The 55,250-nt window shown below is 69.4% G+C and carries 57 protein-coding genes and 1 pseudogene (2 of these 58 cut by a window edge); 22 read left to right on the forward strand and 36 right to left on the reverse strand.

The window, feature by feature from the left end:
- Both AB0B61_RS06860 and AB0B61_RS06865 read left to right on the forward strand, forming a co-directional pair.
- A protein-coding gene (locus AB0B61_RS06860) for a tripartite tricarboxylate transporter permease (protein ID WP_358429009.1) crosses the window boundary here: on the forward strand, positions 1-718 show its end. 809 nt of this gene lie to the left of the window's left edge; 718 of the gene's 1,527 nt are visible here — the last part of the coding sequence; its start codon lies beyond the left edge, outside the window; the stop codon is at positions 716-718.
- A 95-nt stretch (positions 719-813) separates the two neighbouring features.
- Positions 814-1,263 carry a VOC family protein gene (locus AB0B61_RS06865; protein ID WP_358429011.1) on the forward strand — a complete coding sequence of 150 codons (450 nt, stop codon included), beginning with the start codon at positions 814-816 and terminating at the stop codon, positions 1,261-1,263.
- A 10-nt stretch (positions 1,264-1,273) separates the two neighbouring features.
- Here the strand turns inward: AB0B61_RS06865 and AB0B61_RS06870 are convergent, their stop codons facing one another.
- Both AB0B61_RS06870 and AB0B61_RS06875 read right to left on the reverse strand, forming a co-directional pair.
- On the reverse strand, positions 1,274-1,570 hold the full coding sequence (locus AB0B61_RS06870; RefSeq protein ID WP_358429013.1) for a hypothetical protein: 297 nt from the start codon (positions 1,568-1,570) through the stop codon (positions 1,274-1,276).
- The gene (locus tag AB0B61_RS06875) at positions 1,570-1,905 is read right to left on the reverse strand and encodes a hypothetical protein (protein ID WP_358429015.1); all 336 of its coding nucleotides are present in this window, start codon (positions 1,903-1,905) and stop codon (positions 1,570-1,572) included. The genes AB0B61_RS06870 and AB0B61_RS06875 overlap by 1 nt, the downstream gene beginning before the upstream one ends.
- 203 nt (positions 1,906-2,108) lie before the next feature.
- On the opposite strand from AB0B61_RS06875, the gene AB0B61_RS06880 reads away from it, so the two are divergent.
- On the forward strand, positions 2,109-2,339 hold the full coding sequence (locus tag AB0B61_RS06880) for a hypothetical protein (RefSeq protein ID WP_358429017.1): 231 nt from the start codon (positions 2,109-2,111) through the stop codon (positions 2,337-2,339).
- Positions 2,340-2,480: 141 nt separating this feature from the next.
- Positions 2,481-3,815 (forward strand): helix-turn-helix transcriptional regulator, encoded by a 1,335-nt coding sequence (locus AB0B61_RS06885; RefSeq protein WP_358429019.1) that lies wholly within the window; start codon positions 2,481-2,483, stop codon positions 3,813-3,815.
- 56 nt (positions 3,816-3,871) lie between these two features.
- Here the strand turns inward: AB0B61_RS06885 and AB0B61_RS06890 are convergent, their stop codons facing one another.
- Entirely contained in the window at positions 3,872-4,786 is a 915-nt protein-coding gene (locus tag AB0B61_RS06890) for a TIGR03564 family F420-dependent LLM class oxidoreductase (protein ID WP_358429021.1), read from the reverse strand.
- 85 nt (positions 4,787-4,871) lie between these two features.
- On the opposite strand from AB0B61_RS06890, the gene AB0B61_RS06895 reads away from it, so the two are divergent.
- On the forward strand, positions 4,872-5,591 hold the full coding sequence (locus AB0B61_RS06895) for a TetR/AcrR family transcriptional regulator (RefSeq protein WP_358429023.1): 720 nt from the start codon (positions 4,872-4,874) through the stop codon (positions 5,589-5,591).
- Here the strand turns inward: AB0B61_RS06895 and AB0B61_RS06900 are convergent.
- Entirely contained in the window at positions 5,538-5,711 is a 174-nt protein-coding gene (locus tag AB0B61_RS06900) for a hypothetical protein (protein WP_358429025.1), read from the reverse strand. The genes AB0B61_RS06895 and AB0B61_RS06900 overlap by 54 nt on opposite strands.
- A gap of 54 nt (positions 5,712-5,765) precedes the next feature.
- Between AB0B61_RS06900 and AB0B61_RS06905 the strand changes: the two are divergent.
- Positions 5,766-5,879 (forward strand): annotated as a pseudogene (locus tag AB0B61_RS06905) (recombinase family protein); the annotation flags it as partial.
- A gap of 85 nt (positions 5,880-5,964) precedes the next feature.
- Positions 5,965-6,039 (forward strand): helix-turn-helix domain-containing protein, encoded by a 75-nt coding sequence (locus AB0B61_RS06910; protein ID WP_358429339.1) that lies wholly within the window; start codon positions 5,965-5,967, stop codon positions 6,037-6,039.
- 53 nt (positions 6,040-6,092) lie between these two features.
- On the opposite strand, the gene AB0B61_RS06915 is transcribed toward AB0B61_RS06910, so the two are convergent.
- The 9 genes from AB0B61_RS06915 to AB0B61_RS06955 all read right to left on the reverse strand — a co-directional run bounded on the left by AB0B61_RS06915 (position 6,093) and on the right by AB0B61_RS06955 (position 17,943).
- Complete coding sequence (locus AB0B61_RS06915; RefSeq protein ID WP_358429027.1) at positions 6,093-6,905, reverse strand: hypothetical protein; 813 nt, start codon at positions 6,903-6,905, stop codon at positions 6,093-6,095.
- A gap of 482 nt (positions 6,906-7,387) precedes the next feature.
- Positions 7,388-8,893, reverse strand: a complete 1,506-nt coding sequence (gene gatB, locus AB0B61_RS06920; RefSeq protein ID WP_358429028.1) for an Asp-tRNA(Asn)/Glu-tRNA(Gln) amidotransferase subunit GatB — start codon at positions 8,891-8,893, stop codon at positions 7,388-7,390.
- 141 nt (positions 8,894-9,034) lie between these two features.
- Positions 9,035-10,090, reverse strand: a complete 1,056-nt coding sequence (locus tag AB0B61_RS06925) for an AAA family ATPase (protein WP_358429030.1) — start codon at positions 10,088-10,090, stop codon at positions 9,035-9,037.
- 40 nt (positions 10,091-10,130) lie between these two features.
- The gene (gatA, locus tag AB0B61_RS06930; RefSeq protein WP_358429032.1) at positions 10,131-11,621 is read right to left on the reverse strand and encodes an Asp-tRNA(Asn)/Glu-tRNA(Gln) amidotransferase subunit GatA; all 1,491 of its coding nucleotides are present in this window, start codon (positions 11,619-11,621) and stop codon (positions 10,131-10,133) included.
- Complete coding sequence (gatC, locus tag AB0B61_RS06935; RefSeq protein ID WP_101787882.1) at positions 11,618-11,917, reverse strand: Asp-tRNA(Asn)/Glu-tRNA(Gln) amidotransferase subunit GatC; 300 nt, start codon at positions 11,915-11,917, stop codon at positions 11,618-11,620. Before gatC ends, gatA begins: the two co-directional genes overlap by 4 nt.
- A gap of 105 nt (positions 11,918-12,022) precedes the next feature.
- On the reverse strand, positions 12,023-14,095 hold the full coding sequence (locus AB0B61_RS06940) for an EAL domain-containing protein (protein ID WP_358429034.1): 2,073 nt from the start codon (positions 14,093-14,095) through the stop codon (positions 12,023-12,025).
- 150 nt (positions 14,096-14,245) lie between these two features.
- Entirely contained in the window at positions 14,246-16,429 is a 2,184-nt protein-coding gene (gene ligA / locus AB0B61_RS06945; protein WP_358429036.1) for an NAD-dependent DNA ligase LigA, read from the reverse strand.
- Between the two features lie 87 nt (positions 16,430-16,516).
- Complete coding sequence (locus AB0B61_RS06950; RefSeq protein WP_358429038.1) at positions 16,517-16,936, reverse strand: hypothetical protein; 420 nt, start codon at positions 16,934-16,936, stop codon at positions 16,517-16,519.
- A 14-nt stretch (positions 16,937-16,950) separates the two neighbouring features.
- Complete coding sequence (locus AB0B61_RS06955) at positions 16,951-17,943, reverse strand: methionine synthase (protein ID WP_358429040.1); 993 nt, start codon at positions 17,941-17,943, stop codon at positions 16,951-16,953.
- Positions 17,944-17,966: 23 nt separating this feature from the next.
- On the opposite strand from AB0B61_RS06955, the gene AB0B61_RS06960 reads away from it, so the two are divergent.
- Entirely contained in the window at positions 17,967-18,614 is a 648-nt protein-coding gene (locus AB0B61_RS06960) for an MBL fold metallo-hydrolase (protein WP_358429042.1), read from the forward strand.
- Positions 18,615-18,636: 22 nt separating this feature from the next.
- Here AB0B61_RS06960 and mnmA read toward each other — a convergent pair whose 3' ends face one another.
- Positions 18,637-19,698 carry a tRNA 2-thiouridine(34) synthase MnmA gene (gene mnmA / locus AB0B61_RS06965; RefSeq protein WP_358429044.1) on the reverse strand — a complete coding sequence of 354 codons (1,062 nt, stop codon included), beginning with the start codon at positions 19,696-19,698 and terminating at the stop codon, positions 18,637-18,639.
- Positions 19,699-19,777: 79 nt separating this feature from the next.
- On the opposite strand from mnmA, the gene AB0B61_RS06970 reads away from it, so the two are divergent.
- Positions 19,778-20,830 (forward strand): DUF695 domain-containing protein, encoded by a 1,053-nt coding sequence (locus tag AB0B61_RS06970; RefSeq protein ID WP_358429046.1) that lies wholly within the window; start codon positions 19,778-19,780, stop codon positions 20,828-20,830.
- Here AB0B61_RS06970 and AB0B61_RS06975 read toward each other — a convergent pair.
- Entirely contained in the window at positions 20,827-21,945 is a 1,119-nt protein-coding gene (locus tag AB0B61_RS06975) for a cysteine desulfurase family protein (protein WP_358429341.1), read from the reverse strand. The two genes, AB0B61_RS06970 and AB0B61_RS06975, sit on opposite strands and share 4 nt — an antisense overlap.
- A 98-nt stretch (positions 21,946-22,043) precedes the next feature.
- On the opposite strand from AB0B61_RS06975, the gene AB0B61_RS06980 reads away from it, so the two are divergent.
- From AB0B61_RS06980 to AB0B61_RS06995, 4 genes are all read left to right on the forward strand, one after another.
- A complete protein-coding gene (locus AB0B61_RS06980) occupies positions 22,044-22,550 on the forward strand; it encodes a TetR/AcrR family transcriptional regulator (RefSeq protein ID WP_358429048.1) in 507 nt (168 codons plus the stop codon).
- Positions 22,551-22,699: 149 nt separating this feature from the next.
- Positions 22,700-23,890, forward strand: coding sequence for an MFS transporter (locus AB0B61_RS06985; protein WP_358429050.1), 1,191 nt, complete (start codon positions 22,700-22,702; stop codon positions 23,888-23,890).
- A 77-nt stretch (positions 23,891-23,967) separates the two neighbouring features.
- Positions 23,968-24,642, forward strand: a complete 675-nt coding sequence (locus AB0B61_RS06990) for a rhomboid family intramembrane serine protease (protein WP_358429052.1) — start codon at positions 23,968-23,970, stop codon at positions 24,640-24,642.
- A gap of 29 nt (positions 24,643-24,671) precedes the next feature.
- Complete coding sequence (locus AB0B61_RS06995) at positions 24,672-25,091, forward strand: HIT family protein (RefSeq protein ID WP_358429054.1); 420 nt, start codon at positions 24,672-24,674, stop codon at positions 25,089-25,091.
- 264 nt (positions 25,092-25,355) lie between these two features.
- Here the strand turns inward: AB0B61_RS06995 and AB0B61_RS07000 are convergent, their stop codons facing one another.
- Positions 25,356-26,336 (reverse strand): hypothetical protein, encoded by a 981-nt coding sequence (locus AB0B61_RS07000; protein ID WP_358429056.1) that lies wholly within the window; start codon positions 26,334-26,336, stop codon positions 25,356-25,358.
- A 340-nt stretch (positions 26,337-26,676) separates the two neighbouring features.
- Here AB0B61_RS07000 and AB0B61_RS07005 point away from each other — a divergent pair, with 340 nt between their 5' ends.
- On the forward strand, positions 26,677-27,039 hold the full coding sequence (locus AB0B61_RS07005) for an AAA family ATPase (protein ID WP_358429343.1): 363 nt from the start codon (positions 26,677-26,679) through the stop codon (positions 27,037-27,039).
- Between the two features lie 123 nt (positions 27,040-27,162).
- On the opposite strand, the gene AB0B61_RS07010 is transcribed toward AB0B61_RS07005, so the two are convergent.
- The 10 genes from AB0B61_RS07010 to AB0B61_RS07055 all read right to left on the reverse strand — a co-directional run bounded on the left by AB0B61_RS07010 (position 27,163) and on the right by AB0B61_RS07055 (position 39,410).
- The gene (locus AB0B61_RS07010; protein ID WP_358429058.1) at positions 27,163-28,116 is read right to left on the reverse strand and encodes an electron transfer flavoprotein subunit alpha/FixB family protein; all 954 of its coding nucleotides are present in this window, start codon (positions 28,114-28,116) and stop codon (positions 27,163-27,165) included.
- Between the two features lie 20 nt (positions 28,117-28,136).
- The gene (locus AB0B61_RS07015; RefSeq protein WP_358429060.1) at positions 28,137-28,916 is read right to left on the reverse strand and encodes an electron transfer flavoprotein subunit beta/FixA family protein; all 780 of its coding nucleotides are present in this window, start codon (positions 28,914-28,916) and stop codon (positions 28,137-28,139) included.
- Positions 28,917-29,136: 220 nt separating this feature from the next.
- Positions 29,137-30,354 (reverse strand): serine/threonine-protein kinase, encoded by a 1,218-nt coding sequence (locus AB0B61_RS07020; RefSeq protein WP_358429062.1) that lies wholly within the window; start codon positions 30,352-30,354, stop codon positions 29,137-29,139.
- 34 nt (positions 30,355-30,388) lie between these two features.
- Positions 30,389-32,188 (reverse strand): serine/threonine-protein kinase, encoded by a 1,800-nt coding sequence (locus AB0B61_RS07025; protein WP_358429063.1) that lies wholly within the window; start codon positions 32,186-32,188, stop codon positions 30,389-30,391.
- 16 nt (positions 32,189-32,204) lie between these two features.
- The gene (locus tag AB0B61_RS07030) at positions 32,205-34,340 is read right to left on the reverse strand and encodes a protein kinase (protein WP_358429065.1); all 2,136 of its coding nucleotides are present in this window, start codon (positions 34,338-34,340) and stop codon (positions 32,205-32,207) included.
- 145 nt (positions 34,341-34,485) lie between these two features.
- Positions 34,486-34,998, reverse strand: coding sequence for a YbaK/EbsC family protein (locus AB0B61_RS07035; protein WP_358429067.1), 513 nt, complete (start codon positions 34,996-34,998; stop codon positions 34,486-34,488).
- A 61-nt stretch (positions 34,999-35,059) separates the two neighbouring features.
- On the reverse strand, positions 35,060-36,610 hold the full coding sequence (locus tag AB0B61_RS07040) for a flavin monoamine oxidase family protein (RefSeq protein WP_358429069.1): 1,551 nt from the start codon (positions 36,608-36,610) through the stop codon (positions 35,060-35,062).
- 118 nt (positions 36,611-36,728) lie between these two features.
- Positions 36,729-37,571 (reverse strand): M55 family metallopeptidase, encoded by an 843-nt coding sequence (locus AB0B61_RS07045; RefSeq protein WP_358429071.1) that lies wholly within the window; start codon positions 37,569-37,571, stop codon positions 36,729-36,731.
- 139 nt (positions 37,572-37,710) lie between these two features.
- Positions 37,711-38,916: a DUF6395 domain-containing protein gene (locus AB0B61_RS07050; protein WP_358429073.1), complete on the reverse strand. Its 1,206-nt coding sequence runs from the start codon at positions 38,914-38,916 to the stop codon at positions 37,711-37,713.
- A complete protein-coding gene (locus AB0B61_RS07055) occupies positions 38,907-39,410 on the reverse strand; it encodes a hypothetical protein (RefSeq protein WP_358429075.1) in 504 nt (167 codons plus the stop codon). Before AB0B61_RS07055 ends, AB0B61_RS07050 begins: the two co-directional genes overlap by 10 nt.
- Positions 39,411-39,555: 145 nt before the next feature.
- On the opposite strand from AB0B61_RS07055, the gene AB0B61_RS07060 reads away from it, so the two are divergent.
- From AB0B61_RS07060 to AB0B61_RS07070, 3 genes are all read left to right on the forward strand, one after another.
- Positions 39,556-40,611 carry a phosphotransferase gene (locus AB0B61_RS07060; protein ID WP_358429077.1) on the forward strand — a complete coding sequence of 352 codons (1,056 nt, stop codon included), beginning with the start codon at positions 39,556-39,558 and terminating at the stop codon, positions 40,609-40,611.
- A gap of 222 nt (positions 40,612-40,833) precedes the next feature.
- Complete coding sequence (locus AB0B61_RS07065; RefSeq protein WP_358429079.1) at positions 40,834-41,373, forward strand: DinB family protein; 540 nt, start codon at positions 40,834-40,836, stop codon at positions 41,371-41,373.
- 227 nt (positions 41,374-41,600) lie between these two features.
- Positions 41,601-42,146, forward strand: coding sequence for an RICIN domain-containing protein (locus tag AB0B61_RS07070; RefSeq protein ID WP_358429081.1), 546 nt, complete (start codon positions 41,601-41,603; stop codon positions 42,144-42,146).
- 52 nt (positions 42,147-42,198) lie between these two features.
- On the opposite strand, the gene AB0B61_RS07075 is transcribed toward AB0B61_RS07070, so the two are convergent.
- Positions 42,199-42,600: a MarR family winged helix-turn-helix transcriptional regulator gene (locus AB0B61_RS07075; RefSeq protein WP_358429345.1), complete on the reverse strand. Its 402-nt coding sequence runs from the start codon at positions 42,598-42,600 to the stop codon at positions 42,199-42,201.
- On the opposite strand from AB0B61_RS07075, the gene AB0B61_RS07080 reads away from it, so the two are divergent.
- Together AB0B61_RS07080 and AB0B61_RS07085 are read left to right on the forward strand one after the other, a co-directional pair.
- A complete protein-coding gene (locus tag AB0B61_RS07080; protein ID WP_358429361.1) occupies positions 42,565-43,056 on the forward strand; it encodes a hypothetical protein in 492 nt (163 codons plus the stop codon). The two genes, AB0B61_RS07075 and AB0B61_RS07080, sit on opposite strands and share 36 nt — an antisense overlap.
- Positions 42,947-43,180, forward strand: coding sequence for an alpha/beta hydrolase (locus AB0B61_RS07085; protein ID WP_358429347.1), 234 nt, complete (start codon positions 42,947-42,949; stop codon positions 43,178-43,180). The genes AB0B61_RS07080 and AB0B61_RS07085 overlap by 110 nt, the downstream gene beginning before the upstream one ends.
- A gap of 4 nt (positions 43,181-43,184) precedes the next feature.
- On the opposite strand, the gene AB0B61_RS07090 is transcribed toward AB0B61_RS07085, so the two are convergent.
- The 8 genes from AB0B61_RS07090 to AB0B61_RS07125 all read right to left on the reverse strand — a co-directional run bounded on the left by AB0B61_RS07090 (position 43,185) and on the right by AB0B61_RS07125 (position 50,919).
- Complete coding sequence (locus AB0B61_RS07090; protein ID WP_358429083.1) at positions 43,185-43,748, reverse strand: SIS domain-containing protein; 564 nt, start codon at positions 43,746-43,748, stop codon at positions 43,185-43,187.
- A gap of 87 nt (positions 43,749-43,835) precedes the next feature.
- The gene (katG, locus tag AB0B61_RS07095; protein ID WP_358429085.1) at positions 43,836-46,067 is read right to left on the reverse strand and encodes a catalase/peroxidase HPI; all 2,232 of its coding nucleotides are present in this window, start codon (positions 46,065-46,067) and stop codon (positions 43,836-43,838) included.
- A 32-nt stretch (positions 46,068-46,099) separates the two neighbouring features.
- The gene (locus tag AB0B61_RS07100; protein WP_358429087.1) at positions 46,100-46,537 is read right to left on the reverse strand and encodes a Fur family transcriptional regulator; all 438 of its coding nucleotides are present in this window, start codon (positions 46,535-46,537) and stop codon (positions 46,100-46,102) included.
- Between the two features lie 243 nt (positions 46,538-46,780).
- The gene (locus tag AB0B61_RS07105; protein ID WP_358429089.1) at positions 46,781-47,446 is read right to left on the reverse strand and encodes a sulfotransferase family protein; all 666 of its coding nucleotides are present in this window, start codon (positions 47,444-47,446) and stop codon (positions 46,781-46,783) included.
- A 191-nt stretch (positions 47,447-47,637) separates the two neighbouring features.
- Positions 47,638-48,891, reverse strand: a complete 1,254-nt coding sequence (locus AB0B61_RS07110; protein ID WP_358429091.1) for a serine hydrolase domain-containing protein — start codon at positions 48,889-48,891, stop codon at positions 47,638-47,640.
- Positions 48,892-49,039: 148 nt separating this feature from the next.
- Positions 49,040-49,444 (reverse strand): hypothetical protein, encoded by a 405-nt coding sequence (locus AB0B61_RS07115; protein WP_358429092.1) that lies wholly within the window; start codon positions 49,442-49,444, stop codon positions 49,040-49,042.
- A 407-nt stretch (positions 49,445-49,851) separates the two neighbouring features.
- On the reverse strand, positions 49,852-50,055 hold the full coding sequence (locus AB0B61_RS07120; RefSeq protein WP_358429094.1) for a DUF397 domain-containing protein: 204 nt from the start codon (positions 50,053-50,055) through the stop codon (positions 49,852-49,854).
- A gap of 12 nt (positions 50,056-50,067) precedes the next feature.
- Positions 50,068-50,919, reverse strand: a complete 852-nt coding sequence (locus tag AB0B61_RS07125) for a helix-turn-helix transcriptional regulator (protein WP_358429096.1) — start codon at positions 50,917-50,919, stop codon at positions 50,068-50,070.
- A gap of 451 nt (positions 50,920-51,370) precedes the next feature.
- Between AB0B61_RS07125 and AB0B61_RS07130 the strand changes: the two genes are divergently transcribed.
- The 3 genes from AB0B61_RS07130 to AB0B61_RS07140 all read left to right on the forward strand — a co-directional run bounded on the left by AB0B61_RS07130 (position 51,371) and on the right by AB0B61_RS07140 (position 54,984).
- The gene (locus AB0B61_RS07130) at positions 51,371-51,655 is read left to right on the forward strand and encodes an ATP-binding protein (RefSeq protein WP_358429098.1); all 285 of its coding nucleotides are present in this window, start codon (positions 51,371-51,373) and stop codon (positions 51,653-51,655) included.
- A 697-nt stretch (positions 51,656-52,352) separates the two neighbouring features.
- Positions 52,353-53,090 (forward strand): VOC family protein, encoded by a 738-nt coding sequence (locus tag AB0B61_RS07135; protein ID WP_358429100.1) that lies wholly within the window; start codon positions 52,353-52,355, stop codon positions 53,088-53,090.
- A 541-nt stretch (positions 53,091-53,631) separates the two neighbouring features.
- Positions 53,632-54,984: a glycoside hydrolase gene (locus AB0B61_RS07140; RefSeq protein WP_358429102.1), complete on the forward strand. Its 1,353-nt coding sequence runs from the start codon at positions 53,632-53,634 to the stop codon at positions 54,982-54,984.
- Positions 54,985-55,031: 47 nt separating this feature from the next.
- On the opposite strand, the gene AB0B61_RS07145 is transcribed toward AB0B61_RS07140, so the two are convergent.
- A protein-coding gene (locus AB0B61_RS07145; RefSeq protein WP_225292135.1) for an enoyl-CoA hydratase-related protein crosses the window boundary here: on the reverse strand, positions 55,032-55,250 show its 3' portion. 555 nt of this gene lie beyond the right edge of the window; the window shows 219 of its 774 coding nt (coding positions 556-774); the start codon falls outside the window, past its right edge; it ends in the stop codon at positions 55,032-55,034.

Genomic DNA, 55,250 nt, shown 5'->3' on the forward strand with positions numbered 1-55,250 from the left:
CGCCGAGATCCCGACCTTCCTGTCGTACGCGGCCGAGAAGCGCCTGGCGCGCGGCGTGGCCAAGGAGGAGTTCGGCAAGGGCGCCATCGAGGGCGTCGCCGGCCCCGAGGCGGCCAACAACGCCTCGGCCGCCGGAACTCTGGTGCCGCTGCTGACGCTGGGCCTGCCCACGTCCGCGACGGCCGCGATCCTGCTGGCCGCCTTCCAGCAGTACGGCCTGCAGCCCGGGCCGCAGCTGTTCGACCACAACCCGGCCCTGGTGTGGGGCATGATCGCGTCGCTGTTCATCGGCAACACGATGCTCCTCGTGCTGAACCTGCCGCTGGCGCCGCTGTGGGCTCGAGTGCTGCGCATCCCCCGGCCGTACCTGTACGCGGGAATCGTGCTGTTCGCCGCGCTCGGCGTGTACGCGCTGAACGGCTCGGTGGTGGACCTGGTCGCGCTCTTCCTGCTGGGCCTGCTGGGGTACGCGATGCGCCGCTTCGGCCTGCCGGTCGCCCCGGCGGTGATCGGCCTGATCCTTGGGCCGATGGCGGAGATCCAGCTGCGCCGGGCGCTGGCCATCGGCGGGGGCGACGTGACAGCGCTGGTGCGCAGCCCCATCGCGGTGATCCTCCTGCTGCTCTCCCTGGCCGCCCTGCTCGCGCCTCTGTTCAGGAAGCTGATGGAACGGCGCCACGTCGAACCGGCCACGCCCGCGTCCCGGGAGGAGGACTAGGCGGCGGCCCTGTGGGATTTCCTCTGGGGCTCCGCCGGCCTGTCCGAACCGGTGGAGCCCCGTTTATGTCGTGCCAGCCGGGCATCATGGCAGGCATGGCCGTGAAGATACAGGTGTCGTTCGACTGCGCCGACCCCGACAAGCTGGCCCGGTTCTGGGCCGAGGCGCTGCGCTACCGGCTGGAAGAGCCCCCGCAGGGCTTCGCCACCTGGCAGGACTACTGGCGCGCCCGGGGGCTGCCCGAGGAGGAGCTGACGGGCGACGGCGGCTACGACTCGGTCATCGATCCGGCCGGGGTGGGCCCGCGACTGTGGTTCCAGAAGGTGCCCGAAGGCAAGGTGCTCAAGAATCGCCTCCACCTCGACCTGTCCGTCACCTCCGGGGACCGGCCGGTGGAGGTCCGCCGTGCCCAGCTCGACGCCGAGGCCGAGCGGCTGGTCAGGCTGGGGGCGACGCTGTCGAAGGTGCTCGTGGTGGAGGGCCTGCCCGACTACTACGCGATCACCCTACTCGACCCGGAGGGCAACGAATTCTGCATCAACTAGGACCACTGAGTTAAGGCCGGGGCCGCGCGGGGCGACACAGCGTAGGCCGCGGCCAGCCCGGAGACTGCGCCCCTCCGGACGTGTTGGGGCGGCCCGCGCTCGCCTGGACGATCACAGCCCCGGAGCTCGCCGCGAGCGCGATCGCATCCGGTTGCCGGACGCACTGCACAACCCCGGTCGCCACCATTTCGAGGGTGACGGCCTTGCGCAGCTCGGCGGTCCACCACAACTGGCCGGACGAATCGCGCTCGAAGTCGATGTCCCATCCGGGGTAGGTGCTGCGCAGCACCGAGAGCTGGCCGGCCATCAGTGCTGCCCCGTCATCGCGAGGTACATGCCGGTCGACGGGCGAAGCCGGGACAGCGCGACCGCCTCGGCGAGAACCTCGCGGAGGTCCTCCTGGCCGTCGACGCCGTCGAGCAGCTCGACGATCTCGGCGGCCAGATCGGGCGTGAGCACGAGGTCGACATCGAACACAGGATCGAAAATGCCGAAGGCGTCCATGCGGATCATGGGCGGCTCGTCCATCCACTCCACGTTCGGCTGCTCCAGGAACACGGACATGTAGATCCAGCCCTGGATCAAGTCGGCGATGTGGCACTGGTGCTGCTCGATGGCCTCCGGGCCGCGGTGCACCAGCATCTCGCACCATGTTGGACAACGGCGAATGGGATAGCTCTTCATCGAGCACCGCCCACCAGGTCGGATCGGGGATCAGGGGCATGCTTCGGTGTTCCAGCACCGCGCAGGCCTGACTTGGATCGAGCTGGTCGTACACTCCTCGCCGCACCGAAGTTAGGTGCACCTCCTTTCAGCGCGCGCCGAACGCGCATACACTGACGTTCATGTCCGGCCTCACTGCGCGCCCTCGACCGCTCGCTATGAGCGACGTCGCCACCCTGCTCGGCGTGAGCGTCAACACCGTGAACGCCTGGCGCAAGCGCGCGGCCGGGGCCAAGCGGGTGGAGCCCTTCCCGCAAGCCGCCGGCAAGGTGGCCAACATGGACTACTGGTGGGAAGACCAGATCCTGGCGTGGGCTCAACGGACCGGGCGCACAGCGGACTCGGCCAGGTAGTACGGCAACTCCTCGCGTTTTCACACTCCCCATGGAAATCGAGGCGCAGAGGTGATCAAAGACACCGGCAGGGGTCTTCAGGAGGGGCCCGGGTGTCCCTCTGAGGGCATCCGGGGACAGACAGGGGTCAGGAGGGGTCTCATGGCCGATCTCGCTCCACCAGCACGGCATCGGCTCGCCGACGCAAGACAGCAGCGCGGGTGGTCTCAGGAGACCTTGGCCGCACTGCTACGCGGCAAAGGACTGGGCACCACCCGCAAGACCGTTACCCGATGGGAGCGGGGCGTGACTCCCGACGCTGCCGCCCAGCGGGCGCTACGCGACCTGTTCGAGGTCGCCGACGACGTACGCGCGAGCTGGCCGCACTGGCTTCCCACTGGGGTCGCAGCGTGCGCGACAGAGACATGGGATCAGCAAGGCACGGTCAACGCACTCGACGACGTCGCGAAAGGGGCGCTCGTGGATCGCCGAGAGTTCCTCATCCTCACCGGGGCCGAACTGCTGCTCCCCGTCTACGAATGGCGAATCAACCCCGAGCCGTGGATCGCCGCTCAGCAACGCGGTCGCCACGTCGGCGCCGCCCTCGTCGCCGAGCTTCAACAGCTCATCGCCGCCCGCCGGCGGATGGACGACGAACATGGCGGGGCGGTGCTGCTCGACGCGCTGCACGCCGACTTCCGGTTCGTCACCGAGCTGCTGAAGAACGGCACCTACTCGACAGACGTCGGCTGTGGCCTGTACGGCACGGCCGCGGAGATAGCCCGCCTCGCCGGGTGGGCCGCGTTCGACTCGGGCCAGCACGCCGCCGCCCAAGCGTATTACCTCGCCGCGCTCCGCTCCGCGTCTGCGATCGGTGACCGGGCACTTGGCGTGAACATCGTCGGATTCATGGGTATCCAGGCGTACGCGACCGGACGCCTCACCGACGCGACCAAGCTCATGGACACCGCCGCGGCGGTGGCGGCCCGGATTCCGGAGGTCGTGCAGGCGATGACCTGGGCCCGGGTCGGCCGGGCGTACGCGAAGGTCGACGACCCGGCGACCGCACGGGCCGCGCTCACCCGGGCCGATGCCTTGCTCAACCGCGCGGTGTCGGGGGACTCCCCGCCGTGGGCGTACTGGCTGGACGAAGCGCGTATCACGGCACAGCTTGGCAGCGCGCTGTACGACCTGGGGGACTACGCGGGCAGCGAGCGCGAGCTGGTCGCCGCCGCCACCTCATGCGGGGATCGCTACCCGCGCGACCGGGCGACATGGCTCGGCCGGGTGGCCACGGCCCAACTTCGACGCGGGCAGATGGATGAAGGGTGCGCGACCGCGCGGACCGTGGTCGACCTGCTCGCAGATCAGGCGGACACCAACCGTGGCATGGGGCTGCTCCGGACGTTCCGCGCGGAGCTGGCCGCACGCGGCCCCTCGGCAACCGCCCGGGAGTTCAGCGACTACGCCGCCCGTCGTCTCGCTCCCGCTTCGTAGCTTTGGGCAGGGCATAACGAGGGCACACGGTGGCGAGACATGGCGAGGCGGTCGTCCTAGGCCCCCGTCGCGAGCGCGGCGACCGCCTGGATGGTGCGATGCTGCTCCTCAGAGGTGCCGAACGGAGCGGCGAGATACTCCGTGACGCCCGCGTCCGCCAGCCTGCCGATCTGCTCTGCCACGGCCGCCTCGTCGCCCACGATGACCACGTCCTGCGGTCCGGCCACGCCCTCGCGGTCAAGCATGGCGCGATACTCCGGCACCTGACCCGCCAGCGCGAACTGCTCCGCGACGCGCTCGCGCACCCCGGCCTCGTCGTCCGTCACGCACACCACCAGTCCCGCGATCACCCGGGGCGCGGGGCGTCCGGCGGACTCGGCCGCCTTCGTGACGGACGGCACGATGTGCCCGGCCAGCGTGCGCGGGCCGGTCATCCACGTCACCACGCCATCGGCGAGCTCGCCCGCCAGGGACAGCATGGCCGGACCCATCGCCGCCAGCAGCACCTGAGGCGGCTCCGCGCCGGGCACGGCGGCCGAGCCCGAGGCGGTGAGCAGTTCGCCGTGGTGCGCCACGCTTTCACCCCGTAGGAGGGGTCTGAGCACCGACAGGTATTCGCGCATCCGCCGTACGGGCTTGTCGGCGGGCAGGCCGTACATCGACTCGACCATCATCGCGATCCCCGCGCCGATCCCGGGCGTGAGGCGGTTGCCCGTGGCGGCCTGAACGCTGAGCGCCTGACCGGCCAGCACAAGCGGATGGCGTTGCGGCACCGGGACGGCGGCCGTACCGAGCGGGATGCCCGGTACCTGCCCGCCCACGGCGGTCAGCGCGGTGAGCGCGTCCCAGCCGAGTGCCTGGCTGGCCCACGCGGTGCTGTAGCCGAGCTCGGCGGCGGTCCTGACCTGCTCGGTCAGCTCCTCCAGCGTCGCGGGACCGCGTACGTCGCCGACGGCGATTCCGATCTTCACGTGTTCAACTCCCCATTAACGGAGAACTTCTCCGGTTCGATACAATAGGGAGAACCTCTCCACTTAGCAACCAGGGAGCCGTCAAATGATGCGGGCCGACGCGCTGCGCAACCGCGAGCGGATCGTACGAGTGGCCAGGGCCGTCTTCACCGAGCACGGCCCCGACGCCTCGCTCAACCAGGTGGCGCAACGGGCCGAGGTAGGACCGGGCACCCTCTACCGGCACTTCCCGACGCTGCAGGACCTGCTGGTGGCAGTGATCAGAGACGACGTGGCGGGACTCTGCGCACAGGGGCAGGCACTGCTCGCCGAAGCGTCCGCGCTTCCCGAGGCGTCGGCGCCATCCGAGGCGTCGGCGCCATCCGGGGCCTCAGCGCCGTCCAGGGTCTCAGCGATTTCCGCGGCATCAGCGGACGGGGCGCTGAGGACGTGGCTGCGGGCGGTGGCCGTACACGCGACGGCCATGCGCGGACTGGTGGCGACGCAGCTGGCCTCCTGGCCTGCGGACGGCGCCCTGGCGGCCTGCCACGAGGAGATCACCGCGACCGGCGCCGCACTGCTCGACCACGCCCGCCGCGCCGGCTCCGCACCCGAGGGGTTGGACATCAAGGACCTGCTCCGGCTGGCCAACGCGATCGGCTGGGCCAGTGAGCAGTCCCCTGAGGACGAAGGCCTCATCGACCGCCTGCTCGCGCTGGTGACGACCACCTCAGCCCTTTCGACCGCCCATGCGCCCCTGGTGACGACCACCTCAGCCCTCAGCGGCCCCGGCCCCGACCGCACATCGGCCCCTTCTGACCGCTGACACCCGAGCGGCGTCGGCCTTGCCACGGCTGGCCTTCATCACGCCGCTCACCAGCACACCGGCCGCAATGATCTTCCCGGAGTGGACCTTCTCGGCCGCGTCGGCATTGCCCTGTGACACGACGCCACGTCGAACCGGTCATGCCCGCGTCATGGGAGGACTAGGGGGAAGGGGATCGACACCAGCACCAGCACCGGTCGGCTGGTCTTTCATATCTTCGCCGCACTGGCCGAGTTCGAGCGGGAGCTCATCGCCGAGAGGGCGGCCGTGGGCCGCCAGGCCGCCCGGGCCCGGGGCCGCTTGGGCGGTCGGCCCGCGAAGCTGTCGGACGAGCAGGTCGCGCTCGCCCAGGCCCAGTACGAGGGCCCGCGGCATCACCGTGGCCGAGATCGCCAAGGCGTTCGGCGTCGGCCGCGGCACCATCTACCGGGCACTCGAGCAGCCGTGATGCCGCAGGCGATGGTCACCTGCTACCGGGGAATCGACGTGGAGAATTGAACGTCAGGCGCTGCGCGGGAAGTCCTTACGCTTGATCTTGGCGCGGCGGCCGTCGGGATGGTGGAAGACGATCCCTTCGGCGAGATGTCCGGGAGCGAACCTGCTTTCCAACACGGCGAGGAAATCCTGCAGCTCCTTGTAGCTGCGGGGAACATCCTCATAGGCCGGCACCTGCAGGTTGAACGGGACACACCGATGCTCATCAAGTTTCAGCGGGTTGCCCTGGATACGGGGGCCGAGCGCCTCGCAGGTGTGCTCACCATCCGGCCACCCCGAGACGTCGGTGTTGCGGCCCGCTTCCAGGATCCACTTGTCCTCGGCGGAATCTTCCGCGGTGTCGACGTACCAGCCGTCCACGATTCCCTGCTGCTTCTGCGCCTTGCTCGGGTTGCGTCGCTTTTCCACCCGGACAATCTGGCCCGAACGCACCGTAAGACGGACATTGGTGCCATCGAGCTTCTCGGTCCCCACCCCTTCGCCATCAAAGACCCATGCGCAATCGGCCCGGGGCCGGTCGACCACCCGGAACCGGTCATCGCGCTCGAAGAGCGTGGGGATCTTCTCCATTACTTGCCTTCCCTTCTGCACATGGCCGAGTAGTTCCTCATGAGTGATGGCCCCCCCAGCCAATCCGCCAGCCAAAGCCCGGACGAGATCGGCGACGGACACCCCGGCGTCAACAGCGACGTGCTTCAGCGCCTTCTTCTCAGCGGGTGAGACCCAGGCGACCAGCCGGGACCAGCCCTCGGGGGGTGTCCATCGCGCCAGGGTGTGTGGGTCTTTACGCGGCCGTCCACGATCTTTGCCCATACTCACGGGAAGGACAGTAGAGCCGATCATCAGCTTGTGTCAATTGGCATAATAGAAATTCGACGCGGGTCTGACCTGAGCAGCGGCGCGTCAGGGCTACGCGCGGCGGCAGCCCCCCGCGCTACGAGGAATCGTCCTCGTCGAAGTCTTCAGCGTCTTCATCTCGCGCGTCGGGGTCGCGCAGCTTCCGGGTGGCGGCGCCCTTAGAGGGGCCCGCAGCCAGCCCGGCGGCCGCATCAGCGAAGACCGCCTTCGGGCCGTCCCCGGTCATCCACGTCCGCCGACCCACGTACACCGCCAGCTCAGCCGGATGACGGCCGACAGGAAGTGCGCTGACGCTCTCCGCGGGGTGGGCACGCGAAGGCCCCGCCGCCTCGCTTCATCAGCGGGGTGGCGGGGCCTTCGGCGACGGGCTACTCATCGGCGGGCTACTTGTCGAGGGGGTGGTCGTCGACAGGTCGCTCGCCAGCAGGGTTGCTCGTCGGGGGTTACTCGGAGACGCCCAGCTTCTCCAGGATCAGCTCGCGGGCCCGAGCGGCGTCGGCCTTGCCGCGGCTGGCCTTCATCACGCCGCCCACCAGCGCACCGGCCGCGGCGATCTTCCCGGAGCGGACCTTCTCGGCCGCGTCGGCGTTGGCGGCGAGGACCTGGTCGACGATCGCCGACAGCTCACCCTCGTCGTTGACGATCTTCAGCCCGCGCTGCTCGACCACCTCGTCGGGCGAGCCCTCCCCGGCCAGCACGCCTTCGAGCACCTCGCGCGCCAGCTTGTCGTTGAGCGCGCCCGAGGCCACCAGTTCGGTGACGCGGGCGATCTGCGCGGGCGTGATGGGCAGGTCCGCCAGGGCCACAGCGGACTCGTTGGCGCGCCGCGCCAGCTCGCCCATCCACCACTTGCGCGCGTCGGCGGCCGGCGCGCCCGCCGCGACCGTGGCCTCGACCAGGTCGAACGCGTCGGCGTTGTGCATGGCCTGCATGTCGAGGTCGGAGACCCCCCACTCGGCCTGCAGCCGCTTGCGCCGGACCGACGGCAGCTCGGGCAGCGCGTCCTTGAGCGTGGCCACCCACGCCGGGTCGGGCGCGATCGGCACCAGGTCGGGCTCGGGGAAGTAGCGGTAGTCCTGCGCCTCCTCCTTGGACCTGCCGGGCGTGGTGACGCCGGTGTCCTCGTGGAAGTGGCGGGTCTCCTGGAGGATCCGGCCGCCGTCGGCGAGGATCGCCGCCTGCCGCTCGATCTCGCTCCGCACGGAACGCTCGACGCTGCGCAGCGAGTTGACGTTCTTGGTCTCGGTACGGGTGCCCCACTCGGACGAGCCGCGGGGCATGAGCGAGACGTTGACGTCGCAGCGCATGGAGCCCTCTTCCATGCGCACGTCGGAGACGCCCAGCGTGCGCATGATCTCGCGCAGCTCGGTCGCGTACGCCTTGGCCACGTCGGGCGCCAGGCTCTCGGTGCCCTCGATCGGCTTGGTGACGATCTCCACCAGCGGGATGCCGGCGCGGTTGTAGTCGACGATCGAGTAGTCGGCGCCCTGGATGCGGCCGGTCGCCCCGCCCACGTGGGTGGACTTGCCGGTGTCCTCCTCCAGGTGCACCCGCTCGATCTCGACGCGCACGGTCCGGCCGTCGACCTCGACGTCGAGGTAGCCGTCGAAGCAGAGCGGCTCGTCGTACTGGGAGATCTGGTAGTTCTTCGGCATGTCCGGATAGAAGTAGTTCTTCCGGGCGAAGCGGCACCACTCGGCGATCGAGCAGTTCAGCGCCAGGCCGATGCGGATCGTCGACTCGATCGCGACGGCGTTGGCCGTCGGCAGCGAACCGGGAAACGCCAGACAGGTCGGGCAGACCTGAGTGTTGGGCGGGGCCCCGAAGGTCGTCTTGCACCCGCAGAACATCTTCGACGCGGTGCCGAGCTCGACGTGCGTCTCCAGCCCGAGCACCGGCTCGAACCGGGCGAGGGCTTCGTCGTACGGCATGTGCGTACCGACAGTCATGATGAAGTCCTTAGTTCAGATCGTCGCATTTCACGCTATCAATCAGGCGCTCAGAGGAATCCACGGCTCCCCAGCGCCTCAGAGCTCGCATTCGCTCACCGATGTCGCCCGCCGCGACGAGCCCAGGTATGAGGAGACAGCTCATGCAGCCTGCTCAACAGCGCTCAGATAGGAGCGAACTTGGCGAGGAGATGTGAAGGTACCCGGCTCACCCTCAGCACGAACAGGCTTGGCGAGGGTCACCCGAGATCGCGGGTGACCACCTCCGGCACGCCAGGCCGCCTCCAGGAAGACAAGCGATTCCGGGGCTGTCCGGTACAAGGTGGAGACGACCACGGGCGAATGGCTGGTGAGGATCACCTGCTGCCAGGGGCTCGCAATGGCACCGACTCGCTGAGCGATCCTCCTCAAAAGCTCCCCGAGCCTGCTCGGATAGAGGCCGTTCTCGATCTCCGCCACCACCAGCGGACCCGAAGAGGCCTGGTCGTAGAGGGCCGCGAGTAGGGCGAGCACCCTGAGCGTGCCGTCTGACGCGAGCCTGCCAGGCATCGGCTCTCGGTCCACGAGGATGTCGAAGGACCACTCCTGCTGCCGCTCGTCGAGCACCGGGCGGACGCCCGTCACATCAGGCAGAAGCGCCGCCAGGTCGACCATCAGCTCGCCGAGCTCACCGGTGAGGGACAGCCGGCCCAGCACAGCGGCCAGATTTGCGCCATTCTCCGCCAGCGGCCCGCGGTCGAGCGCCGTAACCGGCTTCCGGATGGCCGCCAAGTCAGGCAGATGGAAGTGCCAAGATCTTGCTTCCTGCGGCCAGATCATGTCCGACCACCCAGGCACCGCCGTCAGAACCCAGTCAGCGGGCTCCCTGCTCGCCGTGACACTGGCATAGGTCCTATCTCGCCCATCCGACGCCCGCATGTCTGCTTCCACGCCAATCGTGAACCTGGAGACGGAAGCAGACCCCACCGGCCGGTGAAACAACTCCTGCGGCTTACCACGGGGTACTGCGAGCAGCGGGTCGTTTGACGTGCTCAGCCCTGGCCTGCCTGCCAGGAACGCCGCGCGAGCGAAGCCCAATGCGTCCAGCAAGTTGGACTTACCACTCGCATTCGGACCGACCAGAGCAAGGAACGGCGGCACGTCGAGCTCGAAGTCCAGGAAGGACTTGAACCCGTCGATCTCAATGCGCGTGAGCACGCCGCCGTCCCCTCTCCCTACGAATCCCTACAAAGCTTCCCTACAGCGCCGGAGCCTTGGACAGCAGGCTGCCGCCCCAGCGGCTTTCCAGGGCCTGCTCGACCGCGGCGCCGACCCGGTAGCAGCGGTCGTCGCCCAGCACCGGGGCCATGATCTGCAGACCGACCGGCAGCCCGTCCTCGTCGGCCAGGCCGCACGGGACCGAGATGGCCGCGTTGCCCGACAGGTTGGACGGGATGGTGCACAGGTCGGCGAGGTACATGGCCATCGGGTCGTCGGCGCGCTCGCCGATCGGGAACGCCGTGGTCGGCGTCGTCGGCGAGACCAGTACGTCCACCTGGTGGTAGGCGGCCTCGAACTCGCGCGAGATGACCGTGCGGACCTTCTGCGCCTGGCCGTAGTAGGCGTCGTAGTAGCCGCTCGACAGCGCGTAGGTGCCGAGCATGATGCGCCGCTTGACCTCGGGGCCGAAGCCGGCGGCCCTGGTCAGCGCCATGACCTCCTCGGCGCTGCGGGTGCCGTCGTCGCCGACGCGCAGGCCGTAGCGCATGGCGTCGAAGCGCGCCAGGTTGGAGGAGCACTCCGACGGCGCGATCAGGTAGTAGGCGGGCAGCGCGGTCGAGAACGACGGGCAGGAGACCTCGACGACCTTGGCGCCGAGCGATTCGAGCAGCTCGACGGCCTCGTGGAAGCGTGCCAGCACGCCGGGCTGGTAGCCGTCGCCGCCGAACTCCTTGACCACGCCGATGCGCATGCCGGAGATGTCGGCCTGCCGGGCGGCCTCGACCACGGACGGCACGGGCGCGTCGATCGAGGTGGAGTCCATCGGGTCGTGCCCGGAGAACGCCTCGTGCAGCAGCGCCGCGTCGAGCACGTTGCGGGCGAACGGGCCCGGCGTGTCGAGCGAGCTGGCGAACGCGATCAGGCCATAACGCGACGAACCGCCGTAGGTGGGCTTCATGCCCACGATGCCGGTCACGGACGCGGGCTGCCGGATCGAGCCGCCGGTGTCGGTGCCGGTGGACAGCGGCGCCTCGTACGCGGCGACGGCGGCGCTGGAACCACCGGACGACCCGCCGGGGATCCTGGACAGGTCCCATGGGTTGCGCGTCGGGCCGTAGGCGGAGTTCTCCGTGGAGGAGCCCATGGCGAACTCGTCGAGGTTCGTCTTGCCGAGGATGACCAGTCCGGCCGCGCGCAGGCGGCTGGTGACGGTCGCGTCGTACGGCGGGCGCCAGCCTTCGAGGATCTTGGACGCGGCCGTCGTCGGCATGTCGGCGGTGGCGAAGATGTCCTTGTGCGCGATCGGCACCCCGGCCAGCGGGCCGAGCCGCTCACCGGCGCCCAGCCGGGCGTCGACGGCCCTGGCCTGCTCGACGGTGGTCTCGCGATCGACGTGCAGGAACGCGTTGACCTTGGGCTCTACCTCGGCCATGCGGTCGAGATGCGCCTCGGCCGCCTCGACGGCCGTGACCTCGCCACCGGCGATCAGCGCGCCCAGCTCGGCGGCGGTCTTGTGGATCAGGCTCATGCCTCCTCCCCAAGGATGCGCGGCACCCGGAAGCGGTCGTCCTCGACGGCCGGCGCGCCGGACAGCGCTTGCTCGGGCGTCAGGGACTGTCGCACCTCGTCGGCGCGGAAGACATTGGTCAGCGGAAGCGCGTGCGACGAAGGCGGAACGTCCTCGGCGGCGACCTCTGCCACCTTCGCGACCGACTCGATGATGGCATCGAGCTGCGTGGCGTAGTGGTCGAGTTCGTCGTCGGTGAGGGCCAGCCTGGACAACCGGGCCAGGTGTGCGACCTCGTCGCGGGTTATGGCGGACATGAGTCGTGTAACCCGTTTCGTGGATGGAGTTGGGACACTGTCATCCTAGGGGCCTTGACGGAGCGGGACCGAACCCATTAACCCTCACCACAGGGGTTCCACGCGTCACGCGGTCTGGGTGACCCCGGAGCGGTAGCCGTACTCGATCTCCGGCTGGGTCTCGATGTGTTCGCGCAGCCAGACCGTGGCCTCGGCGGGCGGCATGGGCTTGTGGAACAGCCAGCCCTGACCCATCTCGCAGCCCATCTCGGTGAGCCGGATGGCCACGTCGTCGGATTCGACGCCCTCGGCGACCGAGCTCAGGCCGAGCGAGCGGACCAGGTCGACGATGGAGCGCACGATCCGGTAGTCGTCGTCGGACTCGGCGATGCGCCGGACGAACGACGCGTCGATCTTGACCTCCGACACCGCCAGCCGCTGCAGCCTGATCAGCGAGGAGTAGCCGGTGCCGAAGTCGTCCAGGGACAGCGGCACGCCGAGCACGGCCAGCGCCTTGATCGTCTCGTGCGTGTAGGCCTGGTCGCCCATCAGGATGCGTTCGGTGACCTCCAGCTGGATCGCCGACGGCGGCAGCCGGAGCTTGGCCAGCCCCGCCTCCAGTTGCTCGGGCAGGGCCGAGTCGAGCAGGTCGCGGGCGGAGATGTTGACCGAGACCTGCACGCGCAGGCCGCTGTGCCACCAGCGGGCGGCCTGCTCCAGGGCCGCCTCGATGACGTACTCGGTGAGCTGGCGCATGAGGTAGGACTGCTCGGCCAGCGGGATGAACTCCGACGGCGGGATCTGGCCGTGCACCGGGTGATGCCAGCGCAGCAGGGCCTCCATGCCGTGTACGGCTCCGGTGGCCATGCCGACCTTGGGCTGGTAGTGCAGCCTGAGCTCGCGGTTGTCCACGGCCCGCCGCAGGTCGCCGAGGAGGTTGAGACGTTCGGGCGAGTTGCGGTCCTTGTCCGGCTGGTAGAGCTCCACGCCGGTGCGCCCCTCCTTGGCGAGGTACATGGCCACGTCGGCACGCTGGAGCAGCAGTTCGAAGTCGGGGGCGTGGTCGGGGTAGAGCGCGATGCCGACCGAGCCGTCCAGGTCGAACGACATGCCCTCCAGGCGTACCGGCTCGGTGAGCGCCGCGCGCAGCCGGGCGGCCACCTCGCGGGCCGCGTGGGCGTCCCTGATGGAGGGCAGCAGTACGGCGAACTCGTCACCGCCCAGCCGGGCCACGACGTCGCCGGGGCGTACGGAATGGGTGAGCCGGTGGGCGACCATCTGCAGCAGGCGGTCACCGACCGGGTGGCCCATTGTGTCGTTGACCTCCTTGAACCGGTCGAGGTCGAGCAGGAACAGGCCGACCCGCTCGTCGTGGCGGGCCTCGGCGAGCGCCTCCTCGGTGCTCACGATCAGCATCTTGCGGTTGGGCAGGCCGGTCAGCTCGTCGTGCATGGCCTGGTGGTCGCGGCGCATCGACAGGGTGGCGGTGAAGTAGACCGCCGCCAGGGGCGCCACGAACAGCGGCACGAGGGTGGGTGAGTGGGTCATCACGACGACGACCAGGGGCGCCAGGCCGAGCAGCGCGGCGTAGACGAGGCTCTGCGGGCCGAGGCTGGCCCTCAGCACGCGAGTGATCGACCGGCGCTCGTGCAGCGCGACCGCGCCACTCACCAGCGCGGCCCTGACGGCGAAGTAGGCGATGCCGGCCAGCGAGATCGCCAGCAGGTCGGCGCCCGTGGGCACCCACGGCGTGGCCGGGCTCGGCACGATGCCGAACAGGCCGAGCACCACGGCGGCGGAGGTCAGCGCGAGCGTCGACTGGGCGATGTTGAACATCACCCGGTGCCACGCCTTACGGGTGACGACGCCGTTCATCACCACGGCCACCGCCTGCATCAGCACCGCCACGGGCAGGCCGAAGTGCAGGAGCACGGCGAAGGTGAACATGGTGGAGGGGTACGTGCCGCCGACGGCGGTCGCGGAGGACACCATGACGGGCCTGAGCTCGCCCAGCACCACGAGCGCGGTCAGCACCCAGAACAAGGGCGTACGGGCGAGCTCCGCCAGGCCGGCCGGGTCGAGTCTGAGCATGGCCACGGCCAGCGCGGTGGAGCCGATCACGGTGATGCCCACGAGGAACGCCCACAGAGGCGTCCCGGCGCGTGGCCCTGTGTCGCGGGTGTCGGTTGGGTCAGCCATCAGTAACAGAACCCCCATTAGGTCACTATGGGAGGGTACGACCTTTACCCCACTTCGCGAAACCAACCGCGTACGTTCCGTCACTTATCCTTCGGACATATACCCCGAAATCACTCTTAGTATACTCGCCATCAACAGCCCGTATATGACCTATGGCTGAGGAGTGACGGCCACCTGTGAAGCCGCCTCCGGCCCATCGGCGAGGAGCACCCCGAAGCCGTCACCGTCGAGGATCGGCACGCCCAGGCTGACCGCCTTGTCGTACTTGGACCCGGCGTTGTCGCCCGCCACCAGGAACGAGGTCTTCTTCGACACCGAGCTTGCGACCTTGCCGCCCCGATCGCTGAGCGCCTCGGCGGCGGAGTCGCGGGTGAAGCCCGGCAGCGTGCCGGTCACCACGAAGGTCAGGCCCTCAAGTATCTGGGGCCCCTTCTCGGGAGCGGGCTCGTCCTCCATGCGGACCCCCGCGGCCCGCCAGCGGCTGATGATCTCGCGATGCCAGTCGACCTCGAACCAGGCGCGGATCGTGGCGGCCACCCGCGGCCCGATGCCCTTGATGGCCGCCAGCTCCTCCTCCGAGGCCGCCATGACGGCGTCGATCGAGCGCAGGGCGACGGCCAGGTCGCGGGCCGTGGGCGGCCCGACATGGCGGATGGACAGCGCGACCAGGACATTGGCCAGCGGCGCCTGCTTGGCCCGGGCCAGCTCCTCGATGAGCTTGTGGGCGTTCTGGCTGGGCTCGCCGTTGATGTTGGAGAAGAACGAGACGACCTTCTGCTCGCCCGTCTTCGGATCGATCTTGGGCAGGCCGCTGTCCTTGTCGCGGACCACGGACTTGATCGGGATCAGCTGGTCGAGTGTCAGGTCGAACAGGTCGGCCTCCGTGCGTACGACCGGCTCCTGGGGCGGCAGCGGCTGGCTGAGCGCGGTCGCCGCGACGTAGCCGAGCCCGTCGATGTCGAACGCGCTGCGCCGGGCCGCGAAGAACAACCGCTCGCGGATCTGCGCGGGGCAGCCGCGGGCGTTGGGACAGCGCAGGTCGGCGTCGCCCTCCTGCTCGTAGGCCAGCTCCGTGCCGCATTCGGGGCAGTGGGTCGGCATGACGAACGGCCGCTCGGACCCGTCGCGCAGGTCGGTGACCGGGCTGAGGATCTCGGGGATGACGTCGCCCGCCTTGCGCAGCACGACGGTGTCTCCGATGAGCACGCCCTTGGCGGCCACCACCGCGGCGTTGTGGAGAGTGGCGCGCTCCACCGTAGAACCGGCGACGCTGATCGGCTCCATCACCCCGAACGGCGTGACGCGGCCGGTGCGGCCGACGCCCACCTGGATGTCGAGCAGCTTGGTGTTGACCTCTTCTGGCGGGTATTTGAAGGCGATCGCCCAGCGCGGCGCCCGCGAGGTGGAGCCGAGCTCGCGCTGGGTGCGGAAGTCGTCGACCTTGACCACCACGCCGTCGATCTCGTACGGAGGGTCGTGGCGGTGCACGCGGTAGTGCTCGATGAAGGCGTCGACCTCGGCGGGGCCGCCGACCACCTGGTAGAGGTCACTGACCGGCAGACCGAACTCGCGCAGCCGCTCATAGACCTCGGACTGCGCCTTGGGCTCGGCCGCGCCCTCCCAGACGCCGACACCGTGCACGATCATGCGCATCGGGCGCTGGGCGGTGATCCGCGGATCCTTCTGGCGCAGCGAGCCGGCCGAGGCGTTGCGCGGATTGGCGAAGGGGGCGACCCCCTGCGCGACCAGCTGCTCGTTGAGCCGCCCGAACTCCGCGACCGGCATGTAGACCTCGCCCCGGACCTCGATCAGGCTGGGGACGTCGGCTCCCTTGAGCCGGTGGGGCACGCCCTCGATGGTGCGGACGTTGGGCGTCACGTCGTCGCCCGTCCGGCCGTCGCCCCTGGTCGCGCCGCGCTCCAGCCGCCCGTCGCGGTAGACCAGCGCGATGGCCAGCCCGTCGATCTTGAGCTCGCAGAGGTACGGTCCGGGCTCCCCCTCGGCCAGCCGCTCGGCCCGCGCCTGCCAGGCGGCCATCCCGGCCGGGTCGAAGGCGTTGTCGAGGCTCTCCATCGGCGCCAGGTGGTCGACCTTGGCGAAGTCGCCGGCCACCGGCGCGCCGACCTTCTGCGTCGGCGAGTCCGGCGTCTGAAGACCCGGATGCGCCGCCTCCAGCGCGAGCAGTTCGTTGAACCACTCGTCGAACTGAGCGTCGCTGACCGTGGGCCGGTCGAGCACGTAATAGCGATAGCGGGCTTCCTCGACCAGCTCGCTCACCTCGGCGTGCCGCTCACGCGCGGCCACAGGCACGCCATCGACGCTTGGCTCGCTCACCAGGGTCTCCTTCCGTCCAGCACCCAAGGCAAACGCTATCGCCGAGCACCGACAACGGGCACCTTCGACAGCGCCCAGAGGCGGAGGTCAGCCGCCCTGGGACCAGACGCCGTCCCATCCCGAGCACTTGCCGGTGACCTTCACGGCGGTGCCGCGGCAGACCCGGCCCTCGATCGAGAGCATGTAACCGGTCGGGAAGGAGAACTTCAGCGGCTTGGTCCCCGAACAGTTGTGGAACGCCTTGGCGCCCCTGCCGCCGTCCTCCTTGACCCACCGGAACTTCAGCCACGAGCACCCGCTCCGCCCGGGGAAGTCGTAGAGCTTGCCGTTCACCACGAATCCCGGCCGGTCGAGGACGACCTTGCCCTTGGCCTTGCCCGCCTTGTCGGCGGAGTAGATGGAGCCCCAGTTCCAGATCTCCGGGTTGGCGGCGGCCGCCGCAGGAGTGGCGATCGACGCGGACGCGATCAGGAGCGTGACGCCGACCGCCACGGTGCGAAAAATCATGAAACTGAGGCTACTCACCCGGCTTGCAGCCCGCTTGCCGGATCGTCGCGCAGCACCTGGGCGCCCTTGCGGCAGGCGGCCAGCGCGGCCCGCGCGTAGCGGGGAGAGGCTCCGGCGAGCCCGCAGGCCGGGGTCAGCACGACCTGCCCGGCCAGCTTGTCGGGCGGGAACCCGAGCCGCCGCCACAGATCCACCGCCGGCCTGGCGACGACGCCGGTATCGGGCAACCGGGTGTCGGTCCCCGGCACCACCCCGAGGAAGAGCAGCAGCCCCGCCTCCAGCGCCTCCCCCACGGCGTCGTCGTCCCTGCGGCTGAGCAGGGCGGCGTCCACCGAGACGCCGCGGACGCCGGCCGTACGGAGGAGGCGGAGCGGCACCGACGGCGCGCAGCAGTGCACGATCGGGTCGCCGAACAGGCGCATCGACTCCGCCACCCGCGAGCCCTCCACGGCGGCCAGCCGCCCGAAGCCCGAGGCGGTCGGCACGGTGCCCGCGAGCACGCCGGGCAGGCCGGGCTCGTCGAGTTGCAGGACGATCTCGGTGACGCCGGGCAGCCGCCGCCGTACCTCCGCGACGTGGTCGGCGACGCCCTGGGCGAGCGAGGCGGTCAGGTCGCGTACGGCTCCGGCGTCGGCGAGCATCTTGTCGCCGTACTTGAGCTCGATGGCGCCCGCCAGCGTCCACGGCCCGCAGACCTGCAGCTTGAGCGGCCCCGCGTAGTCGTGCCCGATCTCCTCCAGGCCGTCGAGATCGCGTCTGAGATGGTCGACCGCCCGCTGGTGGTCGCGCCCGGGCCGGTCGGACAGCCGCCAGCCCGACGGCTGCACCTCCACCGGCAGGTCCACGAGCAGCGCCGCCGTCCGCCCCACCAGGTCGGCGCCCACGCCGCGGCCTGGCAACTCCGGCAGGTACGGCAGACCGGGCAACTCACCGAACACCACTCGGAGGGCCTCGAAATGATCCTCACCCGGATGCGACCCAACCCCGGTGGCTTCGAACATCGACATGGGCCAAGCGTAGGCTCTCGAATATGAAGCTGACCAAATACGGCCACGCGTGCGTACGGCTGGAGAAGGAACGGCTAGAGAAAGACGGCAACGTCCTCGTCGTCGACCCCGGCGCCTTCACCGAGGGCCCTGTCCTCGACGGTGCCGGCGCGGTGCTCATCACCCACGAGCACATGGACCACGTCGACGTCGAGCGGCTCAAGGCCGCCTCTTCCGACCTGGAGATCTGGACCTGCGAGGCGGTCGCCGCCCAGCTGACGGAGGTTCCGGGAAAGGTGCAGGTCGTACGGCATGGCGACGACTTCACCGCGGCGGGGTTCGACGTGAAGGTGTTCGGCGAGTGGCATGCCAAGAACCACCCTGACGTGCCGATCGCGCAGAACGTCGGCTTCATGCTCGACGACGAGATCTTCTACCCCGGGGACGCGCTGACCGTGCCGGGCGTCGAGGTGCCCACCCTCCTGGTGCCGACGAACGCGCCTTGGCTGAAGCTCCTGGAGATGGTCGACTACCTGCGGACGATCCGTCCGGCCAGGGCGTTCTCCACGCATGACGGGCTGCTCAACGACATCGGCCTCAGCCTGGTCGACAACTACCTGAAGCTGGAGGCCGACAAGCAGCACGCCGACATGCGGCGGCTCAAGGTCGGCGAGTCGGTCGACCTGCCCTGAGATCAGCCGGGCTGCTTTTAGATCAGCCGGCCGAGGCGATGGTGGCCGAGCCGATCACGGTCTCGCCCGAATAGAGCACCGCCGCCTGCCCCGCCGCGACCCCCGTGGCGGGGCGGTCGAGCGTGATGCGCAGCCCGTCGCCGGCCTCCTCGAAGTGGCACCCGTAGACCTCGCCATGGGCCCGCAGCTGCACCCTCAGCTCGCCCGGCGAGGCCGTCGGCCCGTTCCAGACCGGCCGGGCGCAGGTGATCGAGGTGACCTCCAGCGCCGAGCGCGGCCCCACCGTGACCGTGTTGGACACGGGCTCGATCGACAGCACGTAGCGTGGCCTGCCGTCGGCGGCGGGCCGGTCGATGTGCAGGCCCTTGCGCTGGCCGATCGTGAAGCCGTGGGCGCCGTGGTGGTTGCCGACGACCTCGCCCTCCTGGTCGACGATCGGCCCTTCGGCCGAGCCGAGCCGCTTGGCCAGGAAGCCCCGGGTGTCGCCGTCGGCGATGAAGCAGATGTCGTGGCTGTCGGGCTTGTCGGCGACCGTCAGGCCCCGCCTGGCGGCCTCCTCGCGCACCTCGGCCTTGGTCGAGTCGCCCAGCGGGAAGATCGCGTGGCCGAGTTGCTCGCGGGTGAGCACGCCCAGCACGTAGGACTGGTCCTTGCCCTGGTCGGCGCTCCTCGACAGCACGCCGTCGACCAGCCTGGCGTGGTGGCCGGTGGCGACCGCGTCGAAGCCCAGCGCGAGCGCCCGGTCGAGCACCGCCGAGAACTTGATCTTCTCGTTGCACCGCAGGCACGGGTTGGGCGTGCGGCCCGCCGCGTATTCGGCCACGAAGTCCTCGACCACGTCGCGCTGGAAGCGCTCGGCCATGTCCCAGATGTAGAACGGGATGCCGATCACGTCGGCCGCGCGCCGCGCGTCGCGGGAGTCCTCGACCGTACAGCAGCCCCTGGCCCCCGTACGGTGGGATTGGGGGTTGGCCGACAAGGCCAGATGCACACCAGTGACGTCGTGACCGGCCTCGGCGATCCGGGCGGCGGCCACGGCGGAGTCGACGCCGCCCGACATGGCGGCAAGCACACGCAATCCCATGACCATTCCAGCGTACTGTCCCGCCAAGCGTGCTCGGCCATCTGCACAACCGGGCTCCGCGTCTGGGAGTATTCAGGCCATGCGACTGTTCGGGCGCAAGGACGACGACGAAGAGCCCATCGAGCCGAGCGACGGCATCGCGCCGTTCTGGGCGTGGTGGGAGGAGAGCAGGCCGCGGCTCGACTCGCTGGTGGCCTCCGGTGACGCCGAGCTGCTGTGGGAGACGATCGCCCCGGCCGTGGCCGCGGTGCATCCCGGCCTGGTCTGGGAGGTGGCTCCCGGCAGGGACGCGGCGCACGCGCTGGTCCTGACCGCCGCCGGCGACGCCGAGCTGCGCTCACTGGCGCACCGCCTGGTCAAGGGGGCGCCGCCCGCCGACCTGCTGTGGGAGTTCCATCCGTCGCGCCAGGTCAACCCGCAGGCGCTGGAGCTCACGATCGACGTGGGCGGCTTCGAGTTCGCCTTCGACAAGCTGATGCTGGGGCTGCGGGTGCCGCCCAACTCGCCGCGCGTGGACGTGGCCGCCTACCACCCGATCTTCGGCCAGCTCGACGAGGACACCCGGCTGGAGACCACGCTGCTGGCCCTCGACTGGCTGCTCGGCGAGGACGACGTGGCCCGCTGGGTGGGCGAGATCACCCCGGCGACGTTCCAGCCGATCGACTCGGTCGCCGCCGTACACCTGCCCGCCGTGGTGGCCGACCTGGCCTCCGGCTACGAAGAGGAGCAGTGGGCGCTGCTTGAGGGCCAGACCGCGGCCGGCGCGCCGCTGGTCGCCACCGCCCGCTATCCGCTGCGGCCGGTCGACTATCCGCTCTTCGACCAGCACATCGCGATCACGCTCCCGTACGCGCACCGCGACGAGAACGGGCTGCCCGTCGGGGAGTCGCTGACGGCGCTGCGCGACTTCGAGGAACGGCTGGCGGCGCGGCTGCTCAAGCTCCACGACGACGCCGTGCTGGTGGCGCACCTGAGCGCGGAGAGCCACCGGGTCATCCACATCTACGCCGACCCGACCGGCGACGCGGCGATCCACGCCAAGGAGCTGATCGTGGGCTGGGAGGAAGGGGAGCCACGGGTCGACGTGGCCACCGACCCCGCGTGGTCCGCGGTGGTGGCCTTCATCAACTAGCTCAGGCCCGCGCGGCGGGCGCGTTCGACCGCCGCCGGGAGCACCTCGATCAGCCGGTCGACGTCGTCGTGGGTCGAGGTGTGGCCGAGGGAGAACCTGAGCGAGCCCCTGGCCGCCGCCGAGTCGGCGCCCATCGCCAGGAGTACGTGGGAGGGCTGGGCCACCCCGGCCGAGCAGGCGGACCCGGTCGAGCACTCCACGCCCTTGGCGTCGAGCAGCATGAGCAGGGCGTCTCCCTCGCAGCCGGGGAAGGAGAAGTGGGCGTTTCCCGGCAGCCGGTCGGTCGGGTCGCCGTTGAGCAGCACGTCGGGGACCGCCTGCCGTACGCGCTGGATGAGCTCGTCCCGCAGCGCGGTCAGGCGGCGGCTCAGCGGCTCCTGCTCGTTGACCGCGACCCGGATGGCGGTGGCGAGACCGGCGATGGCGGGCGCGTCGAGCGTGCCTGAGCGTACGTCCCGCTCCTGGCCGCCGCCGTGCATGACCGAGACCGGAGTCATTCCGCGGGCCAGCAGCAGCGCGCCGACGCCCATCGGGCCGCCGACCTTGTGGCCGGTCACCGTCAGCGCGTCGGCGCCGGAGTCGGCGAACGACACCGGCAGCTGCCCGATCGCCTGCACGGCGTCGGTGTGGAAGGGGATGCCGCTGTCGTGGGCGATGGCGGCCAGCACGTGCACCGGCTGGACCGTGCCCACCTCGTTGTTGGCCCACATGACGCTGATCATGGCGACGTCGTCGGGGTCGCGGGCGATGGCGGCGCGCAGCGTGTCGGGATGCACCCGGCCGAACTCGTCGACCTCCAGCAGCTCGAGCCGCGCGCCCTGGCTGTCGGCCAGCCAATGGGCCGGATCGAGGGTGGCATGGTGCTCGACCGAGCTGACCAGCACCCGCTTCCTCGGCCGGCGCGCCCAGTAGAGGCCCTTGACGGCGAGGTTGTCGGCCTCGGTGCCGCCCGAGGTGAACACCACCTCGCTCGGCCGGGCGCCCAGTGTGTCGGCGATGGTCTCGCGTGACTCCTCGACGACTCTGCGCACCCGGCGGCCGGTCGCGTGCAGCGAGGACGCGTTTCCGACCAGGCCGAGTTGCTCCGTCATGGCCTCGATCGCCTCGGGAAGCATGGGCGTGGTCGCCGCGTGATCAAGGTAGGCCGACGGTCTGCTCACCAGGAAAGCGTATCCCCTTTGCCACTGTACCGTCCGGACGGTACAGTAGAGGCATGAGAAGGGACGAGCTACTGGACGCGGCAGAGGATCTCCTCTGCGACCAGGGCTCGACCGCGCTGACCCTGTCCGCGGTGGCCGATCGGGCCGGTGTGAGCAAGGGCGGCCTCCTCTATCACTTCTCCTCCAAGGAAGCCCTGATCAAGGGCATGGTGGAGCGGCTGATCGACGACTTCGACGAGCTGATGGCCGCCCAGGGCGACCCCACCTACACCGAGCGCTACCTCGCGGCGACGCTTGAGGCCGTGCGCTCCAACCGGCTGCGACGATGGGCCGTGGTCACGGGGGCGTCGGGCAACCTGTTCCTGCTCGCGCCGATCCGCGAGGCCATGGCCCGCTGGCACCGCGAGGGACTGGACGACGAGCCCGACCGGGTGGCGTCCCAGATCGTCCGGCTGGCGTGTGAAGGGCTGTGGGACGTGGCGAGCCACGATCCTGACCTGCACGCCGAGAGCGACCTGCGCGCCCTGGAGGCCCGCTGTCGCGCCCTCCTCAAACCCTGAACACCCTCTCCGCCCCGAACCACCTGACGCGCTTCTCAGTCTCTGACGCGCGCTCCTAAGCCCTCAACACCTTCGCCGCCCGCGCTCGCGTCACAAGCGCCGGGCCGCGCCGCATGCCAACTAATGAGTGATTTGCGAGGTATGTACCAATGATCCGCGACTTGAGGATCGCCCGTCTCGGGGCGGTTCTTACTTTCGTCCTGGCCGGGCTCCTGGTGGGCACGATGACCGTGCGCATCCCGGCGTTGACCGACAAGCTCGGGCTGTCCGAGTCGGCGGTCGGCCTGATCCTGCTGGCCTGGGGTGTGGGCGCGCTGATCACCATGCAGTCCATGCGCCGGGTCATGAGCCGGGCGGGCAGCAAGACCGTCCTGCGGATCGGCGGCCCGCTGACGGCGCTCGGCCTGGTGGGCGTGGCCTTCGCGCCGAACCTCCCGCTGCTGCTGGTCGCGGCCGCGTTCTTCGGGATGGCGTTCGGCATGGTGGACATCGCCATGAACGCCCAGGGGTCCACGGTCGAGCGGGCCTACGGGCGCCCGCTGCTGAACGGCATGCACGCGGGCTGGTGCGTGGGCGCGATCTCGGCCGGCGCCGTGGGCAGCCTGTCGATCGCCCTGGGGCTGTCCTTCACCGCGAACGTGGCGCTGGTCGGCCTGGTCTCGCTGCCGGTGATGGTCCTGCTGGGCCGTACGTACCTGCCCGAACCCCCGGCCGTGTCGACCATCGCCAAGGCCGGCCGCCGCCTGCCTCCGATCGTCTACCTGCTCGGCGCTCTGATGTTCTTCGCGTTCATGGTGGAGGGCACGGTCGCCGACTGGAACGGGCTGTTCATGCGCGACACCCTGGGCGCGCCGGAGGCGCTGGCCGCGCTCGGCTACCCGGTCTTCGAGGTGGGCATGCTGGTCGCCAGGCTCACCGGCGACCGGCTGCGGACCCGGTTCGGGGTACGCGGCATCATGACGGCCTCCGGCGTGGCCACGGCGGGGTTCTTCACCGTCGTCCTGGCCGCGCCCGCGCCGCTGGTGGCGGTGCTGGCGATGTTCTTCGTCGGCCTCGGCGTGGCGACGATCTCGCCGATGACGCTCTCGCTGGCCGGAACCGCCACCGACACCCCCGGTCCGGCGATCGCCCAGGCGGGGGCCATGGGCTACGCGGGACTGCTGCTCGGCCCGGTGGTGATCGGCTTCCTGACGGACGCCACGTCGCTGCGTGTCGCGCTCGGGATCGCGGTGGTGCTGGGCGTGGCGATCGCGGTGGCCGCCCGCTTCCTGCCGCGCGAGGAGCCCGCGGCGGTCACCGTCGGTCCGGCCGTCAGGGAGCCCGAACTCGCCACCGCCTGACCCTGTGACATTTGTCCTGGTTCAGCGGCTTACATTCTGCACTGCCCCGATCCGCAGATCAGTGTGAGGCTGAGCCCATGGTCAAACCAATCGTCACCGCCTCGGTCCTCGTCGTGACCGCCGTGCCGAGTGTCCTCCAGTTCTTCCTCCCCGGCCTGGAGCCCGCACTCATGCGCGACCCGGCGGCCATCCGCGCCGGGGAATGGTGGCGACTGGGGACCTCCCTCGTCGTCCAGGACAGCGGCGTGTTCGGCACACTGTTCAACCTGACGTTCCTGGCGGTGCTCGGCTACCTCGCCGAGCGCTCGCTCGGGTCCGCCCGCTGGCTCATCCTGTACGGGGCGGGCGCCGTGGCCGGGCAGGCGGCCGGATACCTGTTCAACGACCCGGGAGCCGGGAACTCGATCGCCTTGTGCGGCCTGGCGGCGGGCCTGGCCATCGCCTGCGAGGGGTCACTGGAGCGCTCCGTGGGCGCCTTCTACGCGGTGATGCTGGGCGCGTCCGCCCTCGCGCCCTCCGACGGCATCTGGAGCTGGGTGGTGACGATCGCTCTCACCGCGGTCGGGTTCCAGCTGGTGACCCGTCACGAGCGGCTGCCCTTGCGGCTCTTCCCCGTCGTCCTCGCGGTCGTCGCCGTCACGCTCACCGCCCTCGCCGACCTCCACGGCGTGGCCCTGCTGGGTGGCATGATCGCGGCATGGGCCCTGAGAGGAATGTCCCGTTCGACGTATCGGCCTACGTCGCCCGCGTAAAGGGTGGACCGTGCTTCATCTGCGCCATCGTGGCCGGTGACCCGGCGTACGACCTGGAAGAAGTCGTCTATGAGGACGAGCACCACCTGGCGTTCCTGGCCCGCTACCCGACGATGCCCGGCTACGTCCTGGTGTGCCCGAAGGTCCACATCGAGCACGCGGTCCGCGATCTCGACGAGGACGGCTACCTCGATCTCATGCGGGTCGTGCGGCGGGTGGCGCTGGCCGTCGAGGCGGTGGTGCCGTCCGAACGCACGTACCTGCTCACGCTCGGCAGCCGGCAGGGCAACGCGCACCTGCACTGGCACGTGGCCCCGCTGCCACCCGGCACCCCCTACGAGGAGCAGCAGTATTACGCGCTCATGTCGGAGAACGGGGTGATCCCCTGGTCGTCCGGCCAGGCCCGGGAGCTCGCGGACCGGATCCGGGCGGCGCTCGCCGAGGCGTGAGCTGGAAGTTCGCGGGCGTGTAAACAGACAACCACGTGCTCCTGGCCGCCGAGTTGCGTAGACAACACCTCAGTTACCAGGAGCCCGCTCCTGTCCGCAGGCGCATCACTCGAAGATGCCCTCGACCAGGGTGTCCCTTCCAGGTGAAGTTGGCGGAAGGGGCACGTGCTGACCTGTGGCACGGCACCCTGGCCTGGACGGTTTCGAGGGAAGTTGTTCAGGTCTTTCTGTCACTGATGGGGTCGAACGTCCGGATTAGTTGGATCAGCCTACCGGGGCCGAGAGGCTCTGCGTGCTCGTCACGGAGCGCCTCACTGCGTACAGGTAGGAGATCATGGCGCCGCCGGCGAGCGTGGCGAGCAAGGGGACGTGCCAGACAGGCCGGATCTCGGCCGCCACTCCCGGATACGGCCCGATCGGCCCGAGCGGGCCCGCAGTTGCGAGAACCGTCAGCCCCAGCATGTTGCACGGGGTCACCATGCCCGCCAGCACCCGCACCCGCACGCTGCCGCGCCGGGCCGCCACGCCCATGGCGGCCATCGCCGTACTCACGACCGCCATGGCGATCGCGACGGCCGCGAGCATACTCCACGCGTCCCGCACCAGGCCCTCCGGCATGCCGCCCCAGGCCACTTCGTCCGGTGTCGCGGGACGTGCCGTGACCGAGGTGAACCAGATATCGAACGAGCACACCGCGAGGTAGACGGCATACCAGACCGGCTGCAGGAACAGTAAGCGGGCCACGCGCGGCGAGGGTGTCACTTTCAGGCCGCGGGCCAGCCGCAGCACGCCCCAGACCTGTGCGATCGCCGCCGCCACCAGAACCGCGGTGAGCGCGGGAGGACTCCAGCCGAGATTGAACGCCTCGCGGTCGACCTGACGGCCTGTGTAGGCATCGGGTTCGAGATAGATCAGGGTGTTCGCCGGGCTGACGTAGCCCACGATAAACAGGCCGAGCAGGTAGGGCGGCGTCAGCAGGCCCGCCACAAGCAGCACGCGGGCGGTGGGCCGGGCCGCGGCCAGGCGCCAGAAAGCGACCCCGGCTAGCGTGAAGAACACGCAGGCGAACGCGATAGGTCCCGCCACGATCTCCGTGACGATGTCCAGGAACGCGGTGTCGTCCTCGCCTGGGAGGAACGTGGTCGGGACAGTGACGAACCGCGTCTGCGCGTAGCCGATCAGGTAGATGGCGACGACAGCGGCTCCGAAGACTGGAGCGAGCCTGAGCAACCTGTTTCCCGCCATCGCTCCATGATCGGCCACCGCGCGTGAAGCCGCCATAAAGGGCGGCAGGGACCAGGAGCCGAAGGCGGAATCCGACATCTCGCGCTGAACACTGACACGAGCACCGACAACAACACGCAGACACCGACAGCTTCATCTGCAACCGGCACAGGGCGTCAACGTCAAGCGAACATCTCTGCCGGATATTCTCACGGGAGAGGCGTCCGCCCAGATCGCGAGCGAGCTGGGAACGGCGTTCGGGACGCGCGATGTGTGCCGTCCGGACCCGTGTAGCCCGGAGCGGCGCGGGTTCTTCTTCCGCGCAGAAACGCTCTTCAACCTGGGGCAGAACGTGTCCGGCATGCACGGCTTCTGGGAGGACGACCTCACGGAGCAATCCCATGGCGAGGGCTTCTTCACGGTTCTCGAACGCATGGTGTCAGGGCCAGGGCTTTACCTGATGGACGAGCCCGAAGCGGCGCTGTCGTTCCACTCGTGTGTGCGCCTGATCGGCCTCATGAACCGCGTCGCTCGCGAGGACGGGCAAATCGTCTGCGCCACCCATTCACCGCTTCTCACCAGTCTGCCCGGTGCCCAGATCATCGAACTGGGCGGGCACGGCATCCGCACCACCGAATGGGAGAACCTTCGACTGGTCGATGACTGGCGACGTTTCCTCGCCAAGCCGGACTTCTACCTGAGGTACGCCCTGGATGAGGACTGACAGGTCAAGAAGGGTGCGACCACCGGTACTTCATGAGGTCGGGAGCGGCCTTCCGGGTCCTGCTCCCCGTCGTCGACCAGTGACCGGGGACGGCCGCGATGGCGGTGCCGTCCCCGGTACGCGCTACTTGCGCTTGGTGACCTCTTCGGTGAGCTGTGGCACCACCTGGTGCAGGTCGCCCACGACGCCGTAGTCGGCGAGCTCGAAGATCGGCGCCTCCGGGTCCTTGTTGATCGCGACGATGGTCTTCGCGGTCTGCATCCCGGCCCGGTGCTGGATCGCGCCGGAGATGCCGGCCGCGATGTACAGCTGCGGCGACACCGTCTTGCCCGTCTGGCCCACCTGGAACTGGTGGGGGTACCAGCCCGCGTCGGTGGCGGCGCGCGAGGCGCCCACGGCCGCCCCCAGGGCGTCGGCCAGGCCCTCGATGACCGAGAAGTTCTCGGCCGAGCCGACGCCACGGCCGCCGGAGACCACGATCGCGGCCTCGGTCAGCTCGGGGCGCGCGCCCTTCTCCTGCTTCACGCGCTCCAGGACACGGGCGGCCCTGGCGGACTCGGTCAGCGTGACCGACACCTGCTCCTCGGTGCCCGCGCCCGCGGCGGCCTCGGGGGCCGTCGAGTTGGGGCGTACGGCGACGATCGGCGTGCCCTTGCGCACCTTCGAGCGGACGTTGACGCCGCCGCCGAAGATGGACTGGTCGGCCACGAAGCCCTCGCCGAGGCCCACGGCGTCGGTGATGACGCCCGAGTCGGTCTTGACCGCGAGCCGGCCGGCGACCTCCTTGCCCTCGGTCGTGGCGGCCACCAGCACGGCGGCGGGCGACTTGTCGGCCACCAGCTGGGCGAGCAGCTCGGCCTTGGGCGCGACGACGTAGTCGACGATCTCGTCGGCTCCGGCGACGTAGATCTTCTCGGCACCGTATTCGGCGAGCCTGGCCTTGGCCGCGTCGGTGATGCCGGGTCCGGCCCAGACGGCGGCCGGTGCGCCGAGCGAGCGGGCCAGGGTCAGCAGTTCGAGTGTGACCTTCTTGACCTCGCCGTCGACGTGCTCGACGAGAACGAGAATCTCCGACATATCAGCTGTCTCTCCCGTGCTCAGATGAACTTCTTGGACGCGAGGAAGTCGGCGGCCTTCGAGCCTCCGTCGCCCTCGTCCTTGATGATCGTGCCGGCCGCGCGCGGCGGGGCCGCGGCGAACTCGACGACCTCGGACCAGGCCGCGTCCAGGCCGACCTGGTCGGCCGCGATCTCCGCGTCGGCGATGGCCAGCGTCTCCACCGGCTTCTTCTTGGCCGCCATGATGCCCTTGAAGGACGGGTAGCGCGGGTCGTTGATCTTCTCCACCACGGACACGACAGCGGGCAGCTGGGCCGCGACCTTGTCGAACCCGTAGTCGGTGATCCGCTGGATCACGATCTCGGAGCCCTCGATCTCCACCTTCTTGGCCAGCGTGAGCTGGGGTGCGCCCAGGCGCTCGGCCAGCATCGCGGCCAGCACGCCGGTACGCGCGTCGGTGGACTCCGAACCCAGGATGACCAGGTCGAAACCGATCTTCTTGAGCACCTGCGCCATCGCATAGGAGGTCGACAGGGCGTCGGAGCCGTGCAGCGCGTCATCCGTCAGGTGGACGGCCTTGTCCGCGCCCATGGCCAGGGCCTTGCGGATGGTCTCGGTGGCCCGGCCCGGTCCCATGGTGAGAACGGTCACCTCACCGCCGTGGGCTTCCTTGAGCTTCAGGGCCTCCTCGACCGCATACTCGTCAAGCTCGTTCACCACGCCGTCGACGGCGTCACGGTCGAGCGTCTTGTCATCGGACCGGAGCTTGCGCTCGGTCGCCGTGTCGGGGACCTGCTTCACGCAGACGACGATGTTCATGGCCGGTGGACGACCTCCCGTGTTCGCGTGCGCCGACGCTCGGCGCCAGATGCTTGCTGACAGACTGCCAGGTGTCCCATGGGGGCCGTGACAGCGGGTGCTCTCGCGGCCATGTTACCCATGAGTAGCTTAGGCGCAAGCAAGCAAGGCTTACGACAAAGCACCACCACCATACCGAGCTTTATTCCGCTAACTGAGTTCAGGTCGGCGGCAGGGAGCTTCAGGCCGACAGCAGGAACACGATCCCGACCACCAGCGCCGTACCGGCGAACAGCGCGAGCGTGAAGGTGCTGAAGACCGCGCTCAGCCCCAGGCAGAGCCCCGCGGCGCCGAGCATCCCGGCGAAATCGAAGATGATCCGGCTCGTCCTGAAGCGGCCGCGCGTGAACAGCGCCACCCCCGCGTCGGTCACCGCCACCAGCGCGTACGCGGCCAGCAGGAACAGCGTCACCTCCGGCAGCGGTTCCCGCGCGGCGGCGGCCAGCAGCGCCACGAACAGCCCGGAGCCGATCAGCCAGCGCCTGCGCACCTTCTCCCGGTGCCTGGCCCTGGACTCCTCGACCGACGGACGGCCCCGCTCCTGCCCCGGCCGCCACTCCCGGGTCTCCAGGTCGTGCGCCTCACCGGGCCGGGGATGCAAGGCTGTGGCGGGCGGACGGACGGCGTAATGGGCGGCCTCGACGCCGAGCCTGGCGCAGATCTGCGCGGCCGTCGGCCGCGCGAGCGGGTCGGTGGCCAGGCACTCGCGCAGCAGCGGGCTCAGCCAGTCGGGGACCCCCTCCAGGTCGGCGTCGTGGTGCACGACGCGGTAGGCGACCGCCGAGGCCGGTCCCTGCCCGTACGGCTGGCGTCCCGTGGCCGCGTAGGCCAGCGTGGCCCCGAACGAGAACACATCGGCCGCCATCCCCGACTCCTTGCCCTCCAGCACCTCAGGCGCCAGGTAGCCGGGCGTGCCCACCACGGCTCCCGAGGCCGTCACCGAGAGGGAGTCGAGCGCGCTGGCGATGCCGAAGTCGATGACCACCGGCTCGCCTTCGGCCATCATCACGTTGGCCGGCTTCAGATCCCGGTGCACGACCCCCGCCTCGTGCATGGCCAGCAACGCGTCGGCCAGTCCGGAAGCCAGTTGCCCGAGCTCGGCCACCGGTGTGGGGACCGCGCTGAGCGGCCGGCCCTGGACGTAGCGGGTCACCAGATAGGGCTTGGCGACGTCGAGCGAGGCGTCGAGCACCTCGGCCACGTGCGGCCCGCCCACTAACCGCATCGTCTCCACCTCACGCGCCAGCCGGGCCAGCGCGCCGCTGCCGGCCGTCACGTGTGGGTGCAGGACCTTGACCGCCACCGTACGGCCCTCGGGGTCGAGCGCCAGGTGCACCTCACCGAACCCGCCCGCCCCAAGCCGGGAGAGTAACTGATACGGGCCGAGCCGCTCGCTCATACCCCTTATCTCCCCCCGGAGCGGGCCAAGACACTTACGACCAGGGTGACAGGAACCCCATCCCCACGCCGTCGAGCAGATCGTTGATCAGGCCGGTGATCAAGCCCATCGTGCTCCGCCGCGCGTCGCTGGTCAGCTCGTTGATCACGGTCTCCGGAGCCCGCCAGGGGGCCCAGGTCGGGGCCTGGCCCATCGCGAACATCACCGCGAGCATCGCGGCCGTACCGACGATCAAGGCGGCGACCAGGGCCGCGCCGGGAGTACGCAGGATGCCGGTGAGCGAGCGCGTGACCGCCTTGCGCGGCGCGCCGCCGCCCGGCAGCACGAACAGCCCGGCCGTGAAGGCACCCGCGCCGTACGCGGCGGCGGCGTTGACGCTCATGCCGCCGCCCCAGCGCAGCACGCCCCAGACGCAGACGCCGAACATCAGCGCCAGCGGCACGTGGACCAGCGTCACGAGCGCGGCCTTGACCAGTGCCCACGGCGTGCCGACCAGGACCAGCAGCGGATCGGCCGCGCTGCTCCCCCGCACCTGCCGGCGCTTGACCATGTCACCGAAGAGGTATTCGCCCACCCGCAGCACCAACGCCAGCGCGACGGCCACCGCGCTCACCGCGACGGGCAGCATGACGGCCAGCGCGGTCAGCGTGACCAGCAGCAGCAGGCCGACGAACTGGCTGCCGACCAGGTAGCGCTTGCGCTCGGCCGGTGGTGTGTACGGGGGCGGCGGCGCGACCGGCCGCTGCTGACCCGCCTGGGTGGCCGGGGAGTAGGCGGGCGGGCGGGTCTGCGGCGCCGGGTAGCCCGCGACCCGCTGGTCGACGCGCGGGGCCGGGTGCCGGTCCGGCATCGGCGCCGGGACGTAGGGCGGCGGCCGCTCCTCGCGTTGCGGCCGCTCCTCGCGCGCGGGCGCGGGCGGGGTCCCGTACGCGACCGGGGGCAGCAGGTCGGAGTAGTTCTCCATGACCCGCGTCCGGTTGCCCATCCGCTTGGTGCCGGTCGGCCCGTCGGCGGAGGTCTCGTGGAAGGAGGTCACCGACGGGTCCAGTGCCCTGGCCATCCGCAGGAGCTCTTGGGCGCCGGGCCGGGCACTGGGCTCGACGCGCAGCGCGCGGCTCAGCCAGCCGCGCAGCCAGGCGGGCGCCTTGTCGATCTGCGCGCGCCCTTCCATGATGTTGAAGCAGACCGCCTCGAAGGTGCCCGTGCCGAACGGCGGCGCGCCCGTCGCTGCGAAGAACACCGTGGAGGCCAGCGCGTGCACGTCGGCCGCCTGGGTGATCTCCGAGTCGCGGATGATCTCAGGCGCCAGGTAGCCGGGCGTGCCGACGAACATCCCCGTCTGGGTCAGCCGGGTGGCGTTGACCAGGTGCGCGATGCCGAAGTCGATGACCAGCGGATCGCCGTTGACCAGCATCACGTTGGACGGCTTGAAATCGCGGTGGATCACCTCGGCGGCGTGGATGGCCACCAGCGCCTGGCACAGGCCCTGGGCCAGCCTGATGACCTCCCGCGCCTCCAGCGCGCCCTCCGCCAGCACGGTCTCCTCGAGCGTGCGGCCGGGGGCGAAGCGGGTGACGACGTACGGCTGGCCGCCGACGAGCTCGGCGTCGAGCACCTCGGCCACGTGCGGGCTACGCACCCGGCGCATGGTCTCGACCTCGCGCGTCAGCCGGTCGCGGGCCTTCAGGTCGGCCGCGACATGCGGGTGCAGCACCTTGATGGCGACCTCGCGGCCCTCGGTGTCGAGGCCCAGGTGGACCACGCCCATGCCGCCCTCGCCGATCTTCCTGACCAGTCGGTAGGGGCCGAGCCGCTCCGGCGCCTGCGTGCTCATCGCCACCGTCCCAGCGTCATCCCCCTGGGCTCCCGCTCAATCCTTTGAGCTGAACCACCACAGGTCCGACGTTCAGCGGAGCCCATACGGCCCTCCTCGCGTTGTCGAACGAGCTGTAAGCGAGGATCAGGGAGAGCGCGGCCCCCGCCGCGAGAACTCCCACCATCACCATCGCCGCTGTTCTCGAGGGTACGAGCGATGAGAGGGTTCTGCGCATCTGCCTTCCAGGCCCCTCCACTCCCGGGCCCGCGCAGACGGTCCACAGAGCGATCGCCGCGCCCCAGGCCAAGGCGTTGTAGGGGTTCATCTTGACGAACACCGTGAGCAGCAGCGTCACCGGTAGCCCCAGGATAAGGGCGTAGAAGAGCAGCGCGAACGTGATCCCCACTGACTTGGCCAGTTTTTTGGGGAACGCGAACACCCGCACCACATCGAGCGCCGCCGACCCGGTGGACCTGCGCGCGACCAGCTCCGGCTGGGCCAGGTCGGCCGCGCGGAGCAGCACCACGACCGGGAGCACCAGCAGGCCCACCAGCACGGGCGCCACCACGGCCACCATGACCATCAGGATCAGCAGCATCGCGCTCGCCAGGCCGTAGGCCCTGGACCGCTGCAGCACCTGCCCCGGGCGGGCCGCCGGGATGAACGGCTCGCGCTTGGTCCGCAGGTCGGGCTGCTGGCCGTAGGCGTCTCTCCTGGTCTGCGCCTCGTGCGGGAGGTACGGCTCGCGCTTCGCCTGGGGATCGGGCGGGAACTGGCCCTGGACCGGGATGTAGGGCGGCGGCTGGATCGGGTTGCCCCGCCCGTAGTCGGGCGCTTCTGGGCGTACCCGGCGGGTGGGGACGTCGGGCGCATCGGGGCGTACGCGCCGGGTGGGCACGTCGGCCTCGGCCCCCGGCGGCATGTGGCTGTTGCTCTGCTGGTTGTTGCTCTGCTGGTTGTTGCCCTGCTGGTTGTTGCCCTGCTGAATGTTGCCCTGCTGATTGTTGCCCTGCGCGGAGACCTGCCACGGCTGCGAGGTGGCCTCGCGCTGCATCTTGCGCAGCTCCTCCGGGGTCACCCTGCGGGTCGGGTAGGGGTCGCCCTGCTGCTCGGGGAGCAACGAGACGTACTGCTGCTCCTGCGGCGGCTGCTGGGGCGGCTGGCCGTGGGACGGCTGGCCCTGGGGCGGCCGATTCGGGCCGGACCCCGGGGGCTGCTGGCGCAGCTGGCCGTCGACGAGCCGGCGCGGCGTCATGGGCGGCGTCGAGATGTCGTACGACGGCTTGTCGGCCAGCGGCTGCGGCGTCGGCAGCTCCATCGACGGGTTGGAGCGGTCGGACCGGGGCACGGTCGAGATCTCGTCGCGTACGTTGCCCGGCGGCTTGGGCAGCATCCTGGCGGTCTGCTCGGCCAGCTCGGCCGCCTTGGGTCGCTTGGCGGGGTTGCGCTGGAAGGCCGCCTTGAGCAGCGGCTGCAGCTCCTTCGGGGCCGCGCTGACGTCGGCCTTGCCCGCGGTGATGTTGTAGAAGATCATCTCCAGCGTGCCCTTGCCGAAGGGCGGCTGGCCGGTGCCCGCGTACAGCAGCGTGCCCGCCCAGGCGTGGATGTCGACCTCGGGCCCGGCCTCCTGCCCCTCGATGATCTCGGGGGCGAGGTATCCGGGCGTGCCGATGAACATCCCCGTCTGCGTCAGCCTGGTCGCGTCGACCGCCTGGGCGATGCCGAAGTCGATCAGAACCGGCTCGCCGTCGATGATCAGCACGTTGCCCGGCTTGAGGTCGCGGTGGATCACGCCGACCGCGTGCACGGCGGCCAGCGCGGTGGCGACCCCGTGCGCGATCTTGACCAGCGCGGGCAGGCCGAGCGGGCCGTCGTCCTTGACGATCTCGTCGAGTGGCCGCCCGGCGACGTAACGCGTGACGATGTAGGGCCGATGACCCGTCACATCGGCGTCGATCACCTCGGCGATGTACTTGCTGCGCGCGCGGCGCATGGTCTCGACTTCACGCGACAGACGCCGCCTGGCGACCTCGTCGCCGGCGACCTCCGCGCGCAGGACCTTGACCGCCACCTGCCTACCCTGCGGGTCGACAGCGAGGTGGACAACGCCCATGCCGCCTTCGCCGAGCCGCCTGAGCAGCCGGTAAGGGCCGAGTCGGTCATCGTTCATGGCATGAAGCACCATACCGGCTTAATCCCCGCCCACGAGATGAACCATGAGGCCACATTCCCACTCGTACAACGTCCCGAAGGGGCCCATCGGTTTCCCATTCAACGGTCTCGAATTGGCTTCAGTTCTGGCTTCGGTTCTGGCTTCAGTTGGCCAGGGGGAGGGTCTCCGCCCCCTTCAACCCGGCAAGTGCGGCTCCGGAGACGGCCAACTTCGACCGCCGCACCCCGCTTCCGATCACTACCCTGTCGTGCTCGGCGACCTTCGTGTCCACCAGGATCGGCCAGTCTGCGGGCAGCCCGAGGGGGGTGATGCCGCCGTACTCCATCCCGGTGAGCTCGACCGCCTCCGCCATCGGGGCGAAGCTCGCCTTGCGCGCGTCGAGATGCCTGCGCACGACGCCGTTGACATCGACCCGCATCGTCGCGAGCACCATGCAGGCCGCGTAGCGCGTCTCGCCGCCGCGCTTGGCCGCGACGACCACGCAGTTGGCCGACTCGTCGAGCGTCACGCCGTAGCGCTCGCAGAACGCCGCCGTATCGGCCAGCTCGGGGTCGATCTCGGCCACCTCGACGCCCGCCAGCCCCTGCACGGCAAGGGCCACCGGCTCGGCCAGCAGGTCGGTCCGGTCGATCGCGGGCACCCAGTCCAACATCATCCCATCTCCTCGATCGCGCTCTCTCAGGACCTTACGCCGGTCACCTGAGCAGCGCGCGACGTCACGGTGACTGCAGCACCCGTTGGTGCAGCTGGGTGACGGCGCCACGGGCCGACTCCATGGAGCCTGCCTGCCACGCGATCAGATGGGTGAGCCAGTCGCCCGCGAAGTAAACCCTTCCGCTGGGGCGTTGCAGAAGAGTAAAGGACGAATCAAAGGCGGGCCAGCGTACCCAGCCGCCCTGGATGTGCTCCTGGCGGTCCCAGGCGATGGAGACGCTGGAGAGCAGGTCCTTGCCGTACTTGTCGCCGTGGATCTTCCTGCCCTGGGTGAGGGCGCGGCGCCTGCGGTCCTCCGGAGTGAGGGCGCCGTAGAGCTCGGCGTTCTGGTCGGTGTTGTAGTAGCCGACGAGCACGCCGCGCTGGGCGTGGAAGCCCGCCGACGGGTACCAGATGTGGGTGATGTCCAGATCGGTCTCGGTCACGCCGCCGTAGATGCGGTCTTCCAGCTCCCACCAGCGCCGGCCGTACTCCAGGCCGATCTTGCCGCTGGCGACCGGGATGGGTGTCTTGAGCGCGGCCGTGACGGGGGCGCCGAGATTGTGCGGGATCTTCGCGAGCAGGTGGGGCGGCAGGGTGGCGATGCAGTAGTCGGCCTTGAGCGAGCCACCGTCCCAGGTCACCTCGACGCCGTCGGCCAGATTGGTGATCTTGGTGACCTTGACACCGGTCCTGATCCGGTCCGCGCCGACCGCCTCGGTGAGCTTGACGACGATGGCGTCCATGCCGCCGACCGGCTGCAACATGGGGGTCGACTGCTCGTAGCCGAAGTCGTTGGTGATGGAACGGCCGGTGCCGGCGGCCAGGACGGCATGCAGGGTGCCGGGGGCCGCGATGGGGGTGCCGTCATCCAGCGCCGGATATTTCACGAAACCCCGGCGGTCGGAGCCTTCGTAGTCGAGCTTGGGCCCCAGATCACCGAACCGGCGCAGGAACTCCAGCAGGCGTTCCCGATCGTCCTTGCCGACCTGCTTGTCGAGCGCGCCAACATTCGTCGCTTTGGCCAGCAGCTCCGCAACATACCCATACATATCCGCACGCGCGGCTCTTGCCCGGATGGTCTGCCCGTTGGTGTGGACGAGCGCCTGGCCGTTGGTGTTGATGAACGTCTCGATCGGGATGCCCAGCTCGCGGCAGTAATCCAGGGTGACCATCCACGGCGCGATCCGCCCCGGGCCCGCGTTGAAGTAAACGCCCTCGCCGAACTTCACGTCCTGCGCGGGCCCGTTGAGCTCGGTGAGCCGATCGCCGCCGCGCAACGTGAGATTCCGGCCGCCCGCCCGGCCCCTGGCCTCCAGCAGCGTGCAGTCGTAGCCGGCCTTACCCAGCTCGTAGGCGGCGGTCAGCCCGGCGACACCCGCCCCGATGATCACCACCTTGGCCGCCGCCTTGCCGCGCAGCGAGAAGTCGCCCTGCTGGGGGGCGGCGAAGTCCTTGTCCTGCTGGGACGGCGCCAGACCCAGCGCGCCCATGGCGGCGTACATCGCTCCCGCGCCACCCACCGCCCCGATACCGACGAGTAACCCCCGCCGGGTCAGCGCCGCGCCCTCCATGCCACTCGCTCCCAACTATGCGGGCCGCTCTCACCGGCCTGCGTGTGCCGACCCGCTCTTGACCGGCCCGCGTATGCCGACCCGCTCTTCACCAGCCTGCGTGTGCTCTTTATGGCGTTCAGCCGTAGGGGCCGCTGCCGCAGGAGATCTGACCACCGATCGTGGCGAAGATACCGAACAGCGCCATGATCTGTGCGAAGTCGTCGGTAGTGAATTCGGTGTGACGCGATCCCACCGCCTTCACACCGGGAACAAGCCCCACAGCGGCCGCGATGGCAGTGGAGTTCCACTCCACCCCCAGCGTGTACGGCGCAGCCACCCGGTAAGGCGTGAAGTCGCTCAACCGCCCCAACGCCCTGGCCGTCGCCTCACGAATCCGAGTCTGGGCAACGCTCGGCGGCAGCAGTTCGGCCGAGAACTTGTCGATCCCCTTCTTGACCGCCACGGTCTCCACATCGCCCAGCAACTCGCGCGCCTCTTCACCGACGGCTTCGTCCCCGGTCACCAGCACCACCGGCACACCGTGGAACCCCGCACACGCCGCCACCAGCCGCGTCTCGCCGCACACCTCGCCGTTGAGGTAGACGTTCTGGATCTCCTTGCCCATCCAGGTGTGGTTGAGCACGCCGTTCGTCACCCCCGCGCGAGCGTGGTACCCCACGAAGCAAGCGGCCTGGAACGACCCGTCGACCCCCTGCGCCATGCGCTGCGCCTTACCCGGCCCCCGGATGAGGGTGGCGCGCGGATCCAGCAGATCGATCCGCAGATTCTTGGTGGACCCGTGAGCGTCGTTCACCAGCACCGTGGTCGCCCCGGCCTCGAACGCCCCCTCGACGGCGGCGTTGGCGTCGGCGGTCATGAGCTCGCAGCCCCGCTCGTAGCCCCGCTTACCCGCGTGCATCTCCTCGGGGTCGGTGAGCCCGGTCACGCCCTCCATGTCGACCGACAAGTACACCTTCACAGTCCCACTCCCTCACCTGCGCATCCGACATCGACCAACGGCGGATCGGCCGAAACCGTACCGACCAACAGCAGACCGGCCGAAGGCGGATCGGCCATCGGCGGATCGAACAAGAGGGGTTGAACTGGGCGTGGGGGCATCACGTGCCCCATGTCTCCACCCGGCGGACCTCGGCCTCGGTCATGAGCCCGACCTTGGACGTCATGAACGCGGTCGCCTGTTCACGCCACTGGTCCGGGATCTCGTCGAGCGCCGGCGGATAGCAGTGGTCGAGCCAGCTCGTCGACTCCTCCGTGGCGTCGAAGTAGTCGAGCGCCTTCCCGAACAGCGTGTCCTCGATGCCGGGCACCCTCGCCAGGCCGTACTCGACCATCTCCTGTCCCCCGTACGGCGGAGGCTGGAGCCACTTGCGCACCCGGGGGTCGTCGGCGGTGAAGGGCGTGTCGAGCGGCCGCCGTTCGACGGCGGCTTGGATGAGCTCCTTGTACAGGCACTTGCCGCACGTGCGGCACGGACCGTCGGTGCCCTGCAGGCACCATCGGACGTGATCCTTGAGCTCCGAGTTCAGCGCCAGCCGCATGGTGACCGCCTCACTCACGCCGCCCACGGGGAGCACGATGTGCACGCCCGCCGCCGCGAACAACCGCCCCCACGCCCCGTGCGGCGCCCACATCAGGTTGTCGGGCGTGTATCGCAGAAGATAGCGATCCCCGCCGAGCCACCGTGAACCCAGTTCATACCCGAACGCCAGGCCACCGAGATCCATCCGGTCGGCGAGCAGCAACGCCCCCGCCGCGACCGCATGGTGTTCCGGATATCCGGGCCGGGGCTCGGACAACGTGAATTCCAGGTCGGAGTTCACCACGGTGAGTTCCCGTCCGGTGCGCCTGGCCAGCTTGGCAAGGACATCGGAGCGGTAGTGCGGCCACCGGTTCGGCACGCGGGGGTGCGGCACCCGCCGGAAGTGCACGAACGGCGCCTCGGGATAGATGGTCGCCGCCGCCACGGAGTCCGCGCCACCGCTGTAGGAGATCGCCAGGTTCGTCCCGGTACGCCGGGCCTCCGCGCCTACCGGCCCGGCCTCGATCCCCCACCCGTCGTGCAGCGCGGCGGCCACCTCAGGGGAGATTGCCCGATCGAACACGATCTCCTTGCGCGTCCACGGCGCCACCACGGTCCACGCGGCGACGGCGTAGAGGTCGGGGTGCGCGTCTCCGGGTACGCCGGCGACGGTGCAGGAGTTGGTGGCCAGCTTGACCGGGTGCTCATCGGCGGCCTTGCCGGTGATCTCGTCATCGGCCCCGAGCCGGAACGTCAGCTCGCCTCCCGACCAACTCACGCGCATGACGAATCCTCCGCCCGCACAGCATCACCGGGACGCGACGCCTGCGCACCGTCACGCGGACCCGGCCCCTGCACCCCGTCACGCGGACCCGACCCCTGTGCGGTGTCGCCTGATCTGGGGGCTCGTACGCCCTCCCCGGATCTTGAGGCTCGTACGCCCTCGCCGGAGCCTGGCGTCCGTGACTTGAGGTCGTCGATCGCCTGCCAGAGGAGGACCTCGTTCTGGAGCACGCCGTCCAGCGCCTTGGCCGTCTCCTGAGCCAGGCGGTGGGTGTCGTCGAGCCGGGCCTTGTCCGTGGTGGGAGCGGTGGCGGGTCTGGCGTTTCGGAGACGCTCGACCTCGTCCTGCAGGCTCGCCATCTCCCGGCGCAGGGTCTGGACCTCCCAGAGAGCGTCCCTGATGTCCTGACGGTGATCGCCGATGGAGATGTAGCGGGAATCGAACCACGTGCGCACGGCTTTGCGCAGGCGGGCGGGGACCAGGACGCGCATCATGAAACGCCACGATAGTGGCAAATCCACGGCCACCAGGACGCCGTTTCCGAATGGCAACCAAGCTATATAACTGGTGTCAACTTCGGCTGTCGCGACGGATAAATCAGCAGGCGTCCCACCACTCGTGTCGCCCATACTGAATCGTGTGAATCTCGGCGGCAGCGTCGGTGTCAGCAGCGTCGGTGTCAGCAGCGTCGTCCTGTCCATCCCCAGGAGTCTGATCGTGGTCGAGGAGTTGGTGGCCTACGCGCGGGCAGCGTTCGGGTGGGGTGAGGACGTCGTGGTGACCGCGGGGCCGCGGGGCGCGCTCGGGCAGATCTGGCGGCTGGACGTCGGCCCGGCACGCTATGCGCTCAAGGAGATCTTCGCCGAGCCGCCGTCAGAAGCGCTGATCCAGGCGGAGCTGGCGTTCGGGCGGCGGGCGGCCGAGGCGGGGGTACGGCTGCCGGCGAGTCACCCCGACCGCGAAGGGCGCCATCTGCTCGAACCGCCCGGCGGGACGTGGCTGCGCCTGTACGACTGGATCGACCTGCGGCCGGTCGAGCTGACGGCACCGGCCACACCGCGAGAGATCGGGGCGCTGCTCGCGCGCCTGCACCGGTGCGCCCCCGCCGCGACGGTCGAGCCGGACGGCGGACCGCCCGCTCGCTGGTACGACCGCGTCCCCACCGCGCACGAGTGGGCGGAGGTGGCCACATCGGACGCCGTGTGGGCCGCGAGGCTCGCCGACCTGCTGGCCACCCTGCCCGGGCTCAGCGCGGCCGTCGCGCCGGCCGATCCCGCCGAGCTGATCCTCTGCCACCGCGATCTGCACCCAGAGAACGTCCTCGCCGACGCCACCGGCGCGCTCGTGGTCATCGACTGGGACAACCTCGGACCGGCCACGCCGGGCCGGGAGCTGGCGCGGGCGCTGTTCGACTGGTTCTGCGACGACTCGACCGCCGACCTCGATGCCATGCGCAGCATGTACGAGGCGTACATACGGGAGGGCGGCTCGGGGCGGATCACCAGTCCGGCGGACTTCACCATGCTGCTCGCGTCCCACCTGAACTTCCTGCTGGTCCAGGCCCGCGTCGCCCTCGACCCACACGCCGAGCGGCGGCACCGCGAGTGGGCGGAGCGCGAGATCGACGAGGCGCTGCGCATCCTGCCGACCGCACAGCAGCTGACCGACGTGCTGGAGCTCACGCGCAGCCGCTGACACACGTGGTGGATGTCACGGCCGCCATCACGCCGGCTGACGCGCGCGGTGGATGTCACGGCCGTCATCACGCCGGCTGACGCACGGTAGTGGATGTCGGGCACCGACACCCCGTCAGCGACGGCGCCGCATCGCGTTGAGCCGATCCGCCGTGGTCGGCAATGCCCCCGGGTCGATGGCCGCCCTAGAAGTCCCCTGGGCCGACGAGTAGACTCCCCGCGCGTGATTGACCTGGACGAGCATGGCCGCCCCGAACCTCCGGTCGCGGCCGACGAAACCGCCACCCTCCTCGGCTACCTGGACTACCAGCGCGCGACCCTTGAGTGGAAGTGCGCCGGGCTGGACGCGGCCGGCCTGAACGCGACCGTCGCCGCCTCGACGATGACCCTCGGCGGAATGCTGAAGCACCTGGCCTATGTCGAGAGCTGGTGGTGCTCCCAGCGGCTGTACGGGCACGCCCCGGAGCCCCCGTGGGACACCGTGGACTGGGATGCCGATATCGACTGGGACTGGCACTCGGCCACCGAGGACACCCCCGAGCAGCTCCTCACGCTCTGGCGGGACACCGTGGCCCGCTCCCGCTCCCTGGTCGCGGACGCGCTGGCCGACGGCGGCCTGGACCGGCTGGCCGTGCGCCCCTGGTCCGACGGCCGGGTACCCAGCCTGCGGTGGATCCTGTTCCATCTGGTCGAGGAGTACGCGCGGCACAACGGCCACGCCGACATCCTCCGCGAGTCGGTGGACGGGCGTACCGGGGAATAGCCACCGCGCCGACGGACGGCCTGCCTGACCGATCGACCCGAGAGAGGCCCGAACCTGGACCACCTGGACCACCTGGACCACCTGGACGCGGCACTCGCCGCCTCGTAAAACCAGCTCATCTACGCCGCGCGACACGAATATGATCACGGAAAGCGACTCGCCGATACGCTGTGTGATTCGTGTTACTACGGACCTGCTGATCTTTCGAGAGCGTCTCAGGAGGTTCGATGACCCTCATTCACGCTGGTCAAGCGGTCGCTGTCGCGGCCGCTCTGCTCGCTGCCCCGTTCACGGCGGCGTCGGCGGCGAACGCCGGCACCGCCGACGCGGCGCAGCTGCTCCTTCCCAAGTTCTCGGCGACCCTGGTGGCCCGTCACAGCGGCAAGTGCCTCGACGTGGCGGGCGTCAGCACCGCCGACGGGGCCAACGTCCACCAGTGGACCTGCATCAATGGGCAGGCCAACCAGGAGTGGAACTTCGTGGCGACCAGCGACGGTTACTACACCCTCCGTGCGACGCACAGCGGCAAGTGTCTGGACGTGTCGGGCGTCAGCACGGCCGACGGGGCCAACGTCCACCAGTGGACCTGCCTGGTCGGGCAGCGCAACCAGGAGTGGCGGCTGGTCCAGAAGGACAACGGCTACTTCTCCCTCGTCGCTCGCCACAGCGGCAAGTGCCTGGACGTGGCGGGTGTCAGCACGGCCGAGGGGGCCAACGTCCATCAGTGGACCTGCCTGATCGGACAGCGCAACCAGGAGTGGCGACTCGCCTGAGCGAGGACACCTGAGATGGCCGCCGTACGCCACACACGCGTGGTGTACGGCGTCAGGCGCCGCAGTTGAGGCGTTGCAGCAGATCGAGCAGGGTCGCGCGATCGTCTTGAGGCAGGGCGGAGAAGCAGTCGGCCAGGACCTCGTCGGCGACCCGATGCCCCGCGTCGAGCACCTGCTCGCCGGCCGGTGTCAGATGGTGCTCGATGCGGCGCCCATGGCCCGGCCGGCGCTCGATCAGGCCCTGAGCCACCAGCCGGCCGGCGAGCGTGCCGAATGCCTGCTCACTCTGGAACGTCGCCGAGGCCAGGGCGCGCGCCGGCGCCCCAGGAGAGCGGTCGATCGCCCGCAGGGCATCCCACTGGGCCAGCGTGGTGCCGATGGCGGCGAGCCGGCTGTCGAGCGCCCGATGCTGCCGGTATTGGGCTTGCTTGACCGCTCTTCCAAGGACCTGCAGTTCACCGAGCTCCGCGACCGGGAGCTGTCCGACGTACTGGTCATCGGCTCCTCACTCGGCGGCTGGACCGCCGCCGAGATGGCCGTACGCGACAACGCGGGGATCATCACCGGGCTCGTCCTGATCGACCCCGTCGGAGTGCGCGTCGAGGCCGAGCCGATCAGAGACTTCTTCGCCCTCGACGCCCGTGGCGTCGCCGAGTACTCCTGGCACGACTCGGACCGCTTCTACGTCGATCCCGCCGACATCCCCGCCGGGCAACTCGCCCTCCGGCAGGGCAACATGGCCACCATGCGCGTCCTGGCCGGCGACCCGTACATGCACGACCCCAAGCTCCGCCCACCGCCTGGCCCGCGTCGACCTGCCCGCCCTGCTGCTCTGGGGGGAAAGCGACCGCATCGTCACCCCCGCCTATGGCGCGGCGTACGCGGCCGCCTTCGGCGACGCCCAGCTTGAGATCATCCCCGAGGCCGGCCACCTGCCACAGGTCGAGCAGCCGGGAGCCACCTTCGCCCTGATCGACACGTACATGCGCCAGACGAGCCGCCAGACGAGCGCCGCCACCGTCAAGGCCCAGTGACCTGTCACTCCATGTTGGTGTGCCTGGCGCGCATCGCCTCTGGCGTGGCGCCGACCAGCGCCCCGAGCTTCAGCACCATCACCTCGAACAGCACGAACAGCGCGCCCTCATAGGCTGACCCCATCGGTAGCACGGACGTACGCCGGTCGCTGGCCATGGTCTGCGCCGGGATCACGAGCATGGCGTCGGCGAGTTCCGCCGCACTGCTCTCGGGCTCGGCGGTCAGCAGCAGGTTCGTCGCTCCCGCCGCCGTCGCCGTCCGCATCAGGGCCAGGACCGTGGCGGCTTCGCCGGGGCCCGAGGTGGCCAGGAAGACGTCGTCGCGTCCCAGCGCCGGCATGGTCATGTCGCCGACCACCGCCACCGGCAGGCCGAGATGGTACAGGCGCATCGCGAAACCCTTGATCTGCAGCGCCTCCCGGCCGCAGCCGTAGACGCCGATCGTGCTGGCGTCGGCGATCAGCCGGCAGGCCGCGTCGATCGGCCCTTCGCCGATCTTCGCGAGCACGGCGCCAAGCTCGTCGAGCGCGGCGTGAAAGAGGTCGTCGTTCACGACATCCGGTGGCATACCTGCATGGCTACCCGGTACTGCCTGTTCATATGACAAAACGTCCAGGTCAGCCGATGTGGGCCGACCTGGACGTCAATGGAACAGTCAGACGAGGTCGAACCGGTCCAGGTTCATGACCTTGTCCCACGCGGCGACGAAGTCCTCGACGAACTTCTTCTTCGCGTCATCGCTCGCGTAGACCTCCGCGAGCGCGCGCAGCTCGGAGTTCGACCCGAAGACGAGGTCGACCCGGCTGCCGGTCCACTTGACCTCGCCCGTGACGGCGTCGCGGGCCTCGAACGTGGTCGCGTCCTCGGACGTCGCCTTCCACGTCGTACCCAGGTCGAGCAGGTTGACGAAGAAGTCGTTCGTCAGAGCCCCGGGGGTCGCGGTGAGGACGCCGAGCGACGACTGCTGGTGGTTCGCGCCCAGGACGCGGAGACCACCGACGAGGACCGTCATCTCGGGGGCGCTCAGGGTCAGCAGGTTCGCCCGGTCGAGCAGCAGGTACTCGGCCGGAAGCCGGTTGCCCTTACCGAGGTAGTTGCGGAACCCGTCCGCGACCGGCTCGATCGCGGCGAACGACTCCACGTCGGTCTGCTCCTGCGCGGCGTCCACGCGGCCCGGCGTGAAGGGGACCTCCACGTCGAAGCCGGCGCTCTTGGCGGCCTGCTCGACGGCCGCGGCACCGGCGAGCACGATCAGGTCGGCGAGCGAGACCTGCTTGCCGCCGGTCTGGCCGGCGTTGAAGGTGCTCTGGATGCTCTCCAGGGCGCGCAGCACGATCGCCAGCTGGTCGGGGTCGTTGGCCTCCCATCCGCTCTGGGGCTGGAGGCGGATGCGCGCACCGTTGGCACCGCCGCGCTTGTCGCTGCCACGGAAGGACGACGCCGACGCCCACACGGTGGACACCAGCTGGGACACCGACAGGCCCGTGGCCAGGATCTGGCCCTTGAGGGCGGCGATGTCCGCGGCGTCGACGAGCTCGTGCGTCACGGCGGGGAGCGGGTCCTGCCACAGCAGCGTCTCGGCCGGGACCTCCGAGCCGAGGTAGCGGACGATCGGGCCCATGTCGCGGTGGGTCAGCTTGTACCAGGCGCGGGCGAAGGCGTCGGCGAACTCGGCGGGGTTCTCGAGGAAGCGACGCGAGATCTGCTCGTAGATCGGGTCGACGCGGAGCGCGAGGTCGGTCGTCAGCATCGTCGGTGCGACGCGCTTCGACGGGTCATGGGCGTCGGGGACGGTGTCCGCCCCGGCTCCGTCCTTCGGCCGCCACTGGTTGGCGCCGGCGGGGCTCTTGAACAGCTCCCACTCGTAGCCGAACAGGATCTCGAAGAAGCTGTTGTCCCACGTCACGGGGGTGTTGGTCCAGATGCCCTCAAGGCCGCTGGTGATCGCGTCGGCGCCCTTGCCGGTGCCGAAGCTGTTGCGCCAGCCGAGGCCCTGCTCCTCGATCGAGGCGGCCTCGGGGTCGGCGCCGACGTGGTCCGCGGGGCCCGCGCCGTGGGTCTTGCCGAAGGTGTGACCGCCCGCGATCAGGGCGACCGTCTCCTCGTCGTTCATCGCCATCCGGCGGAAGGTCTCACGGATGTCGCGAGCCGAGGCGAGCGGGTCCGGGTTGCCGTTCGGGCCCTCCGGGTTGACGTAGATGAGGCCCATCTGTACCGCGCCGAGGGGGCTCTCGAGCTCCCGGTCACCGGTGTAGCGCTCGTCGCCGAGCCAGGTGGTCTCGGGACCCCAGTAGACGTCCTCGTCGGGCTCCCATACGTCCGCGCGACCGCCGCCGAAGCCGAAGGTCTTGAAGCCCATCGACTCCAGGGCCACGTTGCCGGTGAGAATCATGAGGTCGGCCCACGAGAGCTTCTGACCGTACTTCTTCTTGACCGGCCACAGCAGGCGGCGCGCCTTGTCGAGGTTGCCGTTGTCCGGCCAGCTGTTGAGGGGGGCGAAGCGCTGCTGGCCGGCCCCGGCGCCGCCGCGGCCGTCGCTGATCCGGTACGTGCCCGCGCTGTGCCACGCCATCCGGATCATGAACGGGCCGTAGTTGCCGAAGTCGGCCGGCCACCAGTCCTGCGAGGTCGTCAGGACCTCGGCGATGTCCCGCTTGACGGCCGCCAGGTCGAGGGTCTTGAACGCCTCGGCGTAGTCGAACTCCTCACCGAGGGGGTTGGCCACGGCCGGGTTCTTGGCGAGGATCCTCAGGTTGAGCCGCTCCGGCCACCACTGGCGGTTTCCGCCGCCCTGAGTCGGGTGCGGCGCGCGCTCGTGCGCGACCGGGCAGCCACCTCCGCCCTCCGTCTTCGGGTCGGTGACGATCGCGTCATGGTTCTCGGTCATGGAAATCCTTCCGGACTATGTGGATCACGTGCTCAGGAAGTACGGGCGGTGGAGCAGTCGGAGCACAGGCCCCAATAGATGACCTCGGCCTCGTCGACCGAGAAGCCGTGCTCGTCGGAGGCGGTCAGGCAGGGCGCCTCGCCGACCGCGCAGTCGACGTCAGCGACGGCACCGCAGGACCGGCACACGATGTGGTGGTGGTTGTCCCCCACGCGCCCCTCGTACCGCGCCGGGCTGCCGGCCGGTTCGATGCGGCGTACGAGTCCCGCCGCGGTGAGCGCGTGGAGTGCCTCATAAACGGCTTGCAGCGAGATGTGGCCCACCCGATCGCGCACCCCGGAGGCGATCGCCTCGACGCCGAGGTGGTCACCGTCCCGGACGGCCTGGAGCAGCGCGACGCGGGCCGCTGTCACCCGCAGGCCGGCGCCGCGCAGCTCCTCGGCGATGGTCGGAGTGCTGGATGCGGTCATGCGACCAAACCTACCCACATAAACACGAATGGTACAAGATAACGAATTATCCAAGTCTAGTGCGCACCCGGGCATCGTTCATCCCATTGCGGCGTGACACGCCGTCTGGACAGTGAGTCTGGGGAGCGCGGCCGTCCTAGGACGCCGTCAACCAACGTGCCACCGGCCGCCACATAGGCCCTGAGCTGCGAAACCACCTTCCCGAGAGGTCCCTCCTCGACGCCATCTGACGCGGCGCTGAGATCACTGGCCGCCCGCGTCGTTGATCCTGGCCCGCATGTCGGCCGTGCTGTTCTCGTGAGGGAACGGCTCGGCCGGGATCGGGAGGTCGAGTGCGGCGCACAAGGGCTGCCAGCCGTCGGCCGGCTGCCATTCCAGCAGCCGGTGCGCCGGTACGGTGGCGCGGACCTCGTCGAGGTGCCGCTCGTAGGCCGCGATGACCTTGTCGCGGTCGTTGGGGTCTTCGAACGCGCCGCCGAACAGGGCCTGAACCATCTCCTCCATGGCGCCGGCCTGCTCAGGGGTGAGATGGGCGAGCGTCGGAGGCCGCGTGGAGTCCCCGCTCATCACGCGGCGCGCCCCTACCAGCACCGTCTGGTCCATGCTCTGGTACCAGCGCTCCACGCTTTCCCGCCGGGACAGCAGCACCAGCGCGTCCGGGAACGCGGCGGACACTTCACGCCAGAACCACGACACCGGCCAGTCCACCCCGGCGGCGTATCCATCGAGGAATCGGTGCCAGTCCGGCATGACGCCCGCGTAGGCGTCACGCCACACCGCGGCGTCGTCCGGCCGCCCGAACACCTCCCTCATGTGATAGCAGGGCGCCCCGAGCAGTTGCTCCAGCGCCGCCTTCAGCGACGTCGTCCCCGTACGCGGAAACCCCGCCCCCACAACGCGTAAACCCATACCGGCCCTTCCCCTCTCGAGCACAGCGAATTCGCCTATCAGGCGGCTAGCAAGCTACTTGCCGACCGACAGGTAAGCAAGGTGGTTCTAGCGGTTGAGAGAGCCGGAACAGACAACGACCATGCCGAGCTCAGCGAGCTCGGCGTGGCCGGTTTGCGTTCCACCTGATGCATGTACGGTGCTCGGCCCGTCTACTGAGCCGCCCCGGTCTGCCCGCCGCAGAACACCGCCTTGATGAGCTTGTCCAGAGCCTTCGGGAACACCACTGACTGGTCGACCGCGGCGTCCCCCATGGTCAGCGAGGCGGTCAGCGTCTTGCTGCCGTCGGGCGTGCTGTACATCAGCGACCCGTAGCCCCCGGGAGGGCTGCCGTCGTGGTTGAGGACGACACCCGCGCAGTCCGGGCCGGTGTCCAGCACGTACTGACCGAGGCCGTACTGGCCGAAGAGGCCGGTGCTTCTCGGGTCCGGCTTGCGCATCTCGGCCAGCAGCGAGCCCGGCAGGAGCTTGCCACTCTGCAGGGCGGAGAAGTACGTCTGGAGATCCTGGGTGGTCGAGATCATGTCACCGGCGCCGGCCAGCAGGGAGAGGTTCTGGCGGGTGACGTCGACCACCTTCCACTGGTCATCGTCCTGGTAGCGGTAGTAGCCGTGGGAGTACGGCCCGGGGAGCTCGGTCCGGTTGCCCGGCACCACGGTGCCCCGCAGGCCGAGCGGGCCCAGGATCCGCCGCCGCATCTCCTCGGCGTACGAGCGGCCGGTGACCTTCTCGATCAGCAGCAGGGCCAGCGTGTAGTTGGTGTTGGCGTAGCTCCAGTTCGTCCCCGGCGCGAACTTCGCCGGCTTGGACAGCGCCAGCCGTACCAGCTCCTCGGGCTGGTAGCTGTGGAACCGGTTGTCCACCCACTCCTTGCCCGTGGCGGGGATCCCCGGCACGAACGTCCCGTCGGTGTAGTACTCGCCGGTGTAGTTGAACAGCCCGCTGGTGTGCTGCAACATCATCCGTACGGTGATCCGCCGGTCCAGCCCGAGCTTGGGCAGGTAGCCGGCCACCGGGCTGTCCAGCCCGATCTTGCCCTCGGCCACCAGCTGCAGCACCAGGGTCGCGGTGAAGCTCTTAGTGGAGCTGCCGATCCAGAACCGCCCGTTCGTCGGCGGCTTGGCGGTCTCGCCCAGCTTGCGCACCCCGGCGCTGCCGACCCAGTCGCCCCGCTGATCGTGTACGCGCAGTTGCAGCCCGGCGTAACCGGAATCGACGATCTCCTGAATGACCTGCTGCAACTCCGGGCGATCCTGCCCGGCAGCGGCTTTCGCCACGCCCACGCCGTCGGCGGCGGCCACCCCGGGTGTAGCCACCCCAGCTAACAGCGCGGCCGCCAGCGCGGTGACCGCCACTCGCCGGAAGCCCTTGGTCGCCCTGATCGCTGGTGGGAATGTGGGTTTCATAGTTCCTCGTCTCTGGTGTCGCGCTTAGGTGAAGTGCTCATCGATGAGCCGCCTTCTGGAACGCCCCTGCCTGGGACATCACGCCGCCATGTCACGGGGTCCGGAGAGGACCCCGTGACGAGCTGTGGCTGTCGAAGGTCGTCATGCATCAAGCGGCGTCGAGGGCCTCGGTGATCTTGCGGGCCATCTCCGTCATGGTGGGGCTGGGCGCGCCCTTCTGAGGCCGGCCGGCTGCCTCGATGGCGACGATGACGGTACGGCGGAAGTTGTCGGCCTCTTCCGGAGCCTGCTCCTTGAGCAGGCCCATGGAGGCCGTCAGGGCCGGCAGCACCTGGTCGGCGAGCTCGGCCACCGTCTTGCCGTACTTCACGCCCTTGGGCGCCTTGGCCAGCACATGCCCGACCAGACCGGTCGCGGAGGTCAGCGCGATGGAGGCCTCGGTGGCGGCCTTGTGCGCCGAACCGGCGGCACCGGCAGCGGACATCAGGGAGACGGCGCCCCAGCCGGCGGTACGCAGGGTGAGCTTGTCCTGGTCGGTAAGGGTGATCGACATGGTGGTGCGCTCCTTCAGACTCTTACGAGATTCGACCGAACGGACAGGCGCTGAACCGTTCATGGCGTTTACGATCGCCGACCGCTCTGATACCGGGCCGTTGCCGTGCTGACGCGACCACTGACACGGCAACGCATGACTGTCCGGGGGGCGGTGCGGCCAGAGACGGGCTTGGGCTGGAGGGCTCGGCGTGCTTGCCTCGGGCGGGGCGATGCGGGCGGAATGACCACGCCCCATCCCGGCCACATACGGTGCTCGCCTTGGCGCGGGAGACTGCTCCGGAGCGGAGCCCTCGCCGGAGGCATGATCGAAACCTCTGCGGCTCCCTGTCAGTACGTGAACGCCCGATCGCCATTGAAGGCGACCGGGCGTTCACGGCTGTCTACAGCAAGGACAGATGCCCTTACTCAGAACTCGCCGTCCCTGGCTCCTGCCAGGAAAGCTGCCCACTCGTCGAGGGTGAAGATCAGCGCCGGCCCGTGCGGGTCCTTACTGTCGCGAACGGCCACATGGTTAGCAACGAAGGCAACCTGCACACATTCACCGTTCGAGCCGCTGAAACTGCTGGTGCGCCATTGGGCACGGGAGAGATCGACTTTCTCCTTCGCCATCCCGCACTCCTCTCACTTCGCGCTCGCAAGCACACGAGCGACCAGATCACGTGTCGCATCAGGGCTGACCGCCATGGCTTGAAGTCGCTCCAATACGTTCCTATATCGTCGCAAATCCTCGCCACTTTCCAAGAACAGGTCAGCGGCGTTCGTCTCGATGTAGACCACATCGTGGGCCTCATGATCGAATTTGAGAAGGACGAAAGAGCCGTGCATTCCTGGGTGGACACCGGCCCCAAAGGGGATCATTCGCAGCGTCACATGGGGTTGCTCACTGTCATCCATGAGTCTTTGCAGCTGCTCGCGCATGATCTTCGATCCGCCAACGACACGATGTAGTACCGCCTCGTCGATGATCGCTGTGAGGGCGGATGAAGGATCCCATTGCGCTTGGCGGGCCATGCGTGCTGCCACGCGACTTTCAACCACCTCTGCGGGCAACTCTGGATCGCCACCTGGGATCGCGGCCCGTGCGTAGCTTTCGGTCTGAAGCAAACCCGGGACGAACGACGACTGGTAATTGAAGATCGCTTTCGCTTCCTGCTCAAATCCGATGTAGGTCGCGTACTGATCAGGCAAACCCTCCGAGGCGACCTGAAGCCAACTTTCTTCCTTCGCGAGCTTGAGAAGTGAGATCAACTCGCTCTGACGCGCAGCCGACACATCGTACGCGTCGAGCAGCGCCCGCAAAGTGCGCAATTGCGGCTTCGCCTGCGCCATTTCGATCCGATAAAGGGTGGCGCGATTAATATCGGTCGATTCCGCCACCTGCTCACGCGACAGCTCGGCGCGCTCTCTGAGCTGCCGCAATTCCATCGCAAGCCGTCGCAAACGGGCGGTCGGTGCGTGTCTACGTTGAGCCATAGGAGAAAGGCTAGCGGAGTCATAGCGACCAATGCACAAACAACGATTGCGTTCTCATTGGATCCTATGCATCATGTGCGTACCGGGGTTGGCAACAGATCGCATGCGAATGGACGCGGAGTGCATCGACACAGCTGCTGCCATTTGCTCGCGATTAAACATAACCGAAACGCGAAGGAGGTCCCGATATGCGCTATTACGATCACGATAAGGAACAATTCATACACTTAGTGCGATTGTTGTGGGATCTCTCTCAACTCGGACTCGGGCTGACGTTGGAATGGCCTCGAAAGAACGAGCCGTTCATTTCCATTCCTCGGGCGCGGCGGGCTTTGCGGGTGCGGGCTGCGTTGAGGGGTGAGGACTGGGCCTTCAGCTGGGGTCACGGTCGGCGTCGGTGGGTGGCCGCGTACGACGAGGACGCGGTCGCACGGGTCTGGGAGGAGGTGCAGTGACGGAGCGGTTTCTGGGCGAGATGGTGTTCCCCGGCGACGCCTGGGTGGTGCCGGTGGCTCGTCGCAGCGTCGCGGCGATCCTGCTGGGTGCGGGTCATCGGGACGTGGACAACGCGCGGTTGATCGTGAGCGAGTTGGTCTCCAACGCCGTTCAGCACACGGCCTCGGGTCGTAGTGGAGGCCTCGTCGCGGTGGATGTCGTCGGCTTCGGTACCGACGTGGCTCGGATCGAGGTGACCGATGACGGGGCTCGCACCATTCCGTGTCCGCGCGTCCGATGACCTGGACTCTCGCGGGCGGGGCCTGAGGCTGGTGGAGCAGATCTCGACCACATGGGGTATGCGGCGGCTGGGCTCTGGCCACCTCACGGTCTGGGCGCAGTTCGCCACGGTGATGTGCGAGGCGGCCGGGAATGCTCTGACGCGAGAGATCGGGGCGTGAGCTGGATGATTCGATGGGAGTTTCCGCCGCGCTGCGTATCGCCGCACGTTCCCGTTCGGCCCGAATACGAAGCGCTGGTGTGGACGCCTCCGCCTGAGGGTGAGCCTGGGGCGCGGGTATTGCGGTGGACCTGTGACTGTCAGCCGGTCGTGTACGAGCTGCTCACGCTCGGCGGGGTGGGCTACATCCGTCGCACGATGAGCGTCAGGGGAAAGAAGGTGGTGCATGAGACAGATCGCTGGATAGACCAGGTTGCGGATGCTTTCTGGAGTTCTCTGCTTTTTGGTCATGTGCGATAGCCGACGACTGAGCAGTTTCCGCCCGGCCAACCAAAGGCGCAGCGCGCGCGGGCGGAGCCCGCGCTCAGGTGGGCGTCTGAGCGAAGCGAAGGCCGTGCAGTGCGCGCAAGCGCCAAAGGAAGAACGCCGAGTCTTCAAAGCGCGAAGCGCCGATCGGCGAGCCCTTTGTGGACGGGATTGGCGTACGGCCCACTGTCTGATCCATAACGCTCATCCACCTGGGCATAGGGTTGGCGGCATGGCGTTGCGACTTGTTCAGGTGAATTTCAAGGCTCGGGATGACTCGGCGCTCGGCCGGTTCTGGGCGGAGGCGCTCGGCTGGGGCCTTTCCAGCGAGGGACCCGGCGTGACCAACCTCGAACCCGAGGGCTTCGCCTGGCCGGACCCCGACGCCTTCTACATCGACCTCGTCGCCGTCCCGGACCCCGAAACGGTGAAGTACCGCGTACACCTCGACCTCGCCACCACCTCCGCCGCCCATCAGGCGGAGCTGGTCGCGCGCCTGAAGGAGCTCGGCGCGACGCCCGCCGACGTGGGCCAGGGCGACGTCCCGTGGACGGTCCTGGCCGACCCTGAGGGCAACGTGTTCTGTGTGCTGGAGCCTCGGGAGATCTACCGGGGCACCGGGCCGATCGCCGCGGTGGTGGTCGACTGCGCCGATCCGCGAGCCATGGGCCGGTTCTGGGACGAGGCGATGGACTGGACCCTGCACGAGGTGACCGACGATCACGCGCGGCTGCGTTCGGCCAAGGGCGTCGGGCCGTATCTGGAGTTCCTCCGCAGGCCCGGCGTGCAGACCGTGTGGAACCACATCCATCTCGACCTGCTGCCGGTCCCCATTGACGATCAAAAGGTGGAGGTGGCCCGGCTACGGACTCTGGGCGCCACCGACGCCGACGTCGGCCAGGGCGATGTTTCGTGGAAGGTCCTGGCCGACCCGGAGGGCAACGAGTTCTGCGTCCTCGGACGGGGCTGACGCGGAACTTCTTCACCTACGGCTCGTACGACTGGTGCTCGGCGGCGGCGTCAACCAGGCCGAGCGAACGCCTCGGCAGCGAGATCTTCGGCATCCAGGTCCGGGCCCGCGTAGTGCCAGAGGACCCGATCACTGCAGAGCGATGCCTGCGGTAGACATCGGTGAATGACGGGTTTGGCGAGTGGGGTCGCCTGGGCTTGTGGGTTGGCAATGGGATTCCTAGGCGTTCGCGGCCGGCCCGATGCGGATCGTCCAACCTCCTCCGTCACGCGCCTCTGGCAGGCCCGGCCAACCAGTGGCGAAGCGCGCGCGGGCGGAGCTCGCGCTCAGGTGGGCGTCTGAGCGAAGCGAAGGCCGTGCAGTGCGCGCAAGCGCCAAAGGAAGAACGCCGAGTCTTCAAAGCGCGAAGCGCCTGTCGGCGAGCCCTTTGTGGACGGGCGGGCAGCAGGCGGTGGGTGGGTGAGGTTGACGAGGGAGCGGTGGGTGTTTACCGTTCCGGGGGCGAAATTATCACCATCGTTCCGAAAGTTTCGGAGGCGGCATGTTACGAGGCGTTGTCGCGGTCACCCTGCTCGGACTACCCATCATCCAGGCCCCCGCCCCGGCGGAGCCCCCGGCGATTACCGTGCGCGAGCGCGTCCAGCACCAGCGGATCGACGGGTTCGGGATCTCCCAGGCGTTCCGCCGCAACGAGTTGGTCAAGGCGCTCGGTGAGGGGCAGCGGCGCGAGATCCTCGACCTGTGGTTCGACCGCGACAAGGGCGCCGGGCTCAGCATTCTGCGGCTCGGCATCGGCTCCGCCCCCGTGGGCAGCCCGTACGACCAGATGGTCTCCATCCAGCCGGAAGACCCGGGCGGGCCCGGCGCGCCGCCCAAGTACATATGGGACGGCGAGGACAACAGCCAGGTCTGGGTGGCGAAGGCGGCCAAGGGGTACGGGGTCGAGCGGTTCTACGCCGACGCCTGGAGCGCGCCCGCCTACATGAAGGACAACGGCGACGACAAGAACGGCGGCACGCTGAAGCCGGAGTGGCGGCAAGCCTATGCCCGCTACCTGGTGCAATACGCGAAGTTCTACGCCCGTGAGGGCATCAGGATCACCGACCTCGGCTTCACCAACGAGCCTGACTGGACGGCGACGTACGCCTCCATGCGGTTCACCCCGCAGCAGGCCGCCGAGTTCGTCAAGGTGCTCGGCCCGATCGCCAAGGGGGTCAAGGGGCTCAAGGTGGCCTGCTGCGACTCCTTCGGCTGGACCGAGGCCAAGGCGTACACGGCCGCGATCGAGGCCGACCCCGCGGCCCGCCGCTGGGTGAAGACGCACACCGGCCACACCTACGCCAGCCCGGTGGACGGCCCGCTGCCGACCAGCGGAAACACCTGGATGTCTGAGTGGAGCCCCAACGGCTCCACCTGGAACGAGAGCTGGGACGACGGCAGCGGCTACGACGGCTTCACGATCGCGGGGGCCGTCCATGACGCGCTCACGCTCGGTAACGTCAGCGGCTACGTCTACTGGCTGGGCGCCTCGCGTGGCGCCACCCGGGCGTTGCTCCAGATCGACGAGGCCGCGGGTACGTATCACGTCTCCAAGCGGCTGTGGGCGCTGGCGGCGTACAGCAGGTTCATCCGGCCGGGCGCGGTACGGGTGGACGCGATGGCGGCCGATCCGGCGCTGAAAGTTTCAGCGTTCCGCAACTCCGACGGCTCCCAGGTGGTCGAGGTGCTCAACACCGGCACCGCCGCCGTGACGTGGCACGGTGTGTACGGCCGCGCCACCGCGTACGTGACCGACAACGCCAACGCCCTCACCGCGAGTCCGGTCACCGGCGGGACCGTGGTCCTCCAGCCCCGGGCACTCACGACCGTCGTCATCCCAGGCCGCCACGCCTAAGCCCCGAAGAGGCCACTCGCCGCTGGCCGGCGACGAGTGGCTGCCCGTCAGCGGCCGGTGAACTTCGGTTCGGCCTTGTCCGTGAACGCCCGCATCCCGATCTTGGCGTCATCCGTGGCGAAGAGACCCGAGAACTGCAGCCGCTCAATCTCCAGCCCCGTATCCAGATCGACCTCCACCCCCTGATCCACCGCCTGCTTGGCGGCCCGCAGCGCCACCGCGGGCCCGCCCGTGAAGGTCCCGGCCCAAGCCAGAGCCGCCGCGTA

Origin of the sequence: Nonomuraea sp. NPDC049158 (genome assembly GCF_040648335.1) — a bacterium.
In the GTDB taxonomy this organism is placed as follows: Bacteria; Actinomycetota; Actinomycetes; order Streptosporangiales; family Streptosporangiaceae; genus Nonomuraea.

Excerpts from the sequence above, each read along its gene's own strand:
- AB0B61_RS06865 (WP_358429011.1), top strand. The coding sequence starts at position 814 with ATGGCCGTGAAGATACAGGTGTCGTTCGACTGCGCCGACCCCGACAAG.
- AB0B61_RS06870 (WP_358429013.1), bottom strand. The coding sequence starts at position 1,570 with ATGGCCGGCCAGCTCTCGGTGCTGCGCAGCACCTACCCCGGATGGGAC.
- AB0B61_RS06875 (WP_358429015.1), bottom strand. The coding sequence starts at position 1,905 with ATGCTGGTGCACCGCGGCCCGGAGGCCATCGAGCAGCACCAGTGCCAC.
- AB0B61_RS06880 (WP_358429017.1), top strand. The coding sequence starts at position 2,109 with ATGTCCGGCCTCACTGCGCGCCCTCGACCGCTCGCTATGAGCGACGTC.
- AB0B61_RS06885 (WP_358429019.1), top strand. The coding sequence starts at position 2,481 with ATGGCCGATCTCGCTCCACCAGCACGGCATCGGCTCGCCGACGCAAGA.
- AB0B61_RS06895 (WP_358429023.1), top strand. The coding sequence starts at position 4,872 with ATGATGCGGGCCGACGCGCTGCGCAACCGCGAGCGGATCGTACGAGTG.
- gatB (WP_358429028.1), bottom strand. The coding sequence starts at position 8,893 with ATGACTGTCGGTACGCACATGCCGTACGACGAAGCCCTCGCCCGGTTC.
- gatA (WP_358429032.1), bottom strand. The coding sequence starts at position 11,621 with ATGAGCCTGATCCACAAGACCGCCGCCGAGCTGGGCGCGCTGATCGCC.
- gatC (WP_101787882.1), bottom strand. The coding sequence starts at position 11,917 with ATGTCCGCCATAACCCGCGACGAGGTCGCACACCTGGCCCGGTTGTCC.
- AB0B61_RS06940 (WP_358429034.1), bottom strand. The coding sequence starts at position 14,095 with ATGGCTGACCCAACCGACACCCGCGACACAGGGCCACGCGCCGGGACG.
- AB0B61_RS06950 (WP_358429038.1), bottom strand. The coding sequence starts at position 16,936 with ATGATTTTTCGCACCGTGGCGGTCGGCGTCACGCTCCTGATCGCGTCC.
- AB0B61_RS06955 (WP_358429040.1), bottom strand. The coding sequence starts at position 17,943 with ATGTCGATGTTCGAAGCCACCGGGGTTGGGTCGCATCCGGGTGAGGAT.
- AB0B61_RS06960 (WP_358429042.1), top strand. The coding sequence starts at position 17,967 with ATGAAGCTGACCAAATACGGCCACGCGTGCGTACGGCTGGAGAAGGAA.
- mnmA (WP_358429044.1), bottom strand. The coding sequence starts at position 19,698 with ATGGGATTGCGTGTGCTTGCCGCCATGTCGGGCGGCGTCGACTCCGCC.
- AB0B61_RS06970 (WP_358429046.1), top strand. The coding sequence starts at position 19,778 with ATGCGACTGTTCGGGCGCAAGGACGACGACGAAGAGCCCATCGAGCCG.
- AB0B61_RS06975 (WP_358429341.1), bottom strand. The coding sequence starts at position 21,945 with ATGCTTCCCGAGGCGATCGAGGCCATGACGGAGCAACTCGGCCTGGTC.
- AB0B61_RS06980 (WP_358429048.1), top strand. The coding sequence starts at position 22,044 with ATGAGAAGGGACGAGCTACTGGACGCGGCAGAGGATCTCCTCTGCGAC.
- AB0B61_RS06985 (WP_358429050.1), top strand. The coding sequence starts at position 22,700 with ATGATCCGCGACTTGAGGATCGCCCGTCTCGGGGCGGTTCTTACTTTC.
- AB0B61_RS06990 (WP_358429052.1), top strand. The coding sequence starts at position 23,968 with ATGGTCAAACCAATCGTCACCGCCTCGGTCCTCGTCGTGACCGCCGTG.
- AB0B61_RS07000 (WP_358429056.1), bottom strand. The coding sequence starts at position 26,336 with ATGGCGGGAAACAGGTTGCTCAGGCTCGCTCCAGTCTTCGGAGCCGCT.
- AB0B61_RS07005 (WP_358429343.1), top strand. The coding sequence starts at position 26,677 with ATGCACGGCTTCTGGGAGGACGACCTCACGGAGCAATCCCATGGCGAG.
- AB0B61_RS07010 (WP_358429058.1), bottom strand. The coding sequence starts at position 28,116 with ATGTCGGAGATTCTCGTTCTCGTCGAGCACGTCGACGGCGAGGTCAAG.
- AB0B61_RS07015 (WP_358429060.1), bottom strand. The coding sequence starts at position 28,916 with ATGAACATCGTCGTCTGCGTGAAGCAGGTCCCCGACACGGCGACCGAG.
- AB0B61_RS07020 (WP_358429062.1), bottom strand. The coding sequence starts at position 30,354 with ATGAGCGAGCGGCTCGGCCCGTATCAGTTACTCTCCCGGCTTGGGGCG.
- AB0B61_RS07025 (WP_358429063.1), bottom strand. The coding sequence starts at position 32,188 with ATGAGCACGCAGGCGCCGGAGCGGCTCGGCCCCTACCGACTGGTCAGG.
- AB0B61_RS07030 (WP_358429065.1), bottom strand. The coding sequence starts at position 34,340 with ATGAACGATGACCGACTCGGCCCTTACCGGCTGCTCAGGCGGCTCGGC.
- AB0B61_RS07035 (WP_358429067.1), bottom strand. The coding sequence starts at position 34,998 with ATGATGTTGGACTGGGTGCCCGCGATCGACCGGACCGACCTGCTGGCC.
- AB0B61_RS07040 (WP_358429069.1), bottom strand. The coding sequence starts at position 36,610 with ATGGAGGGCGCGGCGCTGACCCGGCGGGGGTTACTCGTCGGTATCGGG.
- AB0B61_RS07050 (WP_358429073.1), bottom strand. The coding sequence starts at position 38,916 with ATGCGCGTGAGTTGGTCGGGAGGCGAGCTGACGTTCCGGCTCGGGGCC.
- AB0B61_RS07055 (WP_358429075.1), bottom strand. The coding sequence starts at position 39,410 with ATGATGCGCGTCCTGGTCCCCGCCCGCCTGCGCAAAGCCGTGCGCACG.
- AB0B61_RS07070 (WP_358429081.1), top strand. The coding sequence starts at position 41,601 with ATGACCCTCATTCACGCTGGTCAAGCGGTCGCTGTCGCGGCCGCTCTG.
- AB0B61_RS07090 (WP_358429083.1), bottom strand. The coding sequence starts at position 43,748 with ATGCCACCGGATGTCGTGAACGACGACCTCTTTCACGCCGCGCTCGAC.
- katG (WP_358429085.1), bottom strand. The coding sequence starts at position 46,067 with ATGACCGAGAACCATGACGCGATCGTCACCGACCCGAAGACGGAGGGC.
- AB0B61_RS07100 (WP_358429087.1), bottom strand. The coding sequence starts at position 46,537 with ATGACCGCATCCAGCACTCCGACCATCGCCGAGGAGCTGCGCGGCGCC.
- AB0B61_RS07105 (WP_358429089.1), bottom strand. The coding sequence starts at position 47,446 with ATGGGTTTACGCGTTGTGGGGGCGGGGTTTCCGCGTACGGGGACGACG.
- AB0B61_RS07110 (WP_358429091.1), bottom strand. The coding sequence starts at position 48,891 with ATGAAACCCACATTCCCACCAGCGATCAGGGCGACCAAGGGCTTCCGG.
- AB0B61_RS07115 (WP_358429092.1), bottom strand. The coding sequence starts at position 49,444 with ATGTCGATCACCCTTACCGACCAGGACAAGCTCACCCTGCGTACCGCC.
- AB0B61_RS07120 (WP_358429094.1), bottom strand. The coding sequence starts at position 50,055 with ATGGCGAAGGAGAAAGTCGATCTCTCCCGTGCCCAATGGCGCACCAGC.
- AB0B61_RS07125 (WP_358429096.1), bottom strand. The coding sequence starts at position 50,919 with ATGGCTCAACGTAGACACGCACCGACCGCCCGTTTGCGACGGCTTGCG.
- AB0B61_RS07135 (WP_358429100.1), top strand. The coding sequence starts at position 52,353 with ATGGCGTTGCGACTTGTTCAGGTGAATTTCAAGGCTCGGGATGACTCG.
- AB0B61_RS07140 (WP_358429102.1), top strand. The coding sequence starts at position 53,632 with ATGTTACGAGGCGTTGTCGCGGTCACCCTGCTCGGACTACCCATCATC.